Below are 41,528 nucleotides of genomic sequence, written 5' to 3' on the forward strand. Positions count from 1 at the left end.
ATCGAGGGCCCGGCGGGCGGGGAAGGAAAGCGGCGGGCGATGCGGCGGGTTCCAGCGGTGCGGACTCAAGACTCTACGAACCGGGCTCTGCGCATCCAGAGCAGACCAGACTCTGAGAATCCAGACGCACGAGGGCGGCTGACGGTTGGCCGTCGGCCGATACGGTTACGGATTCGGGCTCACCGCGACTCCCAAGCGTGACTCTAGAGGTACGGAGCCGGGAAGCCGGGACCGGCCTGGGGCATGGCCGGCGGCTCCAGCTCGGTGCGGCCGAGCCTGCGGCCGAGCACGATCGCGGCCGCGATCCCGGCGAGCAGACCGGTGAGGTGGCCCTGCCAGGAGATGTGCATGGCGTTGACCTCGGCGGACGGATAGAGCAGGACGAGCGTCCACTGATAGTAGAGGGCCACCGCGACGCCGAGCAGGATCTGCCACACGGCCTCCCAGATCGAGTGGGCGAAGAAACCGCGGGCGACCAGGTAGCCGAGGTAGCCGAAGATCAGTCCGCTGGCACCGACCACGGCCACGTTGGACGGGCCGAGCAGCCAGTAGCCGAGGCCGCCGAGCACCACGACCAGGGCCGTGACATAGGCCCAGCGGCGCGCGCCGTCCAGCGCCACCAGGAAGCAGGTGACCGCCAGCGGCACGGTGTTGCTCTCGATGTGCTCCACCGAGGCGTGCAGCAGTGGCACCGCGATGATGTGCGGCAGCGAGTTCAGGTGCCGGGCGACCAGGCCGAAGGAGCCGTCGAGGCGATAGCCGTCGGCCGCGTTGAAACCCTGGACCAGCCAGATCGCGGCCAGCGCCGCGAGCGTGACCACCAGGGCCGTACGTACACTCAGGAGCACGGATCTGCCGCGCACCACCACGTTCGACGACATCGCCCGCACCTCCTCGCCCGGCCCCGCCCGATGCGCCACGCCATCCCACGGATGCCGTTCGCCGACACCCCTACGCTTCGCACCATAGCGCTCCGCGGCGTCCTGCGCGCCGGTCTTGTGCGGTGCGTACAAATCCGGGTCGTACGGACAGGTGCGGTCCCCCCGCGCGGACCCGCCTCAGCCTTGCCTACACTCAAGGAGACTTCGATAAGCAGTGATAGGAGCCCACACGTGCGTAAGGTGCTGATCGCGAACCGGGGTGAGATCGCCGTACGGATCGCCCGGGCCTGTAAGGACGCCGGGATCGGCAGCGTTGCGGTGTATGCGGACGGGGACCGCGACGCACTGCACGTACGCGTGGCGGACGAGGCCTACGCGCTGGGCGGGCAGACCTCGGCCGAGACGTACCTGGTGGTGGCCAAGCTGCTGGACGCCGCCGCACACTCCGGGGCCGACGCGGTGCACCCGGGCTACGGCTTCCTGGCCGAGAACGCCGAGTTCGCGCAGGCCGCGCTGGACGCCGGGCTGATCTGGATCGGCCCGTCCCCGGACGCGATCCGGGCCCTGGGCGACAAGGTGGCCGCGCGGCACATCGCGCAGCGGGCGGGCGCGCCGCTGGTGGCGGGCACCGCGGATCCGGTGGCCGGCAGCGACGAGGTGGTGGCCTTCGCCCGCGAGAACGGCCTGCCGGTCGCGATCAAGGCGGCCTTCGGCGGCGGCGGGCGCGGCCTGAAGGTGGCCCGCACGCTGGAGGAGATCCCCGAGCTGTTCGACTCGGCGGTGCGCGAGGCGGTGGCCGCGTTCGGCCGCGGCGAGTGCTTCGTGGAGCGCTATCTGGACCGGCCGCGGCACGTGGAGACGCAGTGCCTGGCCGACCAGCACGGCAACGTGGTCGTGGTCTCCACCCGGGACTGCTCGCTGCAGCGGCGGCACCAGAAGCTGGTCGAGGAGGCCCCGGCGCCGTTCCTGAGCCAGGCTCAGGTCGACGAGCTGTACCGGGCTTCCAAGGCGATCCTGCGCGAGGCGAACTACGTCGGCGCGGGCACCTGTGAGTTCCTGGTCGGGCAGGACGGGACGATCTCGTTCCTCGAGGTCAACACCCGGCTGCAGGTGGAGCACCCGGTGAGCGAGGAGGTCGCCGGGCTCGACCTGGTGCGGGAGATGTTCCGCATCGCCGACGGCGAGGTGCTCGGCTACGACGACCCGGTGCTGCGCGGGCACTCCTTCGAGTTCCGCATCAACGGCGAGGACCCGGGCCGCAACTTCCTGCCGGCCCCGGGCGTGGTGAGCACCTTCCGCGCCCCGACCGGCCCGGGCGTGCGGCTGGACTCCGGGGTGGAGCAGGGCGCGGAGATCGGCCAGAACTTCGACTCGCTGCTGGCCAAGCTGATCGTGACCGGCCGCACCCGGACCGAGGCGCTGGAGCGCTCCCGCCGGGCCCTGGCCGAGTTCGAGATCGACGGCATGCCGACGGCGCTGCCGTTCCACCGCGCGGTGGTGGCCGACCCGGCGTTCGCCCCGGCCGACCCGGGCCAGCCCTTCTCCGTGCACACCCGGTGGATCGAGACCGAGTTCGACAACACCATCGCGCCGTTCGCGGGCCCGGTCGGCGAGGCGGCCGAGGACGCCGGGCGCGAGTCGGTGACGGTGGAGGTCGGCGGCAAGCGGATCGAGGTGGTGCTCCCGGCCGGGCTCGGCCTGGCGGCTGGCGCGCCGGCGGCCGCGGGCGGGCGCAAGGCGGCCAAGCGCGGCGGCGCCGGGGCCAAGAAGGCCGCGGCCACCGGCGAGGCGCTGACCTCGCCGATGCAGGGCACGATCGTGAAGGTGGCGGTCGAGGAGGGCCAGCAGGTCGCGGCCGGCGAGCTGATCGTGGTGCTCGAGGCGATGAAGATGGAGCAGCCGCTGAACGCGCACAAGGCCGGCACCGTGGTCGGCCTCGCGGCCGAGGTCGGCGCCACCGTGTCCTCGGGCGCCGTGCTCTGTGAGATCAAGAACTGAAATATAGATCGCGGCTTGCTCGGCAAGGCAACCTTGGGGACGAAAACCGTGTCCCCAAGAGCCTCGCCGCGCCGCGATGCCGCATATCAGGCCCTGAAATCGAGCCGCATCACGACGCGGCGCTTGGTCGGGTGGGCGACCTCGCGGAAGCCGGCCGCGGCGAAGACCTTGCGGGCGCCGACGTGCATCTCGCCCCAGGTGATCTCGCGGCCGGGCTCGGTGATCATGGGGAAGGCCTCGAGGGCGGCGGCGCCGCGGGCGCGGGCGAAGTCCACGGCCGCGGCGGTGAGGACCGCGGTGAGGCCGGCGTGGCGGAACTCGGTGCGGGTGAAGAAGCAGGTGACGGCCCATACGCCGGAGTCGGCCGGGTCCTCGCCGCGTTCCCGCCAGGCCAGGCGGGCGGGCGGCAGGTTCGGGAACGCGGCACGGGGCTCGACGTTGCACCAGGCCGCCGGCTCGTCGCCGACGTAGGCGACCAGTCCGGTGGTGGACGCGGCGGCGCCGTCGCCGGCGTGCGTCTGCTCGCGCAGGTGGTGGGCGCGCACGTCGTCGGGCGTGGCGGCCCAGTCGCCCACTGGGATCTTGAACCGCTGGCAGTAGCAGGCCAGGCCGTGGCAGCGGGCCTTGTCGAGGATCAGGTCCAGCTCTTCCCAGTCCGCCTCGTTCGCGGGCACCACGCGTACGTCCATACCGGGCACGCTAGCCGCCGGCACCGACAGGCGCGGCGGCCGGACGTGGCGCGCCGGGCCCGGCGCGCCGCAGGGACTCAGTCCTCGTGGTCGCTGTGCAGCCGGCGGGCGGCCTCGGCGATGGAGCCGGAAAGGGACGGATAGACGGTGAAGACCGAGGCCACCTGATCGACCGTCAGGTGCAGGTCCACCGCCATGGACAGCGAGTGGATCAGCTCACTGGCCCGCGGCGCGACCACGACGCCGCCCAGGACGGTGCCGGAGCCGGGGCGGGCGTAGAGCTTCACGAAGCCGTCGGTGAAGCCGATCATCTTCGCCCGCGGGTTGGTCGCCAGCGGCAGCTTGACCACGTCGAAGCGCGGGTCCTCGGACTCGGCGTTGAAGGTGGTGCGCCCGACGGTGGCGATCTCGGGCGAGGTGAAGATGTTCGCGGACACCCGCTTGAGGTTGATCGGCCAGACCGCCTCACCCAGCGCGTGGTAGACGGCGATGCGGCCCTGCATCGCGGCTACCGAGGCCAGGGCGAGCAGGCCGGTGCAGTCGCCGGCGGCGTAGACGTTGGACGCGGTGGTGCGCGAGACCCGGTCGACCAGGATGTGGCCGGACGGCGTGGTCTGCACGCCCGCCTCGGGCAGGCCGAGGCCCTCGGTGTTGGGCAGCGAGCCGACGGCCATCAGCACGTGCGTGCCGGTGACGCTGCGCCCGTCCTCGAGCGTGACCACGACCCGGTCGCCCTCGCGTACGGCCGAGGCGGCCCGGGAGCGGCCGAGCACGCGCATGCCGCGGCGCTGGAAGACCTCCTCGAGCACCTGCGCGGCGTCCTGGTCCTCGCCGGGCAGCACCCGGTCGCGCGAGGAGACCAGGGTGACCTGCGAGCCGAGGGCCTGGTAGGCGCCGGCGAACTCGGCGCCGGTGACGCCGGAGCCGACCACGATCAGCTCGGCCGGGAGCTCGGTGAGCCGGTAGAGCTGGGTCCAGGTCAGGATGCGCTCGCCGTCGGGCTGGGCCGAGGCCATCTCGCGCGGGCGGGCGCCGGTGGCCAGCAGCACCGCGTCGGCCTCGAGCAGCAGGTCCTCGCCGTTCGGGACGGCCACCTCGACCGCGGTGGTGGCGGCGCCGTCGGCCGGGGCCAGCTTGCCGAAGCCGCGCACGATCTCGACCCCGGCCTTGACCAGGTCCTCGCTGATGTCCTCGGACTGCTTGGCGGCCAGCGCCAGCACCCGCTCGTTGATCCGGGCCAGGTCCACCGCGGTGACGGTGCCGCTGTCGACGCCGAGCGCGGGGGCGTCCTGCAGCGCGGTCATCAGATCGGAGGTCGCGATCAGGGTCTTGGACGGCACGCAGTCGGTGAGCACCGCGGCTCCCCCTATGCCGTCCCGGTCCACCACGGTCACCTGGGCGCCGAGTCGGGCGGCCACCAGTGCCGCCTCGTAGCCGCCTGGTCCGCCGCCGATGATCACGATTCGAGTCACGTGCCCCATTGTCCCATGCGGCGCAGGCCCGGAAATCGGTGGCCCGCCAGGGCCGCGCCCCGCTAGCGTCGGTCGCCGCACCCGAGAACGAAGAGGTAGACGATGGCAGGCTCCCCGCGCGGAGATTTCGCCGTGCTGCGGCACCGGGACTTCAGGATCCTGCTCGGGGACCGGCTGCTCGCGCCGCTGGCCTCCGCCTTCTCGCTGGTGGGCGCCTCGTTCGCGGTGCTGGACGCGACCGGCTCGACCACGGACCTGTCCTACGTGCTGGCGGCGCAGCTGGTGCCCTCGGTGCTGTTCATGCTCCTGGGCGGGGTGGCGGCGGACCGGTTCCGGCCGCAGCGGGTGATCATCGCGGCGAACCTGCTGGTGGCGCTCGGCGAGGGCAGCTTCGGCCTGCTGATGCTGCTGCACACGGTGAACCTGCCGCTGATGCTGGTCCTGGAGTTCTGCACCGGCATCGGGACCGCGCTGTTCTGGCCGGCGTCGATGGCGCTGCTGCCGAAGATCGTGCCGGCCGAGGACCTGCAGACGGCCAACGCGCTCTCCCGGCTGGTGATGAACGGCGCCCAGATCGGCGGGGCGGCGATGGCCGGGGTGACGGTGGCGGCGGTGGGTCCGGGCTGGGCGCTGTCCGTATGCGGGTTCGGGATGCTCGGCACCGTGCCGCTGCTGACCTCGCTGCGGGCGGAGGCGAACGTGCGGCCGCAGGACGCGCCCGGCCTGTGGCACGAGCTGAGGGAGGGCTGGCACGAGTTCCGCTCGCTGCGCTGGGTGTGGGTGACCGTGCTCGAATACCTGGTGATCAACGCGTGCTGGTACGGCGGCCTCTACGTGCTCGGTCCGGCGATCGTGCAGCAGCACCTGGGCGGGCCGGCCGCGTGGGGCTGGCTGAACGCGGCGTTCTCGGCGGGGCTGATCCTGGGCGGCGCGGGGGCGCTACGCTACCTGCCGAAGCGGCCGATGCTCGCGGTGGCGGGGCTGCCGGTGAGTTTCGGCCTCTCCTGTTTCGCCATCGGGGAACTGTGGCCGCTGTGGGCGGTGATGGCGGTGTGGGCATTGGCCGGGGTGTGCAACGAGTGCCTGGTGGTGAGCTGGAACGTGTCGCTGGCCCGGTTCGTCCGGCCGGAGCGGCTGGCCCGGGTCTCCGCGTACGACGGGCTCGGCTCCACCCTCGCCATGCCGCTCGGCGCGCTCGCCGCCGGGCCGCTCTCGGCCCACCTCGGGGCCGCGCACGCCGAGCTGATCGCGTTCGTGGTGGTGACCGGGACGGTGCTGGCGACGCTGGCGTGCAGGGACGTGTGGACGATGCGGCTGAGCGACGCGCCGGACTGGAGCGCGCGCGAACCCGCCGCGCTGGCAGGGCCCTGAGCGCGCCGGATCCGCGCCGCGCGCCGGGCTGTGCCTGCGCCCGGGGTCTGACGGTCCGACGTATGCTCTAGCGCGTGACTGAGGAAACGATTTCCGAACACCCGCGCGAGGCGGCCGAGCAGGCCGCGCGGCAGCTCGTGGACAAGCTCGGCGGCGTGCCCGATCTGGCCCTGGTGATGGGCTCCGGCTGGGTGCCCGCGGCCGACGCGCTGGGCACCGCCGAGGCGGAGTTCAGCGTGACGGATTTGCCCGGGTTCACCGCGGCGGCGGCCCTGGGGCACGCCGGGCGGATCAGGGGCGTGCGACTGGCGGCGTCGGGCAAGCTCGCGGCCGTGTTCCTCGGGCGCACCCACTTCTACGAGGGCCACGGCGTCGCGAAGGTGGTGCACGGCGTGCGCACGGTCGCGGCGGCCGGGTGCAAGACCGTCGTGCTCACGAACGGCTGCGGCGGGATCAACGCGGACTACGGCGTGGGCCAGCCGGTGCTGATCAGCGACCACCTGAACCTCACCGCGCGCTCCCCCATCGCCGGCGCGAACTTCGTGGATCTGACGAACCTTTACTCCCCACGGCTGCGCGCGCTGTGCAAGGAGGTCGACCCGACCCTGGTCGAGGGCGTCTACGCGCAGCTGACCGGGCCGCACTACGAGACGCCCGCCGAGATCAGGATGCTGCGGACACTCGGGGCCGACCTGGTGGGCATGAGCACCGTGCTCGAGGCGATCGCCGCGCGCGAGGCGGGCCTGGAGGTGCTCGGCATCTCCCTGGTGACCAACGCCGCGGCGGGCATGACCGGCGAGCCGCTGAGCGCGCAGGAGGTCATCGACACCGGGAACGCGGCCGCGAGCCGGATGGGCGCGCTGCTGCGCGACGTCCTCGGCCGGATCTGACGGGTAGGAAGGAACGAGGACGATGAGCGAGATCTCCGAACTGTTGGAAGAGGTCGAGGCCTGGCTGGATCAGGACCCGGACGAGGAGACCAGGGCCGAGCTACACGAGCTGCTGGAGGGGCTGCTGAGCGCGGCCAGCAGCTCGGCGGCGTACGCGGAACTGGCCGACCGCTTCGACGGGACGCTCGAGTTCGGCACCGCCGGGCTGCGCGGCGAGCTCGGGGCCGGGCCGAACCGGATGAACCGGGTCGTGGTCACCCGCGCCGCGGCCGGCCTCGCGGCGTATCTGAAGGCGAACGGGCACGTCGAGGAGCCGGTGGTGATCGGCTACGACGCGCGGAAGAACTCGGACGTGTTCGCCCGGGACACCGCCGAGATCCTGACCGGGGCCGGCCTGCGCGCGCAGCTGCTGCCGCGGCCGCTGCCGACGCCGGTGCTGGCCTTCGCGATCCGCCACCTCGGCGCGTGCGCGGGGGTGATGGTCACCGCGAGCCACAACCCGCCGCAGGACAACGGCTACAAGGTCTACCTGGGCGAGGGCTCGCAGATCGTGCCGCCCGCGGACGCCGACATCGCGGCCGCGATCGCGGCCGTCGGGTCGATCAAGACCCTGCCGCGCGGCAACGGCGACGGCGAGGGCGAGGACTGGGAGACGCTGGACGAGACGCTGCTGGAGGCCTACCTCAACCGGGCCGTGGGCATCGTGGAGGCCTCGGACATGGACGAGGACGCCGCGATCGCCCGCCGCCGCGCGCTGAAGGTGGTCTCCACCGCGCTGCACGGCGTGGGCGGGGCGGTGCTCGGCGACGCCTTCGAGCACGCCGGGTTCCTCCGGCCGGTCGCGGTGCCCGAACAGCAGGAGCCTGATCCGACCTTCCACACCGTGGCGTTCCCCAACCCGGAGGAGCCCGGCGCGATCGACCTCGCGCTGGCGCTGGCCGAGGCCGAGGACGCGGACCTGGTGGTGGCGAACGACCCGGACGCGGACCGCTGCGCCGTGGCGGTGCCGCTGCCCGGCGGCGGGTGGCGGATGCTGCGCGGCGACGAGGTGGGCGGGCTGCTCGGCGAGTACCTGGCGGCCGGGGACGGTGCGAAGCCGGACGAGGCGCAGGAGGCGGACGAGGCGGCGGACGACGAGGCCGAGGAGCGGGTCTTCGCCACCAGCATCGTCTCCTCGAGCCTGCTCGGGAAGATCGCGGCGGCGCACGGGCTCGGGTATCAGGAGACGTTGACCGGCTTCAAGTGGCTGGCCAAGGTGCCCGGCCTGGCCTTCGGGTACGAGGAGGCGCTCGGCTACTGCGTGGACCCGGGCGCGGTGCGGGACAAGGACGGGATCACCGCGGCGCTGGCCGTGGCCGAGTACGCCTCGAAGCTCAAGCAGGCCGGCCGGACGCTGCTCGACGCGCTGGCCGACCTCGACGCGAAGTACGGCCCGCACCGCACCGACCAGCTCTCCCTGCGCGTGTCCGACCTCGCCGTGATCCCGCGGATCATGGCGACGCTGCGGCAGGACCCGCCGAAGGAGCTCGGCGGCCTCGCGGTGACCCGGTTCGAGGACCTGGCCGAGGGCGGGCAGCTGCCGCCGACGGACGGGCTGCGCTTCACGCTCGAGGGCGGCGCGCGGGTGATCGTGCGTCCCTCGGGCACCGAGCCGAAGCTCAAGTGCTACCTGGAGGCCGACTCGGCCGAGCGGCTGGCCGCGATCAAGGAGTCGCTGCAACCGCTGCTCGAGGCGTAGCGGCGCCCCGGCGCAACGGCGGCACCGAAAACGGCGGGACCCGGATGATCACGCGATCATCCGGGCCCCGCCGTGCGTCGGTCGTGCTCAGTGCACGATCACGGCCACGATCAGGAACACCAGGGCGGCGACCACCGGCGCGATCGTCGCCACATTCGGGCGCACCGTGACCTTCGGTTGCGCTGCGGCGGAGGCCCCGGCGGCCGGGCGCCCGTGCTGCAGGTCGTTCCAGTGCATGATCCGCTCGTTCATCTCGGACACCGCCTGGTCGGCGAAGGACAGCCGGTCGATCGACTCGATGCCGCCGCCGCGGCGGCGCGGGCCCACTTCCGAACCGAAGGGCGCACCGTAGCCGATGTAGCCGCCGACACGCTGGGGCCTGCCCTCCGCGCGCTGCTGCCGGGTGCGCTCGCGCAGGCGGGCGCGCTCGACCTTGCGCCGGTCGCGCAGCGAGACCGGCACGGCCCAGACCGTGTAGCGGGTCTGCTCGGTGTGCACGATGAAGGACAGCTTCGCGGTGAGGTTCGTCACCGCGGACCACGGCACCGAGATCGTGCGCATCGGGTTGCGCACCACCAGCCGGTCCTCGTGCGCGAACGCGGCCGGGAAGACGCCGTAGGCGAAGGCCAGGGTGGCCACGAGGAACAGGATCGAGGCGCCGATGATGTCCGCGCTGCCCTCCTCCACGAGCAGGTCGATCGCCCCGCCGAGGCAGAACAGCGTCACGAGTGCGCCACCGATCAGCGCGCCGAGGCCGCGGTAGACCGTGGGCTTCTCGGCCGACTGTGGCGAAGTGGCAGGGGATGTCATGATCTGGATTGTGCCCCACCCGCCCCCGGCGGGTCCATGCGGCCCATGGCGACGGTTCGGCAACGGCGGTGGAGCACCGTCCGGAGCCCGGCGACGCGCTGAGCCGGCAAGCGCGCGGCAGGCGTGGGCCACCGCCCCGCGATCCGGGCGGGCAGGGGGTGCGACGGCACGCTCGGAGAACGTTTACTGTGGAGGCGTGACCAGCTCCATCCAGGCGGCGACGCAGCCGCACTCAGACCCCGACCCGAGCGGGGCCGCCGCGACGGAAGCGACTTTGCGGCGCTTTCTTCTCGGCCTGCCCGGGGTGGACAAGGTGGGCCTCGAGGCCCGCGCCGCCCGGCTCGGCACCCGGTCGATCAAGACCACGGCCAAGGCCGCGGGCATCGACCTGGCGATCCGGATGATCGACCTGACCACGCTGGAGGGAGCGGACACCCCGGGCAAGGTCAGGTCCCTGTGCGCCAAGGCCCGCCGGCCCGACCCGTCCGACCCCGCCTGCCCCTCCACCGCCGCGGTATGCGTGTACCCGGACATGGTCGCCGTGGCCAAGGAGCAGCTCGTGGGCAGCGGCGTGCGGGTGGCCTCGGTCGCCACCGCCTTCCCGTCCGGGCGCGCGAGCCTGGAGGTCAAGCTCGCCGACACCGCGTACGCGGTCGCGGCGGGGGCGGACGAGATCGACATGGTGATCGACCGCGGCGCCTTCCTGTCCGGGCGGCTGTCGGAGGTCTTCGAGGAGATCAGGGCGGTGAAGGCGGCCTGCGGGAGCGCGCACCTGAAGGTGATCCTGGAGACCGGCGAGCTCGCCGCCTACGACAACGTGCGCCGCGCCTCCTGGCTGGCCATGCTGGCCGGGGCGGACTTCATCAAGACCTCCACCGGCAAGGTCAGCCCGGCCGCGACGCTGCCGGTGACGCTGCTGATGCTGGAGGCGGTGCGCGACTACACCGCCCAGACCGGCCGCAAGGTCGGGATGAAGCCCGCCGGCGGCATCCGCACCAGCAAGGACGCGCTCAAGTACCTGGTGACGGTGAACGAGACCCTCGGCGAGGGCTGGCTGGATCCGGACTGGTTCCGCTTCGGCGCCTCCTCGCTGCTCAACGACCTGCTGTTGCAGCGTCAGAAGCTCGCCTCGGGGCGTTACTCCGGCCCGAACTACGTGACGGTGGACTGAGAAGACACATGGGCATCTTCGAGTACGCGCCCGCGCCGGAATCGCGCGCGGTCGTCGACATCAAGCCGAGCTACGACCTGTTCATCGGCGGCGAGTTCGTCCCGGCCACCGGCGGGGTGTTCAAGAGCGTGAACCCGGCCACCGAGGAGGTGCTGGCCGAGATCGGGCTGGCCTCGGACGCGGACGTGGACCGCGCCGTGGCCGCCGCGCGCACGGCGTACGAGCGCGTCTGGTCCCGGATGCCGGGAGCCGAGCGCGGCAAGTACCTGTTCCGGATCGCCCGGATCATCCAGGAGCGGGCCCGCGAGCTGGCCGTGCTGGAGTCGATCGACAACGGCAAGCCGATCCGGGAGACCCGCGACGTGGACGTGCCGCTGGTGGCGGCGCACTTCTTCCACTACGCCGGGTGGGCCGACAAGCTGGAGTACGCCGGGTACGGTCCGAACCCGCGGCCGCTGGGCGTCGCGGCGCAGGTCATCCCGTGGAACTTCCCGCTGCTGATGCTGGCCTGGAAGATCGCGCCCGCGCTGGCCTGCGGGAACACCGTCGTGCTCAAGCCGGCCGAGACCACGCCGCTGACCGCGCTGCTGTTCGCCGAGATCTGCCGGCAGGCCGAACTGCCGGCCGGGGTGGTCAACATCGTGACCGGCGCGGGCGAGACCGGCGCGCGGCTGGTGGCGCACCCGGGCGTGGACAAGGTGGCCTTCACCGGGTCCACCGCCGTGGGCCGCTCGATCGCGCGCGCGGTGGCCGGGACCGACAAGAAGCTGACGCTCGAGCTCGGCGGCAAGGCCGCGAACATCGTGTTCGACGACGCGCCGATCGACCAGGCGGTGGAGGGGATCGTGGACTCGATCTTCTTCAACCAGGGCCAGGTCTGCTGCGCCGGATCCCGGCTGCTGGTGCAGGAGTCGATCCAGGACGAGCTGCTGGACGCGCTGCGGCGGCGGATGGGCACGCTGCGGCTCGGCGACCCGCTGGACAAGAACACGGACGTCGGCGCGATCAACTCGGCCGAGCAGCTGGCCCGGATCACCGAGCTGACCGCGGCCGGCGAGGCCGAGGGGGCCGAGCGCTGGTCGCCGGCCTGCGAGCTGCCCGCGCAGGGCTTCTGGTTCGCCCCGACGATCTTCACGAACGTCTCGGCCACGCACCGGATCGCGCGCGAGGAGATCTTCGGCCCGGTCCTCTCGGTGCTGACCTTCCGCACCCCGGACGAGGCGATCGCCAAGGCCAACAACACCCCGTACGGCCTGTCCGCGGGCGTGTGGACGGAGAAGGGTTCGCGGATCCTGTCCATGGCCAAGCGGCTGCGGGCCGGGGTGGTGTGGGCGAACACCTTCAACAAGTTCGACCCGGCGTCGCCGTTCGGCGGGTACAAGGAGTCGGGCTACGGCCGCGAGGGCGGTCTGCAGGGACTGGAGGCCTACCTCGATGTCTGACAAGGACAAGAGCGCCAAGAAGACGGCGGCGCCGGCCAAGGCCGCGGCCAAGCGGACCGCGGCCGAGGTTGCGGCGCCCGAGGTGACCGCGCCCGCGGAAACCGCGACCGCGCAGGCCACGGCCCGGCTGACGGTGCGTAAGACGTACAAGCTGTACATCGGCGGGGCGTTCCCGCGTTCGGAGAGCGGACGGAGCTACGAGGTGGCCTCGGCTGACGGCGCGTTCCTGGCGAACGCCGCGCTGGCCTCGCGCAAGGACGCGCGGGACGCGGTGGTCAAGGCGCGCTCCGCGTTCTCCGGCTGGTCCGGCGCGACCGCGTACCTCAGGGGCCAGATCCTCTACCGGGTGGCCGAGATGCTCGAGGGGCGCCGCGAGCAGTTCGTGGCCGAGGTGCGCTCGGTCGAAGGCGTGACCGAGGCCGCCGCGGCGGCGCAGGTGGACGCGGCGATCGACCGGTGGGTCTGGTACGCCGGCTGGACCGACAAGATCGGCCAGATCCGCTCGGCCGCGAACCCGGTCTCCGGGCCGTTCTGGAACGTCTCCTCGCCGGAGCCGAGCGGGGTGGTGGCGCTGTTCGCGCCGGAGCGTCCGTCGCTGCTCGGGGTGGTCTCGGTGCTGGCGCCGGCGATCGCGGTGGGCAACACGGCCGTGCTGGTGGCGCCGGACTCCGCGGCGCTGCCCGCGATCAGCCTGGCCGAGGTGCTGGCCACCTCCGACCTGCCGGGCGGGGTGGTCAACATCCTGACCGGGCGCGCGGCCGAGCTCGGCAAGCCGCTGGCCGACCACCTCGACGTGGACGGGCTCGACCTGGCCGGGATCGCGGACGCGGACTTCGCCGTCGAGCTCGAGCGGGCCGCCGCGGAGAACCTCAAGCGGGTACTGCGCCCGGCCGCGGCGCCGGCCGACTGGACCGGGCACCCGGGCACGACGCGGCTGACGGCGTTCCTGGAGACCAAGACGGTCTGGCACCCGATCGGCGCCTGATCCGGCGTCACACCCGCCGCGGCACAGGGCCGAGGGCGCCGCACAACGCCGACAGGCCCCGGCATCGGAGCGATCCGACGCCGGGGCCTGTCGTATGCGGTGGCTCCCGCGTGGGAACCGGGTGGACCGTGGGGTCCGTCGGGGCCTACTGCCAGTTGCCGACCCCGAACGGGCCCTCCTGCTGGTTCGGGTCCTGGCCCTGGCCCTGCGGGGGCATCGGCCGGGTCGGCGGGGGCTGCGGGACGGTGTTCTGGCCGCCGGGTCCCGCGGGCTGCCAGGGCTGCGGGGACGGGGCGTACTCCTGCATGGTGGGGGGCACCGGCGGGATCATCTGGGTACGCTCGCCGCCCTGGCCGGGGGGCGGCACCGAGAAGGAGCCGGTGACGGACTGCTGGGCCTGGAGGGTCGGGGGACCCGCCGGGTTCTGCGGGGGCAGGTACGCGGTCTGGTCGTTGGCCTGGCCGGGGCTCCAGTTGAACCCGCCCTGCTGCGGGCCGCCCTGCTGGGGGCCCTGGGGACCGCCCTGCGGAGCCTGCGGGCCGCCCTGCTGCGGGCCGCCCATCGGCGGCGGGGCCTGCGGGTTGCGGAAGCCGCCGACGATCGGGGCGCTGGGGGCGCCCGGAGCCGGGGTCGCGGCGTGCGCGGACTGCCAGGTCAGCCAGGTGTACCAGGCGGCCAGGCCGAGCACGACGATGCCGGCCACCCCGCCGAGGAAGTAGGCGAACTTCTGGGTGCCGCTCGCGCCCTGCTCGCCGAGGCCGGCGAAGAAGGCGACAAGGCCGAAAAGGCCGCCGGCCAGCGCGGAGATCAGCGAGATCAGCGTGACCAGCCTGGCCTTGCCGATCGGGGCGCCGGCGTGGTTCGCGAGGTACACCGCGATCGCCAGGGCGAGTGCCACCTGGAAGCTCAGCAGGCTCCCGGCAACATTGGCCGAGATGTCGGAGAAGCTGCCATTGCTCGTGAACAACAGCAGGATCACCGCGGACAGCTCGGACAGGGCCGCGAAGAGCGCCGCCCCCAGCGCCGCGGGTTCACGCAGCCTCTTGATCGCTTCTGTCATGAGAACGTGGATATCCCTGCAGTCGGAGTTTCTGTGACCCGCCAAGGATTGCAGAGTCGGCGGGGGTCTTAAACCCGTGAGATGCGCAGTCGCACCGTCGCACCGGGTCACCCCGCCCCGCCGACCCTTACCGCGCTCCCGCGGGCCCGGCGGGCCGGGCGCGCCCGGCCGGCCCGAGCCGACCGGTCAGGCCGCCACCGGCTCGAGCCACTGCGCGTCGGAGGTGACGTAGCCGGCCAGCGGACGCAGCGAGGGGTCGTCGCGCAGTTTGCGCAGGGCACGCCACAGCGCGGACTTCACCGTGCCGACCGACACGCCCATGCGCTCGGCGATCTCGGTGTCGGTGTAGGAGCCGTAGTAGCGCAGCGAAAGGGCCTCGCGGTCGCGCGCGGAGAGCCGGCCGAGCGCGCGGGCGACCGCCACCCGCATCTCCACCTGCGTCATCGACTCGCCGTCGTATGGGCGCTCGGGCAGCTCGTCGGTGGGGTACTCCTCCACCCGGCGCTTGCGCCACTGCGAGATCTGGTGGTTCGTCATGGTGCGGCGCAGGTAGGAGCCGACCACGGCCTTGTCCTCGATGCGGTGCCAGGCCTGGTAGGTCTTGAGCAGGCCCTCCTGCAGCAGATCCTCGGCCTCGGTGCGGTCTCCGGCCACCTGGTGGGCGGTGCGCAGCAGCGAGGAACGGCGTTCGGCCACGTACGCGGCGAAGTCGCCGGGAATCGTGGCCGAAGCGTTATCGATCGCGCGGGAACCGGCGGCCGCGGGGGGCGCGTCTGCTCTTTCGGCGGGGACAGGAAGGGTCAGAGTTGGGAAGCTCATGGCTACCACCCTGGTCCCCGCTCTTCATCGCCCAGTCCGATTCGCGTCACAGCTTTGCCACAGGGTCGCGGAGCGGGCGCACGCCCGTCACCTCGGGTGTAGTACCGAACACGCGAAGTGATCTTCGTTCCCGACACGCTCACTGGGGGTGTCCGGGCCATGACGGCGTGTCCACCGGAATGCGACGGAGATCTCGGCCCACGCGTACGGGTACCGCAGACAGGCGTTTCATCGGTAAAAATGGGTAGGTGCCTAGTCTCCTGCTCGTCGAAGACGATCCCTCCATCCGGATGGCGATCGAGCTCGCGCTGACCCGACAGGGTCACCGTGTGACGACCGCCGCCACGGGCGAGGAGGGTCTGGAACTGTGGCAGACCCAGCGTCCCGAGCTCGTCGTGCTCGACGTGATGCTCCCCGGCCTCGACGGCTTCGAGGTGTGCCGCCGCATCCGGCGTACCGACCAGGTGCCCATCATCCTGCTGACCGCGCGCAGCGACGACATCGACGTCGTGGTGGGCCTGGAGTCCGGCGCGGACGACTACGTGGTCAAGCCGGTGCAGCCGCGGGTGCTCGACGCGCGCATCCGGGCGGTGCTGCGGCGCCACGGCGGATCGGTGCCCGACCAGGCGGACGTGGCCGTGTTCGGGGACCTCTCGGTGGACCGCTCCGCCATGATCGTCTCGCGCGCCGGGGTGCCCATCTCGCTCACCCCCACCGAGCTGAAGCTGCTGGTCGAGCTCTCCCGCCGGCCCGGCCAGGCCCTCTCGCGCCAGCAGCTGCTGCGGCTGGTGTGGGACCACGACTATCTCGGCGACTCGCGGCTGGTGGACGCCTGCGTGCAGCGGCTGCGCGCCAAGGTCGAGCTGGTGCCCGGGGACCCGCAGCTCATCCGCACCGTGCGCGGCATCGGCTACCGCTTGGACCCCCCGCGGTGAGCGCGCCCGGCCCGGGGCGGAAGCGGTGAACCGCCGGCCGGACCAGCGCTCGCGCTCGACGCGGCACGGAGTGGGCTGGTGGCGGCGCGGACTGCACCGGCGCGGACTGCGGCTGACCGGGATCCGGCCGCGGCTGTTCGCGGGCTTCGCCGCGGTGGCCGTGATCACCGCCGTCATCATCACCAGCGCCTCCTACTACCTGACCCGCAGCGCGACGCTCAACCGCACCCAGCAGACCGCGGTGAGCAACCTCGACGAGGTCTTCTCCGCCTACGGCGGCGAGCTCCAGTCCGCCGCGAGCTCCAACGGGAGCGACGACGCCCAGGTCAGCGTGGTGCTGCACTCGCTGGCCAACCAGGTGGCCAAGAACGGCTACGCGGTGCTGATCCTGAGCCCCACCGTCGGCTCGGTGGCGAGCAACTCGCAGCTGACCGCGGTGCCCGCGCAGTTCAAGGCCGCCGCGCTCGAGCACATGGTGCAGCAGCGCACCACCATCAACGGGGTGCCCTACGTCCTGACCGGCGCGACGCTCACCGGCACCGGCATGCAGGTGTTCACCTTCACCGACCTGAGCCAGGAACAGCGCGTGCTGGACAACCTGGTGCTGATCGGCGCGGTCTCGGCGCTGCTGGCGCTGATAGGGGCCACCGTGGTGGCCTTCTTCGCCTCCCGCAACATCCTCGGCCCGATCCGCCGCCTGGGCATGGCCGCACGCCGGCTCGGCCACGGCGACCTCGAGGTGCGCCTCGAGGCGAGCGGCACCGACGAGCTGGCCGACGTCTCGCGCACCTTCAACGAGACCGCCCGGGCACTGGCGCAGTCGATGGAGGAGCTGCGCGCGATGGACGCGGCCTCGCGCCGGTTCGTCGCGGACGTCTCGCACGAGCTGCGCACCCCGCTGACCGCGATGACGGCGGTGACCGAGGTGCTCGAGGACGTGCAGGACATGGACCCGACCACGATGTCGGCCGCGCACCTGATCGCGAACGAGACCAAGCGCCTGGCCCGGCTGGTCGAGGACCTGATGGAGATCTCCCGGATGGACGCGGGCACCGCGGGCATGCGGGTGGAGGACGTGAACCTACCGGAGCTGATCGAGGCCACCATCGAGGCGCGCGGGTGGAGCGAGAAGGTGCGGGTGCGCACCCCCACCGTGGTGCCGGTGCGGGTGGACACGCGCCGGATCGACGTGGTGCTGGCGAACCTGTGTGGCAACGCGCTCAAGCACGGCGGCGAGCCGGTGGAGCTGACCGTGCACGAGTACACCGACATGCTGATGATCGAGGTGGCCGACAACGGCCCGGGCATCCCGAACGACGCGCTGCCGCACATCTTCGAGCGCTTCTACAAGGCGGACAAGGCGCGCGGGCGCAGCGAGGGCAGCGGCCTGGGGCTGGCCATCGCCTGGGAGAACGCCCGCCTGCACGACGGCGACCTGGCGGCCCGGAACCGTCCCGAGGGCGGAGCCGTCTTCACCTTCAGACTGCCCCGGCACCGTCCGGCGCAGGGCGAGATCCCCGATCAGCGGGGGCTGGACGCGGAGGGGCTGCTCTCCTCGTCCGGGCGGCACGAGGTACGCCAATGGGAGGCGAGGAGCCGGTGAGCGCGACCCAGCACGCACGACGTGCCAGGCGCCGCGGCCTTGCCTCGGCCGCCGGAGCCGCGGCCCTGCTGGCCACCGCGGGCTGTGGGATCGAGTCCACCGGGGTGCAGGTGGTCGGGGCGCAGCCGGTCGCGCAGGGGGCCGGGGTGCTCCCGGGCGGCGGCCCGAGCGGCGGCGCGTACACGTACTACCTGTACTTCTTCCAGAACGGCCACCTGGCCTCGACGAAGCGTTCGGCGACGGGTCAGGCGAGCCAGCAGGACATCCTGGACGCGGTGATACAGGGGCCGACCAAGGCCGAGCTGGCCCAGGGCTACACCAGCGAGATCCCGACCGGGCTGAAGGTGGTGGACCTCACCGCGCAGGGCGAGGCCTGGTTGTATCAGTTCTCGGACGAGCTCACCATGGAGGAGCGGGCGCAGGTCGTCTGCTCGATCCAGGCGAACCTCCAGGCGCCTTCGGTGGGCACGGTCTACGGCGACAACAAGCCGACCTGGTACATCTGCTGGGACGATTTCCAGGACCTCGGCGCCCCGGCCTACAACCTGAACCCCGATCAGAGCGGCACGCCGTCGGCGAGCACGGACGAGGCCTCACCGGCCCAGTAAGCGGCGACCGGACCGCGGCGTACTCGCGTACCCTGGTCCGATGACCGAGACCTACGCGCAGTCCGAGCAGTCCGGCGCAGAGCCGGCCGTGACCGAGGATCAGATCCGCCGGGCGCCCAAGGTGGCCCTGCACGATCATCTCGACGGGGGGCTGCGTCCGGCCACCGTGGTGGAACTGGCCGAGGCCGCCGGATACTCCGGCTCGCTGCCGACGACCGACCCCGTGGCGCTCGGCGCCTGGTTCCGCGACGCGGCCGACTCCGGTTCGCTGGTGCGCTACCTGGAGACCTTCGACCACACCGTCGCGGTGATGCAGAGCGCTGAGGCGCTGCGCCGGGTGGCGGCGGAGGCGGTGCAGGACCTGGCGGCCGACGGCGTGGTCTACGCGGAGCTGCGCTACGCCCCGGAGCAGCACCTGCGCGGCGGGCTGAGCCTGGACGAGGTGGTCGAGGCGGTCAACGCCGGCTGCCGGGACGGCGAGGAGCAGGCCCGCAACGACGGGCACGCGATCACGGCCGCGACGCTGGTGACGGCGATGCGGCAGAACACCGAGCCCGGGCACAGCCTGAAGATCGCCGAGCTCGCGGTGCGCCACCGGGACAGCGGCGTGGCCGGGTTCGACATCGCCGGCCCCGAGCTGGGCTTCAGCCCGGAGCTGCACGCCGACGCGTTCCGCTACCTGCGCGAGCAGTTCTTCCGCTTCACCATCCACGCCGGCGAGGCGGACGGCCCGGCCTCGGTGGCCGCGGCGGTGCACCAGGGCGCGCTGCGGCTCGGGCACGGCGTGCGGGTGATCGAGGACGTGCGGTTCGGCGAGGACGACACGGCCGAGTTCGGCCGGCTGGCCGCGTACGTGCGCGACTGCCGGATCGCGCTGGAGGTGTGCCCGTCCTCGAACCTGCAGACCGGGATCGCCGCGAAGATCGCCGAGCACCCGATCCAGCGCCTGTACGAGCTCGGCTTCACCATCACCGTCAACTGCGACAACCGGCTGATGAGCGGCACCTCGATGTCGCGGGAGCTCGGCCTGCTGGTGGCCGCGTTCGACTGGGACCTGGCCGACCTTGAGCTGGTCGCGCTCAACGGGATCGAGGCCGCGTTCCTGCCGCAGGACCGCAGGGACGAGCTGTCCGACCTGATCATCGAGGAGTTCCACGCGCTGCGCGGCTGAGGACGCGGGCGCGGTCATCAGGGTTCGTCTATGCTCGCCCCCGTGATGGAGTCCGCGGGGGCGAGCAAGCGCTATGGCCGGATCCAGGCGCTGGACCGGGTGAGCCTGCGGGTGCCGGCGGGCCGGGTCACCGGCCTGCTCGGCCCGAACGGCGCGGGCAAGTCCACCCTGCTGCGCCTGGCGCTCGGCCTTGACCGGCCGGACGCGGGCTGGGTGCGGATCGCCGGACGCGCGTTCACCGAGCAGCCCGCCCCGGCCCGGGTGGCCGGGGCGCTGCTGGACGGAGTCGGGGCGCATCCGGCGCAGTCCGGCCTGGCCTACCTCAGGACCCTGGCGTTGGCCGGGCGGATCCCGGCGGAGCGGGTGGCGGCGCTGCTCGAGGAGGTCGGCCTGGCCCAGGCCGCCCGCCGTTCGGTGGGCGGCTACTCGCTGGGCATGCGCCAGCGCCTGGGCATCGCGGCGGCGCTGCTCGGCCGGCCGCGGCTGCTGATCCTGGACGAGCCGACGAACGGCCTCGACCCGGAGGGCATCGCCTGGGTGCACCGGCTGCTGCGCGAGCACACCGCGGCGGGCGGGACGGCCGTGCTGAGCTCGCACCACCTGGCCGAGGCCGAGGCGTCGGTGGACCACGTCGTGCTGATCAAGGACGGCCGGGTATTGCTGGACGGCCCCAAGGACGAACTCGCGCGCGAGCACGGCGTGGGCTCGCTCTCCGAGCTCTACCTCGCGGCCGCCGCGGGATCGGGGGCGCAGCGGTGAGCGCGACCACGGCGGACGCGGAGCTGCCGGACGAGGCGTGGCCCGAGGAGGCGGCGGCCGAGGACGTGCCGGGCTGGCGCGACGTGCTGCGGGCCGAGAATGCGAAGCTGCGCTCGATATTCCGGCTGGTGACCCTGCCCGCCCTCGGCGTGATCGTCGTGCTGCTGGTCGGGATCTCGAGCGCGAACCAGCAGCAGCGGTTCGTCGTATCGGTCCCGGCACACATCCCCGCCGCGCAGGCCGCGCAGATCCGGGCACTACAACTGTCCAACGCCCCCGACCCGCTCGGCATCATCTTCGGCGGAGTCGTCCTGGCCGCCGTGCTGTTCGGCTGCTTCGGCGCGTACTGCGCGTGTGTCGAGTACTCGAACGGCATGATCCGCTCCACCCTCACCGCCGTCCCGCGTCGCGGCCGGCTCTTCGGCGCGAAGCTCACCGCCGCGATGCTCGCGGCGGCGCCCGCGGCCCTGGCGAGCATCCTCGTGGTGTTCTGGATCGGCGACGCGCTGCTGGCCCGGCACCTCGGCATCTCGGTCGGCGCGTTCGAAGGCAGGGTGCTGCTGCGCCTGTTCGGCGCGGTGGTCTGCCTGCTCGGCGCGACCGCTCTCGGCTTCGCGATCGGGATGATCATGCGCAGCACCGCGGCGAGCATCGTGGCCCTGGTGTTCGTGTACCTGTTCCTGATCGCGCTGCTCGGCGCGGCGGTGAGCCACTCGGTGCAGGAGTATCTCGCGCCGTCGCTGCTGGGCGAGCTGCTCTACCTGCGCGACGGCGGCTCCGGCCAGCCCCCGCTCGCCGCCGCGTATCCGCTGTACCTGGCCTGGCCGCTGGTGTTCTCGGCCGCGGCGTATCTGCGCTTCACCAGGTCGGACGCCGGTTAGGACACGCCGCCCTGATCCGTCGTCAGGCCGACCGCGTCGAGCAGCCGGATCAGGTTGCGCTTGCGCTTCTGCTCGGCCCGGAAGGCGGCCAGGTACGCGGCGAACTCGGCCGCAGTGCCGAGCACGGCGTGGCAGGCCTGGACGCCCTGGAGCAGCTCCATGACGCGGCGGTAGGCCTCTTCACCCGTCTGCGAGCGCAGCGGCTCGAGCGCCCGCTGATACACCGTCAGCGCCTCGGCCGGGCGGGACGGGCGGATCAGCGCGGCGAGCTTGAGCCGCTGCGGCTCGCTCGAACCCTTCTGCGCCTGCTCCCACGCGCCCTCGAAGTCGCCCTCGGCGATCAGCACGTCGATCAGCACCGGGCCCATGCCGTAGCGCGCGAGCGGGCCCTGCTTGGCCGCGTCCCGGCGCAGCAGCACCATCGCCCGGTTGCGCTCGCTCTCCCAGATCCCGAGCGCCGTGGCCGTCTCGCGCAGCAGCTCGAAGTGCGAGACGGTCAGCTCGCTCGAGAATCGCTCGCGGCGCAGCCGCAGCAGGTCCTTGAACCGGCCGGCCTGGGTGTAGCGCAGCGCCACGAACTCGACCAGGTCGGTGCCGACGAAGCCGGTGCTCTCGCGCAGCCCGGTCTCCGCCCACTTGAGCGCCTCGTCCCCGCGCCCGGCCGCATCCAGGTCGATCGCGATGCGCAGGTGCTGGCGGCCGTAGGAGTCGAGGTCCCGGGCGAGCAGCGCGACGAGTTCGTCGAGGTCCCCGCCGCGCCGGACGAGCTCCTCCATCAGCGCGCGCTCGCGCCGCCCCTTGGGATTGCGCTCGTACGCCGCGGCCACCACGTCGCGCAGATGCTCGAAGCCCTTGGCCCCCAACAGTTCCGCGTAGTCGCCCAGGTCGTAGCCGAGGTCGAACTCGTCCGCGAGGTTGTGCTCGGCCAGGTGCCGGGCCAGCTCCAGCGGATCGGGCCCCGCGGCCCGGCAGGCGTGCAGGTGCAGCGGCAGCAGTTCGGCGACCGACGCGCTGATCGAGCCGTTCGCGTCCTCGGCCGTGGCCAGCGCCTCGAGTGCGAACCCGGTCGCCTCGCGGCACACCAGCATCGCCTCCTCGCCCGCGCCCGCCACGATCAGGCCCTCGATCGCGTGCCCGGCCTCCTCGACCCGCACCGCGTACGCGTCGCCGTCCTCGTAGTCGATGAACTCGCGTCCGCCGCGCCGCAGCAGCTGCCGTACCAGGCCCCGTACCTGCCCGGCGTCCTGCCCGGCCTGCGCGACCCGCAGCTCGAACCGGCGCCGCAGCTCCCGGTCGCCGCGTATCAGCACCCGCAGCTCCTCGCGCAGCTCGGCCTCGCCCAGCGACTCGAGCCAGGCGTCGAGGTCGGGCCTGGCCGGACCCGGCGCCACCCCGGCCGTGCCGGCGGCCCAGGCTGCGAGCACCGTGAGGCCGACCGCCACGCAGTGCTTGCAGAAGTTGCCCTCCTGCCCCCACGGACAGGAGCACTCCCCCACCAGCACGCCGCGCTCCCGCGACAGCGTGACGTCGTACTCGAAGGAGCCCACGACGATGGCGTTGACCTCGTCCGGACCGATATCGAGCTCTTCCACACCGTCGCGGTAGCCGAGCCCCCGCTCGAAACCCATCGGTCCGGCCGCGTTCCGCAGATCGTCCTCGGTAAACGCCAGCGCCATACGGAAGATAGTACTGGTCAGGCGATGCGATCCAGCAGCAGTGACGCATTCGACCGCGTCCGCGCCGTCGAAGGCTGCTGCGGATCGGCCGGTTCGATCCGCCAGGCACCCTCCAGCGCGGCCTGCGCGGCCTCGAACCGCTCCGGCGTATCAGTGTGCAGCGTCAGCAGCGGCTGCCCGGCCCGCACCGCGTCGCCTGGCTTGGCGTGCATCACCACGCCCGCGCCCGCCTGCACCGGATCCTCCTTGCGGGCCCGGCCGGCGCCGAGGCGCCAGGCCGCGACCCCCACCTGCAGCGCGTCCAGCCGGGTCAGCGTGCCCGAGGCGGCGGCGGTGAGCACCTGCTGCTCGCGCGCCACCGGCAGCGCCGCGTCCGGATCCCCGCCCTGCGCCCGGACCATCCGCCGCCACACGTCCATGGCCTGACCGTTCGCCAGCTTCTCAGCCGGGTCCACCCCGTCGAGGCCCGCGCCCGCGAGCATCTCCCGGGCCAGCGCGAGGGTGAGTTCGACCACGTCCGCCGGGCCGCCGCCGGCGAGCACCTCGAGCGACTCGCGCACCTCGATCGCGTTGCCCGCCGTCAGGCCGAGCGGGGTGTCCATGTCGGTGAGCAGCGCCACCGTCCTGACCCCGTGGTCGGTGCCGAGCGAGACCATCGTCTCGGCCAGCTCGCGCGCCCGGTCCAGGTCCTTCATGAACGCGCCCGAGCCCACCTTCACGTCCAGCACCAGCGCGCCGGTGCCCTCGGCGATCTTCTTGGACATGATGGACGAGGCGATCAGCGGGATCGACTCCACCGTGCCGGTCACGTCCCGCAGCGCGTAGAGCTTGCGGTCCGCCGGGGCCAGGCCGTCGCCCGCCGCGCACACCACCGCGCCGGTCTCGCGCAGCACGCCGAACATCTCCGCCTCGGACAGCTGCGCCCGCCAGCCCGGGATGGACTCGAGCTTGTCCAGCGTGCCGCCGGTGTGCCCGAGCCCGCGCCCGGACAGCTGCGGCACCGCCGCCCCGCAGGCCGCCACCAGCGGGGCCAGCGGCAGCGTGATCTTGTCGCCGACCCCGCCGGTGGAGTGCTTGTCCGTGGTCGGCCGGTCCAGGCCGGAGAAGTCCATCCGGATCCCGGTGCCGATCATGGCCTCGGTCCAGCGGGAGACCTCCCGCCGGTTCATCCCGTTCAGCAGGATCGCCATGGCCAGCGCCGACATCTGCTCCTCGGCCACCTGCCCGGCGGTGTAGGCCGGGATCAGCCAGTCGATCTGCCGGTCCGTCAGCTCCCGCGACTCCCGCTTGGCGATGATGATGTCGATGACGTCCACGGCGTTCCCGGTCTTTCGGTGCTCAGGTACTCGGCGGCTCTGTGCGTGCTCGGCGGGGTCGGGCTCAGCGGGCTGGGTCGGGCTCAGCGGGGTGCGGCTCAGCGGGCGAGGTGCTGCGGCCCGAAGGCCTGCGGCAGCACCTCGCTCATCGGCTGCACCCCGCGCGGGGTGTCGACCAGCAGTTCGTCGCCGCCGAACTCGTAGAGAAGCTGTCGGCAGCGTCCGCACGGCATCAGGCACTCGCCCTGCCCGTCCACGCAGGCGAACGCCACCAGCCGCCCGCCCCCGCTCATCCGCAGCTGCGACACCAGCGCGCACTCGGCGCACAGCGTCACCCCGTAGGAGGCGTTCTCGATGTTCGCCCCGACCACCACCCGGCCGTCGTCCACCAGCGCGGCGGCCCCGACCGGGTAGTTCGAGTACGGCGAGTAGGAGTGCGCCAGCGCGTCGCGGGCGGCGTCGCGCAGGGCGTCCCAGTCCACGGTCGTCGAGTGCTGCTGCGACATCGGCTCAGCCCTTCTTGAACGCCTTGTTCGACGCCGCCGGCGGCCGCGCCTTCTTCCCGATCGCGGCGACCACGAAGATGGTGATCGCGTACGGCGCCATCTGCAGGAACGCACTCGGGATGGGCGTGCCGAGCGGGGAGAGGAAGTACTGCAGCGAGATCGCGAAGCCGAACATCAGCGAGGCCGCGAACGCGCCGATCGGGGACCAGCGTCCGACGATCAGGGCCGCGATGGCGATGTAGCCCTTGCCCACGCTCATGTCCTTGCCGAACTGCCCGGTGTTGCCGATGGTGAACCACACCCCGCCAAGGCCGGAGAGCAGGCCGGAGTAGAACAGGTTGCGGTAGCGCAGTCCCAGCACCTTGATGCCGACGGTGTCGGCGGCCAGCGGGTGCTCGCCGACCGCGCGGGTGCGCAGGCCCCAGCGGGTCTGGTAGAGCATGTACCACAGCAGCGGGACGATCAGGAACGCCGCGTAGAACACGATGTTCTGGTCGAACAGCTGCCCGATCACCGGAATCGAGGCCAGGCCGGGGATGCGCCAGGTCTGGAACAGCGGCGGGTTGTTGTACTCGGCCTGGTTGGTGGCCATCAGCCGGTCGTAGAAGAACCCGGTCAGGCCCGAGGCCAGCACGTTGACCACGACGCCGAGCACGACCTGCTCGATCAGGTAGCGGTTGGCGAAGAAGGCCAGCAGCATGCTCATCGCCGCGCCCGCGGCCATGCCGGCCACCAGGCCCACCCAGACGTTCCCGGTCATCGAGGCGGTCAGCGCGGCGGTGAACGCGCCGGCCAGGAACTGCCCCTCCACCGCGATGTTGACCACGCCGGAACGCTCGGCCAGCAGCGCGCTCATCGAGCCGAGCACCAGCGGCACCGTGGCAAGCGCGGTCTGCAGCACGATGTTGGGCACCGGCAGCCCGGAGGACTGCCCGGCCGCCGCCCACACCAGGAAGGCCAGCACCATCGCGACGAAGTAGACCCCGGCGATCCAGCGCCGCGCCTTCTTGGTCACCGGCGCGAACGCGGTCACCAGCCCGCACCCGATGGCCAGGGCGCTGAGGCCGAGCGCGAAGCCCTGGGCCGGGAGCGAGAGCTGATACGTCCCGGGGTTCTGGCCGAATCCGAACAGCGTGCGCACGCCGGAGCCGGTGCGCGGGCCGAGGCCGAAGGCCCAGATCGCGAAGATGCCGACGGCGGCCTGCGCCAGCCCGGAGGTCAGCTTCGTGCGGTCCTTCGCCGTCTGCGCGATCTCGGCGTGCGGGGTGACGGTGGCGGTGGTCACGCGGCGGCTCCAGCGATAGCGGCGTCGCGGGAACGAAGCCGGAAGATCTCCTTGACCAGCTGCGGGGCGGAGACGAAGATCACGATCAGGGCCTCGATGACGCTGATGATGTCGGTGGAGATCCCGTCGTTCGCCTGCATCACCGAGGCGCCCGCCTGGAACGCGCCGTAGAGCAGGGCCGCCCAGACCACGCCCCAGGGCTTGGTCCGGCCGAGCAGCGCCACGGTGATCGCGTTGAAGCCGAGCCCGGCGTCGATGTTCGGGCTCAGCGAGTTGTTGTTGGGGTTGTTCAGGCCCAGCACCTGGGTCACCCCGATCAGGCCCATCAGGCCGCCGGAGATGACCATCGCCCAGATCTGCACCCGGCCCACGCTGATGCCGTTGGTCCGGGCCGCGGCCGGGTTCAGGCCCACCGCGCGGATCTCGAAGCCCAGCTTGGAGCGGCGGAAGAACCAGGCCACCAGGGCCGTGGCCACCAGCGCGAGCACGAGGCCGAAGTCGGTGTTGAGGGACGGGCCGAACAGGTGCGGCAGGATCGCGTTCGGCCCGGCCGGCTTGGACAGCGACTGCCCCGCCTTGGTCGGGTCGTGGAACGCCGTGGTGGTCAGCAGATAGTTCGACAGGAAGAAGAACATGATGTAGTTGAGCATGATCGTCACGACCACCTCGTGCGCCCCGCGCCTGGCCTTGAGCCAGCCGACCAGGGCGCCGAGCACCACGCCGCCGACGATACCGCCGAGCACCGCCACGATCAGCTGCAGCGCGCCGGGCAGGCCGGTCCAGGCGAAGGCCACGTAGGTGGTCAGGATCGCGCCGGAGATCGTCATGGCCTGGCCGCCGATGTTGAACATGCCGCCGCGGAAGGCCACCGTCACGGCCAGGCCGCCGAATATCAGCGGGGTGGCGTCCTCGAGCGTGCTGGTGATCGGCCCGAAGAACTGCGACGGGGTGCCGTGGACGAAGGCCGGGTTGAACACCGAGCCCTTGAACAGGTCCGCGTACCCGTTGGCCACGTCGTGCCAGGCGGTGTCGAAGAAGTCGGTCGGCCGGGAGAAGAAGTAGCCGAGCTGACCCATCGCCACCGGGTCGGAGACGATGATCAGGATCGCGCCAACCAGCAGGGCCAACAGGATCGCGAGCACCGTCACCAGCGGCGTGCTCTGCGCCGTGAAGACGTTGCGCACCAGCCGCCCCCAGTTGGAGGGCTCGGTGTCCGGGTTGTCGGGCTCGGCGGCCGTGTTCTCGGGCAGGGCGTCCGTGTTCTCGGGCAGGGCGTCCGGCTTCGGGGCGTCCTTGGGATCCTGGGTCGTCACGCGTCCTCACCGTCCGAGGGTTCCGTGGGGTTTTCCGTGCCGGACCCCGGGGCGGCGTCCGCCTCCCCGTCCGTCCGGGCGATACCGGCCATCAGCAGGCCGATCTGCTCGCGCGGGGTGTCCGGCGAAACGGTGTCCACGATCTTGCCGCGGTACATCACCGCGATCTTGTCCGAGAGCGCGATCACCTCGTCGAGCTCGGTGGAGACCACCACCACCGGGCGCCCGAGGTCGCGTTCGGCCACGATCCGCTTGTGGATGAACTCCATCGCGCCGACGTCCACGCCGCGGGTGGGCTGCGAAGCCACCAGCAGGTTCAGCGGCCGGGACATCTCCCGGGCCACCACCACCTTCTGCTGGTTTCCGCCGGAGAGCTTGCCGGCCGGGTGTCGCGGGTCGGCCGGGCGGATGTCGAACTCGGCGATGCGGTCCTTGGCGTTGCGCTCCACCTCGCCGAGGTCGACCGAAAGGCCGCGGCCGAAAGGCGCCCGGTGGTAGAGGTCGAGCACCAGGTTCTCGGCCACGGTGAACTCGCCCACCACGCCGTCGTGCCCGCGATCCTCCGGAATGAAGCCGACGCCCGCGTCGAGTACCGCGCGCGGATCGCGGCCGAGCAGTTCCTCGCCCTTGAGCTTGACCGAGCCGGACTCGACCGGGACGAGGCCCAAGATGGCGTCGGCGAGCTCGGACTGCCCGTTGCCCTGCACCCCGGCGATGCCGAGGATCTCGCCGCCGCGCACGGTGAACGAGACGTCGTCCACGGCCGCGTTCCCGTGTACGTCACGGATCGTCAGGCCGCTCACCACGAGGCCCTCGGCGCCCGGCGTCGACGGGGTCTTACTCACCGTCAGCTGCACCGAACGCCCCACCATCATGGCGGCGAGTTCGTCCTGGCTCATGGACGGATCGGCACTGCCGACCACCTTGCCGTGCCGGATCACGGTGATCCGGTCGGCGATCGCCTTGACCTCGCCGAGCTTGTGGGTGATGAAGACGATGGACTTGCCGGCCTTGCGCAGCGCGTCCATGACCTTGAACAGGTCCTCGATCTCCTGCGGGGTGAGCACCGCGGTCGGCTCGTCCAGGATCAGCGTCTGCGCGTCCCGGACCAGGGCCTTGACGATCTCGACGCGCTGCTGCACGCCCACCGCGAGGTCCTCGATCCGGGCGTCCGGGTCCACCGGGAGGCCGAACTGCTCGGAGATCTCCTTGACCTTGCGCCGCGCGGTGCGGTGGTCCAGGACGTTCAACGGGCCCTTGGCCGTGCCGAGCTGTGCCTCGTCGCCGAGGATAACGTTTTCCGCGACCGTGAAGACGGGGACGAGCATGAAGTGCTGGTGCACCATGCCGATGCCGGCGGCGATGGCGTCGCGCGGTCCGGAGATCTTCCGGGGCTTGCCGTCCACCAGGATCTCGCCCTCGTCCGGCTGGTAGAGCCCGTACAGGACGTTCATCAGAGTGGACTTGCCCGCGCCGTTCTCCCCGAGGAGGCAGTGGATCTCCCCCGGCTCCACGGTCAGGTCGATGTGGTCGTTGGCGACCAGCGACCCGAACCGCTTGGTGATGGAGCGTAATTCCAGACGCACCGCTTCACCCGTCTCTCGCACTTCGGTCTACGTTGACACAGAAAAACACATCCGCCGGGTGCGCAACAGGCTGCGCACCCGGCGGGGTGAGCGAGCGGCCGGACTACGGGGTCGGCTGGCTCGTCGAGGTGATCTTGATGGTGCCGTTGATGATGCCCTGCTTCACCGTGTCGAGCTCGGTCTGCAGCGCGGTCGGCACCTTCGAGGCCCAGTCGTGGAACGGGGCGAGGCCGGTGCCGCCGTTGGCCAGCGTGCCGATGTACGAGGTCGAGGTGAACTTGCCGTCGAAGGCGTCGGTGACCGAGGTGTTCACCGCGGTGGCTATGCCCTTGGTGACCGAGGTCAGGATCGAGGAGCAGTAGGTGGAGTTGGACAGGCAGCCGTCGTCGTCGACCCAGATCGCGTTCATCTTGCCGCCGCTGGCCGCCGCGGCCTGCAGCGCGCCGATGCCGGTGCCGCCGGCCACCGGGAAGACGATGTCCGCACCCTGGCTCTGGAAGGTCTGGGCGATCTGCTTGCCGCCGGCCTGGTCGCCGAAGGGGTTGGCCGAGGTGTCGAAGGTGCCCTGCTGGGTCTTCTCGTTCCAGCCGAGGACCTGCACGCTCGTGTGGTGCTGCGCGTTGTAGTACTGCACGCCCTCCCAGAAGCCGTCCATGTAGACGGTGACGGTCGGGTACTTGGCGCCGCCGAAGGTGGCCACCTTGCCGGTGTGGGTCATGCCCGCGGCGAAGTAGCCGCCGAGGAAGGCGCCCTGCGCGGTGTTGAACTGCAGGCCCTGGATGTGGCTGCCGGAGGAGGTGTTGTCCACGATCGCGTACTGCTGGCTCGTGTTCTTCTTCGCCGAGGCGGTGGTGGCGTCGGCCATCGCGAAGCCCACCGTGACGATGAACTTGCAGCCCTTGGACACCAGCGAGGAGATGTTGCTGGTGTAGTCGTTCTCCGTGTTCGACTGGACGTAGGAGACCGCGATCTTGCCGCCCGAGGCCTTGGCCGCGTCCTGCATTCCGGCCCACGACTCGGCATTGAACGAGTGGTCGTCGATGCCTCCGGTGTCGGTCACCATGCACGCACTCCACGCCGCGGCGGAGGCGGTACTACCGCTGCCGGACGAAGTCGAGACCGGCGCGGATCCACACGCCGAGGCCGCGAGGCCGACCGCCGCGAGCGCGGCGCCGAGCTTGAGCGACTTCTTCACTCTGATGCCTCCTGAGTACGGCCCAACGCCCCGGCCCGAGGGGGCTGTCGCACGACGCTGGGAAACCTGAGAGAAGTGTTGGCCGAGTCCGACCACGAGCAGAGGATAGATCCCAGGACCATTCGATTTGGGGGGTTCCTCCGGATGTGTACGGAACGAGATGGCTCCGGTGGAAAGTCGAGATGAATCCGTGATGCACAGCACGCTCCCGCGACGGATTTCACCACAACCCGCGAGCATTCCTGCACGAATGGTGCCCTCGGAGGGCGCTCACGGCCTCGGCTCGGAAAACGTTACCAAGAGGTGTCTCGCACGGATAGCCCCGGAAGGCCGCACATGGCCGCCAGGCGTCGGATCGACCCGGTACTGCGGAATCGTGAATGCCCGTCAGAAGGGAGGTGGGCGAGGCGGGAGGTGCGGCCGGCGGTCAGTATGCGCGCATCCACACCGAAATGCTCCGCATATGCGAGTTCGTCGATATGTGCCCAGGGAGAACCTTTGCCGCGGACCGCGCGCGGCCGATTCCGATGAATCGGTATATAAGGGATGAATCAGTACAGAGATTCGGCGGCCCGACCGACTACCACGCGCGGGCCCCGTGCCCCGCGCCGCCTACCCGATCCCCCCGCACCCCCGTGCGGCCGTACTCGAAGAGCGGCCTTACTCGGCGCGCGCTCAGCCCATCGCGAGTTCGGTGAAGAACCGCACGCCCACGCCGATCGCCGACTCGTCCGCGAGGAAGCTGGGCTGGTGCAGGTCGCGCTGCACCGTGTCGCCGGGGGTGCGCACCCCGAGGCGGACCATGGCGCCGGGGACGTGGCGCAGGTACCAGGAGAAGTCCTCGCCGCCAAGGGACTGCTCGATCGCGACGACGTTCTCCGGGCCGCACACCAGCCCGGCGGCCGTGCGCATGTCCTCGATCGTGGCCTCGTCGTTGACCACCGGCGGCACCCCGCGCACGTAGTCCAGCTCCGTCTTCGCGCCGTAGACCGAGGCGATGGAGTCGACCAGCTCGAGCACCAGGTCGGGCGCGTCGGCCCAGGCCCGCTCGTCCATGCAGCGCACCGTCCCGTGCGCCTCGCCGGCCTGCGGGATCGCGTTCGGGGCCTGGCCCGCGTTGATCGAGCCCCACACCAGCGAGAGTCCGTGCCGCGGGTCCACCCGGCGCGAGAGCGCGGCGGGCAGTTCGGTGACCAGGTGCGCGAGCGCGTGTACGAGGTCCACCGTGAGCTGCGGGCGCGAGGTGTGCCCGCCCGGGCCGGACAGGCGCACCGCGAGCTTGTCGCAGGCGGCGGTGAGCGGGCCGATGCGCAGGCCCACCTTGCCCGCGTCCACCTTCGGGTCGCAGTGCAGCGACACGACCCGGCCGACGCCCTCGAGCGCGCCCGCCGCGACCATGTCCAGCGCGCCGCCGGGCATGGCCTCCTCGCTCGGCTGGAAGATCAGCCGCACCGGCGGCACCGCCGCGCCCCGGGCCGCCGCCTCGGCCAGCGCGAGCCCGGTGCCGAGCACCACGGTGGTGTGGATGTCGTGGCCGCAGGCATGCGAGACCCCGTCGCTGACCGAGCGGAAGGGCAGGCCGGGCGCCTCCTGGATGGGCAGCGCGTCGAGGTCGGCCCGGATGGCCAGGCGGCCGGGAAAGGAAAGGTGCCCCGGACCCTGGCCCGGGCGCGCGCCGATGTCGCAGATCAGGCCGGTCCCGGTGGGCAGCACCCGCGGCTCGAGCCCTGCCTCGCGCAGCCGCTCGGCCACCAGGGCCGTGCTGCGCTGTTCCTGGCGGGCGAGCTCCGGGTGGGCGTGCAGATCGCGGCGGATCTCGATGAGCTCGGCGATACGCGCGGGGGTCAGTGCGCTCGTGGAGTACACGGGCGCGGGGTGATACGGGACAGCAAGGTTCCTGACCATTCCCCAACGGTAGACCCGTCAATCCCGTCTGCGACGCGTTTTTGCTCCCAGTTGACCCCTCCGGGGGCCACAAATGATCCGACCGGACTATGCCGCGCCCGGGGCGCGCCACCGCAATGCACCCTCGGGTGCACCGAGTGCGCCCGGGTCACCGAGGGTAACGGATACGCAGGGCGGGAACGGACTATCCGTAACCGTTCACGCACACAAACGGGAGGGTTCATGACGCAATCGACCACACCGCAGGAGGCCGCCTGCGGCTGCACCGGTCGCGGTTGCAGCTGCAACCCGTGCCGCTGCAACCCCTGCGGCTGCGGCGCGCACAAGCAGGACGTCCGGATCGAGCGGGTACCCGAGCGCACCCCCGCGAGCTGACCCGCCCAGGCACGCCGTCTACCGCGGAGAGCGGCCTCCGGTCTGACCGGCGCTCGGACTCGGCTCCGCCGCGCCCCCGATCGCGCTGCTCTCCGCTCCATTCCCCTTGCCTCCGATTGCCCGGCCCCGGCCCCGGCGACGGGCCTCAGACGCTCGAGCCGGCGCCGGCCGCCGACCCGAAGGCCTGCTGCACCTTCGCGTCCGCCTGCTTGAACACCGCGATCGCCTGCTGCTGCGAGCTGCCCTCGATCTGCAGGAAGATATAGCCGAGCTCGACCTGCCCGGCCTGGTCGATCGCCAGGTCCCCGTTGATCTGCACGCCGTTGTAGTCGCCGGACAGCCGCACCGCCGTCGACCCGGCCACGCCGAGGTTCACCGGCGTCATGGCGAGCTTGAGCGGCGCTCCCCCGGCGTTCACGGTCATGCTCTTGCAACTGGTCAGCGCGGCCTTGTCGCGCGCGTAGTCCGCGTGCAGGGTCGAGGCGGGCGCGGTCACCAGCGCCTCGCTCAGGAACGGCCCGAGCTGCCCGACCTGGTACGTCTCGGACTGCACCGTCCGGTCGCCCGCCGTGGTGGCGTTGAGCAGGCTGCTCAGCTCGGGGCAGCCGGTGACGGTCGATCCGCCGCCGCCACCGCCGGAGCTCGGGGGCGAGGAGGGCACCGGCGTGTAGCTGGGCCCGAGATCCTGCTGCGAGAGCAAGGCCGCCTTCAGCTGCGACGCCGTCGGCTCACCGGCGGACAGACCCACTCCCGCCGCCGCCCCAGCGCCGGTGAACCCGGTGGTCAAGGTCGTACACAGCAGCCCGCAGGCCCCCGCCGCCAGCGTGAGCGTCGTCCACCGCGCGTGCGCGCCCGTGCCTCGTGCGCTTACCGAATGCGTGCGTGCCGGTCCTCGCATACTGATCGCTCCAGACTGCCACCCGCGTGGGGCGCGGCTGCACCCCCTGCGGGCGGCTGACCGTGACAGCTGCGTGTCAACCTCACGCTAACACCGAAAAGACCAACCGGCCGCTGGGCGCATCAGCCCAGCTCAGAAGGCGTCCCGCGGTACGTACGTGCCCCACACCGCGCGCAGCGCGTGCGAGACCTCGCCGACCGTGGCGCAGGCGCGCAGCGCCTCCTTCATCGGGTAGAGCACGTTCTCGCTGCCCTCGGCCGCGCGCTTGACCTCGTCGAGGGCGCGGGTGACCTCGCCGGCGGACCGGGCCGCCCTGAGCTTGGCCAGGCGCTCGGTCTGCTGCTCGCCGATGGTCGGGTCCACCCGCAGCGGCTCGTACGGCTCCTCCTCGTCGAGGGCGAAGCGGTTCACGCCCACCACCACGCGCTCGCCGCCGTCGATCTCCTGCGTGATCTGATACGCCGAACGCTCGATCTCGGACTTCTGGAAGCCGTGCTCGATCGCCGCGACCGCGCCGCCGAGGTCCTCCACGCGCTGCATCAGAGTCCCTATCTCGGCCTCGAGCGCGTCCGTCATCGACTCCACCACGTACGAGCCGGCGAACGGGTCGACCGTCTTGGTCACGTCCGTCTCGTAGGCGATCACCTGCTGCGTGCGCAGGGCCAGGCGCGCGGCCTTCTCCGTGGGCAGCGCGATGGCCTCGTCGAAGGAGTTCGTGTGCAGCGACTGGGTGCCGCCGAGGACCGCGCCAAGGCCCTGCAGCGCGACCCGGACCAGGTTCACCTCGGGCTGTTGGGCCGTCAGCTGCACCCCGGCGGTCTGCGTGTGGAAGCGCAGCATCTGCGACTTCGGGTCCTTCGCGCCGAACTCCTCGCGCATGACGCGGGCCCAGATCCGCCTGGCCGCGCGGAACTTGGCGACCTCCTCGAGCAGCGTCGTGCGCGCCACGAAGAAGAACGACAGGCGCGGGGCGAACTCGTCCACGTCCAGGCCCGAGGCCACCGCCGCGCGCACGTAGGCGATGCCGTCGGCCAGGGTGAAGGCGACCTCCTGCGCGGGCGAGGCGCCGGCCTCGGCCATGTGGTAGCCGGAGATCGAGATCGTGTTCCACTTCGGGATCTCGTGCTTGCAGTACGCGAACACGTCCGCGACCAGCCGCAGCGAGGGCGCCGGCGGGAAGATGTAGGTCCCGCGGGCGATGTACTCCTTGAGGATGTCGTTCTGGATCGTGCCGGTCAGCTGCCCCGGCTTGACCCCCTGCTCCTCGCCCACGAGCTGGTAGAGCAGCAGCAGGATCGAGGCCGGGGCGTTGATCGTCATCGAGGTGGAGACGCGCTCCAGCGGGATCCCGCCGAACAGCGTCCGCATGTCCTCGATCGAGTCGATCGCCACGCCGACCTTGCCCACCTCGCCCTGCGCGATCGGCTCGTCCGAGTCGTAGCCCATCTGCGTGGGCAGGTCGAAGGCCACCGACAGGCCGGTCGAGCCGTTCGCGATCAGCTGCTTGTACCGGGCGTTGGACTCCGCCGCCGTGCCGAACCCGGCGTACTGACGCATCGTCCAGGGCCGACCGGTGTACATGCTCGGATAGACGCCGCGGGTGAACGGGTAGGCCCCCGGCCGCCCCAGCCGCGCCTGCGGATCCCAGCCCTCGAGCGCCTCGGGGCCGTAGACCGGCTCGATCGGCAGCCCTGACTCGTTGAGCGCAGAAGTCATCGAAGATCCCAATCCGGGCGATATTCGTACGGGTAGGCGCGAGTCGCCTCCCGATTCGACAGCGTACAGATCCGGGGTACCGGGGTGTAACCCCGGTCACTCGACAGGACCCACTGTCGTGCGAATCACACGCCCATGAGATCCACTAGTGGGGAGATTTGTCCGCGATGTCCGGTGCGAGATCGCTCACATAAGCCGCCCGATGGTCATTGGGCCACCCTGTGGGGTGGTTAACCTGACGGCCGACGAGGACGACGATCAGGAAGGGGCAGGGCGGAGCCCATGGCCACTACAACGTCTGGCGCCGGAGCGGGTTCCCGCGCCGGTAAGAGGTCCGGAAAGAAGGGCACGCTCTACCGCGGCCGCGAAGGCATGTGGAGCTGGGTCGCGCACCGGATCACCGGCGTCCTGATCTTCTTCTTCCTGTTCGCGCACGTGCTCGACGCGTCCCTGCTGCGTGTCTCCCAGAGCGACTACAACAGCGTGATCGACACCTACAAGAACCCGATCACGAACTTCCTCGAGTACGGCCTGACCGCCGCGATCGTGTTCCACGCGTTCAACGGCCTGCGCATCATCGCGGTGGACTTCTGGGCCAAGGGCGCCCGCAACCAGAAGAAGCTGCTGTGGTGGGTCGTGGGCGTCTGGGTCGTGCTGATGGCCGGGATGTTCTACCCCATCCTGGCGCACTCGCTGCACCGGATCTTCGGGTACTGAGAGGGACTGCGATCATGACGACGACCCCCGCCATCGAGGCCCCCCGCGCGCCGAAGACCGGCCAGAAGCTGCGCTCGCGCCGCACCTCGCGGGCCGGCCGGACCAACTTCGAGCTCTACAGCTGGCTGTTCATGCGCTTCTCCGGCCTGCTGCTCACCTTCCTCGTCCTCGGTCACCTGTTCATCATGCTCGTGCTCGACGGCGGCGTGGAGAAGATCGACTTCGCCTTCGTGGCCGGACGCTGGGCCTCCCCGTTCTGGCAGATCTGGGACCTGCTCACGCTCTGGCTGGCCACCCTGCACGGCACCAACGGCCTGCGCACCGTCATCAACGACTACGCCGAGCGCAACGGCACCCGGGTCACCCTCAAGACGCTGCTGTACACCGCGTCGATCTGGATGGTGTTCCTCGGCAGCCTCGTCATCTTCACGTTCGACCCCTCCATCAAGGCCTGAGGCGCTCCATGACTGACAGCACTGAGACGACGTACCAGGTCACCCCGCCGAACGTCGGCGGCGACGAGTACAAGTACTCCTACACCGACATGGTCACGGCGCCCTCCACCCGCGGGGCGTTCCAGGTGCACACCTACGACACCGTGATCGTCGGCGCGGGCGGCGGCGGCATGCGCGCGGCCCTCGAGGCCGGCACCCGGTCCCGCACGGCCGTGCTGACCAAGCTCTACCCGACCCGGTCCCACACCGGCGCGGCCCAGGGCGGCATGTGCGCCGCGCTGGCGAACGTCGAGGAGGACAACTGGGAGTGGCACACCTTCGACACGGTCAAGGGCGGCGACTACCTGACCGACCAGGACGCCGCCGAGATCATGTGCAAGGAGGCCATCGACGCGGTCCTCGACCTCGAGAAGATGGGCCTGCCCTTCTCCCGCACCCCCGAGGGCCGGATCGACCAGCGCCGCTTCGGCGGCCACACCCGCGACCACGGCAAGGCGGCCGTGCGCCGCTCCTGCTACGCCGCGGACCGCACCGGCCACATGATCCTCCAGACGCTGTACCAGAACTGCGTCAAGGAGGGCATCGAGTTCTACAACGAGTTCTATGTGCTCGACCTGCTCCTCGGCGAGCCGGGCGAGGACGGCGTGCGCCCGACCGCGGGCGTGGTGGCCTACGAACTGGCGAGCGGTCAGATCCACATCTTCCGGGCCAAGGCCGTGATCTTCGCGACCGGCGGCTTCGGCAAGGTGTTCAAGACCACCTCGAACGCGCACACCCTGACCGGCGACGGCATGGGCATCGTCTGGCGCAAGGGCCTGCCGCTGGAGGACATGGAGTTCTACCAGTTCCACCCCACCGGCCTCGCGGGCCTGGGCATCCTGCTGACCGAGGGCGCGCGCGGCGAGGGCGGCATCCTGCGCAACGCCGACGGCGAGCGGTTCATGGAGCGCTACGCCCCCACCATCAAGGACCTCGCGCCGCGCGACATCGTGGCGCGCTCGATGGTGCTCGAGGTGCGCGAGGGCCGCGGCGCCGGCCCGCACAAGGACTACGTCTACCTGGACCTGACCCACCTCCCGGCGGAGCAGATCGAGGAGAAGCTCCCGGACATCACCGAGTTCGCGCGCACCTACCTGGGCGTGGAGCCGACCACCGAGCTGGTCCCGGTCTACCCGACCGCGCACTACGCGATGGGCGGCGTGCCCACGAACGTGCAGGCGGAGGTGCTGCAGGACAACAACACCGTCGTCCCCGGCCTCTACGCCGCCGGCGAGGTCGCCTGCGTGTCCGTGCACGGCTCGAACCGCCTGGGCACCAACTCGCTGCTCGACATCAACGTCTTCGGCCGCCGGGCCGGCCTGGCCGCCGCCGAGTTCGTCAAGACCGCCCCGCTCGTCCCGATCGCCGAGGACGCGGCCGACGGCGTGGTGGCCATGATCGAGAGCCTGCGCAGCTCCAAGGGCACCGAGAAGGTCGCGGCCATCCGCACCGAGCTGCAGCGCACCATGGACGACAACGCGGGTGTCTACCGCAACGAGCAGACGCTCAAGCAGGCGCTGGAGGACGTCAAGGCCCTGCAGAACCGGTACCGGAACGTCGCGGTGCAGGACAAGGGCAAGCGCTTCAACACGGACCTGCTCGAGGCCGTCGAGCTGGGCTTCCTGCTCGACCTCGCCGAGGTCCTGGTGATCGGCGCGCTGAACCGGAAGGAGTCGCGCGGCGGCCACGCCCGCGAGGACTTCCAGGACCGCGACGACGTGAACTACATGAAGCACACGATGGCGTACCGCGAGGCCAAGGAGGACGGCTCGTACGAGATCCGTCTGGACTGGAAGCCGGTTGTGGTCACCCGTTACCAGCCGATGGTGAGGAAGTACTGATCATGCCCGCCGCAACTTCCGACCCGGAGTTCATGACCATCACCGTCCAGGTCAAGCGGTACGACCCGGACACCGAGACGCACCGCTGGGACGAGTGGCAGGTCCAGGCCCTGCCGACCTGGCGCATCCTCGACGCGCTGCACGAGATCAAGTGGGAGCAGGACGGCACGCTCACCTTCCGCCGCTCCTGCGCCCACGGTGTCTGCGGCTCGGACGCGATGCGCATCAACGGCCGCAACCGGCTGGCCTGCAAGAGCCTGGTCAAGGACCTGAACCCGGCCAAGCCGATCACGGTGGAGCCGATCCAGGGCCTGCCGGTGATCAAGGACCTGGTCGTGGACATGGACCCGTTCCTGCAGGCCTACCGGGACGTCAAGCCGTTCCTCATCGCGCACGGCAACGAGCCGACCAAGGAGCGCCTGCAGAGCCAGAAGGACCGCGACCGCTTCGACGACACGACCAAGTGCATCCTGTGCGCCGCGTGCACGACGAGCTGCCCGGTGTTCTGGACCGACGGCCAGTACTTCGGCCCCGCCGCCATCGTCAACGCCCACCGCTTCATCTTCGACTCCCGCGACGACGCGGCCGAGGAGCGCCTCGAGATCCTCAACGAGCGCGAAGGCGTCTGGCGCTGCCGCACCACCTTCAACTGCACCGAGGCCTGCCCCCGCGGCATCCAGATCACCCAGGCGATCGCCGAGGTCAAGCGCGCGCTGATCACCCGGCGCGTCTGAGGCCGGTCGGCGTTCGGCGACATCGCGGTATCGCGGGATGTCAGTGTCGAGAGTGCCGAGGAGGGCCCCGGCAGGGCTGGTGACAGCGCTGCCGGGGCCCTCCTGTGATTCGTGGCGCTCGCGATCCGCGATCCGTTTTGCCCGTGGTCCGTGGTCCATGATCCGTGATCAGGAACGGGGCTTGGTGGCGCGGGTGCGTCGGACTGCCAGGAGTGCGGCGTCATCACCCAGCCGGCCGCCCGCGTACGCGATCAGATCGCGGCGCAGGTGCGCGATGAGCGACTCCGGAGTGCTGCCCGCCCAGCGGGAGGCGCGCTCGGCGAGCGGGTAGAAGACGCCGGCGCTGTTGCGGGCCTCGGTCACCCCGTCCGTGTACAGCAGCAGCATGTCGCTTCCGTCGAACGGGTGGGTCACTTCGACGGGGGTGCTGGGCCCCAGCATCTGAACGCCGAGCGGCGGGGCCGACTCGCCGTCCAGGAGAGTCACCTTGCCTTTGCGCAGCAGGAGCGGCGGGGGGTGGCCGCTGTTGGTGAGCCGGGCGACCGGCTCGTTGTCGGGGATCTCCAGCAGCAGGGCGGTGATGAAGTGCTCGCCGGTCTCGTTGCCGGTGTCGGCGAAGTCCACCAGATAGCGCTGCATGTGCTGGTCCAGGACGCGGGCGAGGTCGGGCAGATCCGGATGCCCCGCTGCGACCAGGCGGAACGCGCTGAGCAGCAGCGCCGCCTCGCCGACCGCGGCCAGACCCTTGCCGCGTACGTCGCCGATCAGGAACCGGGTTCCGCCTTCGGTGCGGGTGGCGGTGTAGACGTCGCCGCCGATCAGGGTCTCGTCCTCGGCCGCGACGTACATGGTGGCGGTCTGAAGCGGTCCGATCCGGGCCGGAAGCGGTCGCAGCAGTGCCCGCTGCGCGGCCTCGGCGACCGACTGCGCCCGCGCCAACTGCTGGGCCTTGCGCTCCCGCACGACCGTGAAGACCACGATCAGCGCGGAAAGGACGGTCAGCGACCCGATCTGCGCCAGGTGGTTCGAGGTCGTCAGCCCCCCGTGGAACACGGCGATGAGCACCTGGGCCACCACCGCCAGAGCCCCGATCGCGGCCGTGGCCCTCGGACTGGCGAAGGAGGAGGAGAGCGCCGGCGCGATCACCAGCAGCGGCCCCAGATGGATGTCGGTGGGCGAGAGGATGTCCGCCAGGCTGATCAGGACGATCAGGGCGATCGGTACCAGAAGCAGGAACCGGCTGCGCGACTCGAATCGCCACTCGCCATCCCACGGCGCCCGAACGTTCATATTCCCACTGTGCTTCGTACCCGCGCTCACCGCACGACGACGTCACTCCATTGCCGCGCCGGCGCCCGCGGCGTGCCGTTCCCCGACCACCGGCGAGCAGGGTTGAACCGGCCGTCGTCCTGCCCGCTCGGACGGTACGCGGGCGGTGCACGGATGGTGCGTCAGACCATGGCAAGCCGGTCGACCAGCAGTTCCACCCTCTGCTCGGCGAACTCCGGTGGCACCCGCCCCGCCCGACTCAACGTGGCCACCCCGTGCAGGGCCGCCCAGAACACCTCGGTGAGCAGGCCCGGGTGCACGCCGTCCCCGGCGACCTGGCCGAGGCATTCCAGCAGGGCGGCGAAGGCGTCCTTCAACGGCTCCGGTGTGTCTTCGTGGGCGAAAGCCAGGCCTGCGTCGAGCTGGAATATGGCGTCGTAGACCGCCGGGTTGTCCTTCGCGAAGTCGAGGTAGGCATGCGCGAGGGCGGTGACCTTGGCACGAGGACCGGACGCGGCCGCAGTCGCGGCCCGCACCGCCACAGCCAGCTCGGCCGCACCCTCGAGAGCGACGGCCCCGATGATCTCGCGCTTGCCGCGGAAATGGCTGTAGAGGACAGGCTGGCTGTACTCGATGCGCTGGGCGAGCTGCCGGGTGGTCACCGCGTCCCAGCCCTGCTGCTCGGCGAGCTCACGGGCCGTCGCCACGATCAGGCGCTCCCGCTCGGCCCGCTCACGCTCCTTGCGTTCCTGTACCGACATAACCCGATCCTAGCACCGCTAGACAACGGAGCGGCAGCAGTACTAGCGTCGCATCAACAGCTAGCAGCGCTAGATAACGGGAGGGTCATCATGCTCACCGCACTCGAGGTCTCCACCACCGTCGTCGTCGGCGTGATGGTGGGGGTGGAGTTCGCCGTCGCCGTCATCCTCAGGCGCATCCTCGACGCCCTGCCCGGCGACGCCGGCCAACTCGGCCACGCCCACGGCGGCCGGATGCTCGGCGCCGTGATGCCGTTCTGGTACATCGGCTCACTCATACTCAGCGCGGCCTGGGCCGCCACCGGATGGCACCATCACGGCACCGCCCTCGTCGTCACCGCCGCCGCCCTGCTGATCCTGAGCGTGATCATGTCGCTCCTGCTACTCGTCCCGATCAACAACCGAAACAAGACCTGGACCCCCGAGACCCGCCCCGCAGACTGGCAGGAGCAACTGAACCGCTGGAATCGCCTCCACTACGTCCGCGTCGCCGTCATCACAGCCGCCTTCGCCCTCCTGGCCACCGCCCTCGCCTAAACCCGCGGCAAAACGACGCAGCCGGCGCCAACCCGTCTACGCCGCAGTCTTGCTAGCGGACACAAAGTGGATCAGACGTTCTCACGCTGCGGCTCAGAAACACCGTCCACCGCCGCCACCC

General features: G+C 71.3%; 37 protein-coding genes. 19 read left to right on the forward strand and 18 right to left on the reverse strand.

Annotation, left to right across the window (positions count from 1 at the left end):
• Positions 1 to 203 precede the first annotated feature (203 nt).
• Positions 204 to 881 carry a rhomboid family intramembrane serine protease gene (locus KDL01_RS12335; RefSeq protein WP_212528578.1) on the reverse strand — a complete coding sequence of 226 codons (678 nt, stop codon included), beginning with the start codon at positions 879 to 881 and terminating at the stop codon, positions 204 to 206.
• A gap of 231 nt (positions 882 to 1,112) precedes the next feature.
• Between KDL01_RS12335 and KDL01_RS12340 the strand changes: the two genes are divergently transcribed.
• Entirely contained in the window at positions 1,113 to 2,879 is a 1,767-nt protein-coding gene (locus tag KDL01_RS12340) for an acetyl/propionyl/methylcrotonyl-CoA carboxylase subunit alpha (RefSeq protein ID WP_212528579.1), read from the forward strand.
• An 86-nt stretch (positions 2,880 to 2,965) separates the two neighbouring features.
• Here KDL01_RS12340 and KDL01_RS12345 read toward each other — a convergent pair whose 3' ends face one another.
• Both KDL01_RS12345 and KDL01_RS12350 read right to left on the reverse strand, forming a co-directional pair.
• Complete coding sequence (locus KDL01_RS12345; protein ID WP_212528580.1) at positions 2,966 to 3,568, reverse strand: GNAT family N-acetyltransferase; 603 nt, start codon at positions 3,566 to 3,568, stop codon at positions 2,966 to 2,968.
• A 77-nt stretch (positions 3,569 to 3,645) separates the two neighbouring features.
• Positions 3,646 to 5,049, reverse strand: a complete 1,404-nt coding sequence (locus KDL01_RS12350; RefSeq protein WP_212528581.1) for an NAD(P)H-quinone dehydrogenase — start codon at positions 5,047 to 5,049, stop codon at positions 3,646 to 3,648.
• Positions 5,050 to 5,142: 93 nt separating this feature from the next.
• Between KDL01_RS12350 and KDL01_RS12355 the strand changes: the two genes are divergently transcribed.
• From KDL01_RS12355 to KDL01_RS12365, 3 genes are all read left to right on the forward strand, one after another.
• Positions 5,143 to 6,411 (forward strand): MFS transporter, encoded by a 1,269-nt coding sequence (locus tag KDL01_RS12355; RefSeq protein ID WP_212528582.1) that lies wholly within the window; start codon positions 5,143 to 5,145, stop codon positions 6,409 to 6,411.
• A 74-nt stretch (positions 6,412 to 6,485) separates the two neighbouring features.
• Entirely contained in the window at positions 6,486 to 7,301 is an 816-nt protein-coding gene (locus KDL01_RS12360) for a purine-nucleoside phosphorylase (protein ID WP_212528583.1), read from the forward strand.
• A gap of 22 nt (positions 7,302 to 7,323) precedes the next feature.
• On the forward strand, positions 7,324 to 9,039 hold the full coding sequence (locus tag KDL01_RS12365) for a phospho-sugar mutase (RefSeq protein WP_212528584.1): 1,716 nt from the start codon (positions 7,324 to 7,326) through the stop codon (positions 9,037 to 9,039).
• An 87-nt stretch (positions 9,040 to 9,126) separates the two neighbouring features.
• Here KDL01_RS12365 and KDL01_RS12370 read toward each other — a convergent pair whose 3' ends face one another.
• A complete protein-coding gene (locus tag KDL01_RS12370) occupies positions 9,127 to 9,849 on the reverse strand; it encodes a PH domain-containing protein (protein WP_212528585.1) in 723 nt (240 codons plus the stop codon).
• Between the two features lie 208 nt (positions 9,850 to 10,057).
• Here KDL01_RS12370 and deoC point away from each other — a divergent pair, with 208 nt between their 5' ends.
• From deoC to KDL01_RS12385, 3 genes are read left to right on the forward strand one after another with little or no spacing between them, the layout of a single operon-like run.
• Entirely contained in the window at positions 10,058 to 11,020 is a 963-nt protein-coding gene (gene deoC, locus KDL01_RS12375; RefSeq protein WP_368861553.1) for a deoxyribose-phosphate aldolase, read from the forward strand.
• Positions 11,021 to 11,028: 8 nt separating this feature from the next.
• Entirely contained in the window at positions 11,029 to 12,462 is a 1,434-nt protein-coding gene (locus tag KDL01_RS12380; RefSeq protein ID WP_212528587.1) for an aldehyde dehydrogenase family protein, read from the forward strand.
• Positions 12,455 to 13,447 (forward strand): aldehyde dehydrogenase family protein, encoded by a 993-nt coding sequence (locus KDL01_RS12385; RefSeq protein ID WP_212528588.1) that lies wholly within the window; start codon positions 12,455 to 12,457, stop codon positions 13,445 to 13,447. The genes KDL01_RS12380 and KDL01_RS12385 overlap by 8 nt, the downstream gene beginning before the upstream one ends.
• A 145-nt stretch (positions 13,448 to 13,592) precedes the next feature.
• On the opposite strand, the gene KDL01_RS12390 is transcribed toward KDL01_RS12385, so the two are convergent.
• Together KDL01_RS12390 and KDL01_RS12395 are read right to left on the reverse strand one after the other, a co-directional pair.
• The gene (locus KDL01_RS12390) at positions 13,593 to 14,507 is read right to left on the reverse strand and encodes a hypothetical protein (RefSeq protein WP_212528589.1); all 915 of its coding nucleotides are present in this window, start codon (positions 14,505 to 14,507) and stop codon (positions 13,593 to 13,595) included.
• A 186-nt stretch (positions 14,508 to 14,693) separates the two neighbouring features.
• Positions 14,694 to 15,326, reverse strand: coding sequence for a SigE family RNA polymerase sigma factor (locus KDL01_RS12395; protein WP_212528590.1), 633 nt, complete (start codon positions 15,324 to 15,326; stop codon positions 14,694 to 14,696).
• 248 nt (positions 15,327 to 15,574) lie between these two features.
• Between KDL01_RS12395 and KDL01_RS12400 the strand changes: the two genes are divergently transcribed.
• From KDL01_RS12400 to KDL01_RS12425, 6 genes are read left to right on the forward strand one after another with little or no spacing between them, the layout of a single operon-like run.
• Entirely contained in the window at positions 15,575 to 16,261 is a 687-nt protein-coding gene (locus KDL01_RS12400) for a response regulator (protein WP_212528591.1), read from the forward strand.
• A gap of 25 nt (positions 16,262 to 16,286) precedes the next feature.
• A complete protein-coding gene (locus KDL01_RS43290; RefSeq protein WP_212528592.1) occupies positions 16,287 to 17,864 on the forward strand; it encodes a sensor histidine kinase in 1,578 nt (525 codons plus the stop codon).
• Complete coding sequence (locus KDL01_RS12410) at positions 17,861 to 18,472, forward strand: GerMN domain-containing protein (RefSeq protein WP_212528593.1); 612 nt, start codon at positions 17,861 to 17,863, stop codon at positions 18,470 to 18,472. Before KDL01_RS43290 ends, KDL01_RS12410 begins: the two co-directional genes overlap by 4 nt.
• A gap of 40 nt (positions 18,473 to 18,512) precedes the next feature.
• Entirely contained in the window at positions 18,513 to 19,643 is a 1,131-nt protein-coding gene (locus KDL01_RS12415; protein WP_246576338.1) for an adenosine deaminase, read from the forward strand.
• Positions 19,644 to 19,688: 45 nt separating this feature from the next.
• A complete protein-coding gene (locus KDL01_RS12420) occupies positions 19,689 to 20,402 on the forward strand; it encodes an ABC transporter ATP-binding protein (RefSeq protein ID WP_246576343.1) in 714 nt (237 codons plus the stop codon).
• Positions 20,399 to 21,283: a hypothetical protein gene (locus tag KDL01_RS12425; RefSeq protein WP_212528595.1), complete on the forward strand. Its 885-nt coding sequence runs from the start codon at positions 20,399 to 20,401 to the stop codon at positions 21,281 to 21,283. The genes KDL01_RS12420 and KDL01_RS12425 overlap by 4 nt, the downstream gene beginning before the upstream one ends.
• On the opposite strand, the gene KDL01_RS12430 is transcribed toward KDL01_RS12425, so the two are convergent.
• The 8 genes from KDL01_RS12430 to KDL01_RS12465 form a co-directional block, all read right to left on the reverse strand.
• Positions 21,280 to 22,959 carry an SWIM zinc finger family protein gene (locus tag KDL01_RS12430; RefSeq protein WP_212528596.1) on the reverse strand — a complete coding sequence of 560 codons (1,680 nt, stop codon included), beginning with the start codon at positions 22,957 to 22,959 and terminating at the stop codon, positions 21,280 to 21,282. The two genes, KDL01_RS12425 and KDL01_RS12430, sit on opposite strands and share 4 nt — an antisense overlap.
• Positions 22,960 to 22,976: 17 nt before the next feature.
• Positions 22,977 to 24,275 (reverse strand): thymidine phosphorylase, encoded by a 1,299-nt coding sequence (locus KDL01_RS12435; RefSeq protein WP_212528597.1) that lies wholly within the window; start codon positions 24,273 to 24,275, stop codon positions 22,977 to 22,979.
• A gap of 98 nt (positions 24,276 to 24,373) precedes the next feature.
• Positions 24,374 to 24,781: a cytidine deaminase gene (locus tag KDL01_RS12440; RefSeq protein ID WP_212528598.1), complete on the reverse strand. Its 408-nt coding sequence runs from the start codon at positions 24,779 to 24,781 to the stop codon at positions 24,374 to 24,376.
• A gap of 4 nt (positions 24,782 to 24,785) precedes the next feature.
• Complete coding sequence (locus KDL01_RS12445) at positions 24,786 to 26,066, reverse strand: ABC transporter permease (protein ID WP_212528599.1); 1,281 nt, start codon at positions 26,064 to 26,066, stop codon at positions 24,786 to 24,788.
• Entirely contained in the window at positions 26,063 to 27,379 is a 1,317-nt protein-coding gene (locus tag KDL01_RS12450) for an ABC transporter permease (RefSeq protein ID WP_212528600.1), read from the reverse strand. The genes KDL01_RS12445 and KDL01_RS12450 overlap by 4 nt, the downstream gene beginning before the upstream one ends.
• On the reverse strand, positions 27,376 to 28,965 hold the full coding sequence (locus KDL01_RS12455; RefSeq protein WP_212528601.1) for an ABC transporter ATP-binding protein: 1,590 nt from the start codon (positions 28,963 to 28,965) through the stop codon (positions 27,376 to 27,378). Before KDL01_RS12455 ends, KDL01_RS12450 begins: the two co-directional genes overlap by 4 nt.
• A 103-nt stretch (positions 28,966 to 29,068) precedes the next feature.
• Positions 29,069 to 30,160 (reverse strand): BMP family lipoprotein, encoded by a 1,092-nt coding sequence (locus KDL01_RS12460; protein ID WP_307846268.1) that lies wholly within the window; start codon positions 30,158 to 30,160, stop codon positions 29,069 to 29,071.
• 675 nt (positions 30,161 to 30,835) lie between these two features.
• Positions 30,836 to 32,065 (reverse strand): amidohydrolase, encoded by a 1,230-nt coding sequence (locus KDL01_RS12465; protein WP_212528603.1) that lies wholly within the window; start codon positions 32,063 to 32,065, stop codon positions 30,836 to 30,838.
• A 222-nt stretch (positions 32,066 to 32,287) separates the two neighbouring features.
• Here KDL01_RS12465 and KDL01_RS12470 point away from each other — a divergent pair, with 222 nt between their 5' ends.
• Positions 32,288 to 32,440, forward strand: coding sequence for a hypothetical protein (locus KDL01_RS12470; protein WP_212528604.1), 153 nt, complete (start codon positions 32,288 to 32,290; stop codon positions 32,438 to 32,440).
• A 145-nt stretch (positions 32,441 to 32,585) separates the two neighbouring features.
• Here KDL01_RS12470 and KDL01_RS12475 read toward each other — a convergent pair whose 3' ends face one another.
• Complete coding sequence (locus KDL01_RS12475; RefSeq protein ID WP_212528605.1) at positions 32,586 to 33,227, reverse strand: hypothetical protein; 642 nt, start codon at positions 33,225 to 33,227, stop codon at positions 32,586 to 32,588.
• Positions 33,228 to 33,470: 243 nt separating this feature from the next.
• Entirely contained in the window at positions 33,471 to 35,054 is a 1,584-nt protein-coding gene (locus KDL01_RS12480) for an acyl-CoA mutase large subunit family protein (protein WP_212528606.1), read from the reverse strand.
• 282 nt (positions 35,055 to 35,336) lie between these two features.
• Here KDL01_RS12480 and sdhC point away from each other — a divergent pair, with 282 nt between their 5' ends.
• The 4 genes from sdhC to KDL01_RS12500 all read left to right on the forward strand — a co-directional run bounded on the left by sdhC (position 35,337) and on the right by KDL01_RS12500 (position 38,840).
• On the forward strand, positions 35,337 to 35,771 hold the full coding sequence (sdhC, locus tag KDL01_RS12485) for a succinate dehydrogenase, cytochrome b556 subunit (RefSeq protein ID WP_212528607.1): 435 nt from the start codon (positions 35,337 to 35,339) through the stop codon (positions 35,769 to 35,771).
• Between the two features lie 14 nt (positions 35,772 to 35,785).
• The gene (locus tag KDL01_RS12490; RefSeq protein ID WP_212528608.1) at positions 35,786 to 36,226 is read left to right on the forward strand and encodes a succinate dehydrogenase hydrophobic membrane anchor subunit; all 441 of its coding nucleotides are present in this window, start codon (positions 35,786 to 35,788) and stop codon (positions 36,224 to 36,226) included.
• An 89-nt stretch (positions 36,227 to 36,315) separates the two neighbouring features.
• A complete protein-coding gene (sdhA, locus tag KDL01_RS12495) occupies positions 36,316 to 38,106 on the forward strand; it encodes a succinate dehydrogenase flavoprotein subunit (RefSeq protein ID WP_212528614.1) in 1,791 nt (596 codons plus the stop codon).
• A gap of 2 nt (positions 38,107 to 38,108) precedes the next feature.
• Positions 38,109 to 38,840 carry a succinate dehydrogenase iron-sulfur subunit gene (locus tag KDL01_RS12500; RefSeq protein WP_212528609.1) on the forward strand — a complete coding sequence of 244 codons (732 nt, stop codon included), beginning with the start codon at positions 38,109 to 38,111 and terminating at the stop codon, positions 38,838 to 38,840.
• A gap of 168 nt (positions 38,841 to 39,008) precedes the next feature.
• Here the strand turns inward: KDL01_RS12500 and KDL01_RS12505 are convergent, their stop codons facing one another.
• Together KDL01_RS12505 and KDL01_RS12510 are read right to left on the reverse strand one after the other, a co-directional pair.
• Complete coding sequence (locus KDL01_RS12505; RefSeq protein ID WP_212528610.1) at positions 39,009 to 40,130, reverse strand: PP2C family protein-serine/threonine phosphatase; 1,122 nt, start codon at positions 40,128 to 40,130, stop codon at positions 39,009 to 39,011.
• A 161-nt stretch (positions 40,131 to 40,291) separates the two neighbouring features.
• Positions 40,292 to 40,870 (reverse strand): TetR/AcrR family transcriptional regulator, encoded by a 579-nt coding sequence (locus KDL01_RS12510; RefSeq protein ID WP_212528611.1) that lies wholly within the window; start codon positions 40,868 to 40,870, stop codon positions 40,292 to 40,294.
• A 90-nt stretch (positions 40,871 to 40,960) separates the two neighbouring features.
• Between KDL01_RS12510 and KDL01_RS12515 the strand changes: the two genes are divergently transcribed.
• Positions 40,961 to 41,407 carry an anthrone oxygenase family protein gene (locus KDL01_RS12515; protein WP_212528612.1) on the forward strand — a complete coding sequence of 149 codons (447 nt, stop codon included), beginning with the start codon at positions 40,961 to 40,963 and terminating at the stop codon, positions 41,405 to 41,407.
• Positions 41,408 to 41,528 lie beyond the last annotated feature (121 nt).

This window comes from Actinospica durhamensis, from assembly GCF_018139695.1.
Lineage (GTDB): Bacteria > Actinomycetota > Actinomycetes > Streptomycetales > Catenulisporaceae > Actinospica > Actinospica durhamensis.

What these genes read in the sequence shown, in the direction of transcription:
- KDL01_RS12335 (WP_212528578.1), bottom strand. Translation starts at nt 881, where the DNA reads ATGTCGTCGAACGTGGTGGTGCGCGGCAGATCCGTGCTCCTGAGTGTA.
- KDL01_RS12345 (WP_212528580.1), bottom strand. Translation starts at nt 3,568, where the DNA reads ATGGACGTACGCGTGGTGCCCGCGAACGAGGCGGACTGGGAAGAGCTG.
- KDL01_RS12350 (WP_212528581.1), bottom strand. Translation starts at nt 5,049, where the DNA reads ATGGGGCACGTGACTCGAATCGTGATCATCGGCGGCGGACCAGGCGGC.
- KDL01_RS12355 (WP_212528582.1), top strand. Translation starts at nt 5,143, where the DNA reads ATGGCAGGCTCCCCGCGCGGAGATTTCGCCGTGCTGCGGCACCGGGAC.
- KDL01_RS12365 (WP_212528584.1), top strand. Translation starts at nt 7,324, where the DNA reads ATGAGCGAGATCTCCGAACTGTTGGAAGAGGTCGAGGCCTGGCTGGAT.
- KDL01_RS12370 (WP_212528585.1), bottom strand. Translation starts at nt 9,849, where the DNA reads ATGACATCCCCTGCCACTTCGCCACAGTCGGCCGAGAAGCCCACGGTC.
- KDL01_RS12380 (WP_212528587.1), top strand. Translation starts at nt 11,029, where the DNA reads ATGGGCATCTTCGAGTACGCGCCCGCGCCGGAATCGCGCGCGGTCGTC.
- KDL01_RS12385 (WP_212528588.1), top strand. Translation starts at nt 12,455, where the DNA reads ATGTCTGACAAGGACAAGAGCGCCAAGAAGACGGCGGCGCCGGCCAAG.
- KDL01_RS12390 (WP_212528589.1), bottom strand. Translation starts at nt 14,507, where the DNA reads ATGACAGAAGCGATCAAGAGGCTGCGTGAACCCGCGGCGCTGGGGGCG.
- KDL01_RS12395 (WP_212528590.1), bottom strand. Translation starts at nt 15,326, where the DNA reads ATGAGCTTCCCAACTCTGACCCTTCCTGTCCCCGCCGAAAGAGCAGAC.
- KDL01_RS12415 (WP_246576338.1), top strand. Translation starts at nt 18,513, where the DNA reads ATGACCGAGACCTACGCGCAGTCCGAGCAGTCCGGCGCAGAGCCGGCC.
- KDL01_RS12420 (WP_246576343.1), top strand. Translation starts at nt 19,689, where the DNA reads ATGGAGTCCGCGGGGGCGAGCAAGCGCTATGGCCGGATCCAGGCGCTG.
- KDL01_RS12430 (WP_212528596.1), bottom strand. Translation starts at nt 22,959, where the DNA reads ATGGCGCTGGCGTTTACCGAGGACGATCTGCGGAACGCGGCCGGACCG.
- KDL01_RS12440 (WP_212528598.1), bottom strand. Translation starts at nt 24,781, where the DNA reads ATGTCGCAGCAGCACTCGACGACCGTGGACTGGGACGCCCTGCGCGAC.
- KDL01_RS12465 (WP_212528603.1), bottom strand. Translation starts at nt 32,065, where the DNA reads ATGGTCAGGAACCTTGCTGTCCCGTATCACCCCGCGCCCGTGTACTCC.
- KDL01_RS12470 (WP_212528604.1), top strand. Translation starts at nt 32,288, where the DNA reads ATGACGCAATCGACCACACCGCAGGAGGCCGCCTGCGGCTGCACCGGT.
- KDL01_RS12480 (WP_212528606.1), bottom strand. Translation starts at nt 35,054, where the DNA reads ATGACTTCTGCGCTCAACGAGTCAGGGCTGCCGATCGAGCCGGTCTAC.
- sdhC (WP_212528607.1), top strand. Translation starts at nt 35,337, where the DNA reads ATGGCCACTACAACGTCTGGCGCCGGAGCGGGTTCCCGCGCCGGTAAG.
- KDL01_RS12490 (WP_212528608.1), top strand. Translation starts at nt 35,786, where the DNA reads ATGACGACGACCCCCGCCATCGAGGCCCCCCGCGCGCCGAAGACCGGC.
- sdhA (WP_212528614.1), top strand. Translation starts at nt 36,316, where the DNA reads ATGGTCACGGCGCCCTCCACCCGCGGGGCGTTCCAGGTGCACACCTAC.
- KDL01_RS12500 (WP_212528609.1), top strand. Translation starts at nt 38,109, where the DNA reads ATGCCCGCCGCAACTTCCGACCCGGAGTTCATGACCATCACCGTCCAG.
- KDL01_RS12505 (WP_212528610.1), bottom strand. Translation starts at nt 40,130, where the DNA reads ATGAACGTTCGGGCGCCGTGGGATGGCGAGTGGCGATTCGAGTCGCGC.
- KDL01_RS12510 (WP_212528611.1), bottom strand. Translation starts at nt 40,870, where the DNA reads ATGTCGGTACAGGAACGCAAGGAGCGTGAGCGGGCCGAGCGGGAGCGC.
- KDL01_RS12515 (WP_212528612.1), top strand. Translation starts at nt 40,961, where the DNA reads ATGCTCACCGCACTCGAGGTCTCCACCACCGTCGTCGTCGGCGTGATG.